The sequence below is a fragment of the Leifsonia naganoensis genome, from assembly GCF_013410615.1.
Lineage (GTDB): Bacteria > Actinomycetota > Actinomycetes > Actinomycetales > Microbacteriaceae > Leifsonia > Leifsonia aquatica.
This window is the reverse complement of the sequence record NZ_JACCHJ010000001.1, coordinates 1,072,374-1,129,748: the sequence shown is the minus strand read 5'-3', so window position 1 is coordinate 1,129,748 and position 57,375 is coordinate 1,072,374. Positions and strand designations below refer to the sequence as shown.

The 57,375-nt window shown below is 70.3% G+C and carries 48 protein-coding genes (2 of these 48 running past the window's edge); 34 read left to right on the top strand and 14 right to left on the bottom strand.

What is annotated here, in order from left to right; translation table 11 throughout:
• Positions 1–638, top strand: partial view of an ABC transporter permease gene (locus HNR14_RS05365; protein ID WP_179700209.1) — the 3' end only. Its footprint begins 1,477 nt before the window's first position; 638 of the gene's 2,115 nt are visible here — the last part of the coding sequence; its start codon lies off the left edge, out of view; its stop codon occupies positions 636–638.
• A gap of 17 nt (positions 639–655) precedes the next feature.
• Here HNR14_RS05365 and HNR14_RS05360 read toward each other — a convergent pair whose 3' ends face one another.
• Positions 656–1,363 (bottom strand): TetR/AcrR family transcriptional regulator, encoded by a 708-nt coding sequence (locus HNR14_RS05360; RefSeq protein WP_179700208.1) that lies wholly within the window; start codon positions 1,361–1,363, stop codon positions 656–658.
• A gap of 113 nt (positions 1,364–1,476) precedes the next feature.
• Between HNR14_RS05360 and HNR14_RS05355 the strand changes: the two genes are divergently transcribed.
• The 9 genes from HNR14_RS05355 to HNR14_RS05315 all read left to right on the top strand — a co-directional run bounded on the left by HNR14_RS05355 (position 1,477) and on the right by HNR14_RS05315 (position 9,981).
• Positions 1,477–2,574, top strand: coding sequence for an oxygenase MpaB family protein (locus tag HNR14_RS05355; protein WP_218874976.1), 1,098 nt, complete (start codon positions 1,477–1,479; stop codon positions 2,572–2,574).
• Between the two features lie 66 nt (positions 2,575–2,640).
• Entirely contained in the window at positions 2,641–2,934 is a 294-nt protein-coding gene (locus tag HNR14_RS05350; protein WP_179700207.1) for a hypothetical protein, read from the top strand.
• A gap of 21 nt (positions 2,935–2,955) precedes the next feature.
• On the top strand, positions 2,956–4,377 hold the full coding sequence (locus tag HNR14_RS05345; RefSeq protein WP_179700206.1) for an aldehyde dehydrogenase family protein: 1,422 nt from the start codon (positions 2,956–2,958) through the stop codon (positions 4,375–4,377).
• Positions 4,268–5,650 carry a cytochrome P450 gene (locus tag HNR14_RS21300; protein WP_218874975.1) on the top strand — a complete coding sequence of 461 codons (1,383 nt, stop codon included), beginning with the start codon at positions 4,268–4,270 and terminating at the stop codon, positions 5,648–5,650. The genes HNR14_RS05345 and HNR14_RS21300 overlap by 110 nt, the downstream gene beginning before the upstream one ends.
• Positions 5,651–5,669: 19 nt before the next feature.
• The gene (locus HNR14_RS05335) at positions 5,670–5,879 is read left to right on the top strand and encodes a ferredoxin (protein ID WP_179700205.1); all 210 of its coding nucleotides are present in this window, start codon (positions 5,670–5,672) and stop codon (positions 5,877–5,879) included.
• A complete protein-coding gene (locus tag HNR14_RS05330) occupies positions 5,876–7,096 on the top strand; it encodes an NAD(P)/FAD-dependent oxidoreductase (protein WP_179700204.1) in 1,221 nt (406 codons plus the stop codon). Before HNR14_RS05335 ends, HNR14_RS05330 begins: the two co-directional genes overlap by 4 nt.
• A 13-nt stretch (positions 7,097–7,109) precedes the next feature.
• Complete coding sequence (locus HNR14_RS05325; RefSeq protein WP_179700203.1) at positions 7,110–8,207, top strand: alcohol dehydrogenase catalytic domain-containing protein; 1,098 nt, start codon at positions 7,110–7,112, stop codon at positions 8,205–8,207.
• 8 nt (positions 8,208–8,215) lie between these two features.
• On the top strand, positions 8,216–8,659 hold the full coding sequence (locus HNR14_RS05320; RefSeq protein WP_179700202.1) for an HtaA domain-containing protein: 444 nt from the start codon (positions 8,216–8,218) through the stop codon (positions 8,657–8,659).
• A 470-nt stretch (positions 8,660–9,129) separates the two neighbouring features.
• Positions 9,130–9,981, top strand: a complete 852-nt coding sequence (locus tag HNR14_RS05315) for a MerR family transcriptional regulator (RefSeq protein ID WP_343064420.1) — start codon at positions 9,130–9,132, stop codon at positions 9,979–9,981.
• 11 nt (positions 9,982–9,992) lie between these two features.
• Here HNR14_RS05315 and HNR14_RS05310 read toward each other — a convergent pair whose 3' ends face one another.
• A complete protein-coding gene (locus tag HNR14_RS05310) occupies positions 9,993–11,927 on the bottom strand; it encodes a DUF6807 family protein (RefSeq protein WP_179700201.1) in 1,935 nt (644 codons plus the stop codon).
• Between the two features lie 37 nt (positions 11,928–11,964).
• Positions 11,965–13,338, bottom strand: coding sequence for an MFS transporter (locus HNR14_RS05305; protein WP_179700200.1), 1,374 nt, complete (start codon positions 13,336–13,338; stop codon positions 11,965–11,967).
• A gap of 189 nt (positions 13,339–13,527) precedes the next feature.
• On the opposite strand from HNR14_RS05305, the gene HNR14_RS05300 reads away from it, so the two are divergent.
• Positions 13,528–14,385, top strand: coding sequence for a patatin-like phospholipase family protein (locus HNR14_RS05300; protein ID WP_218874974.1), 858 nt, complete (start codon positions 13,528–13,530; stop codon positions 14,383–14,385).
• 7 nt (positions 14,386–14,392) lie between these two features.
• On the opposite strand, the gene HNR14_RS05295 is transcribed toward HNR14_RS05300, so the two are convergent.
• Genes HNR14_RS05295 through HNR14_RS05285 form a run of 3 tightly spaced genes read right to left on the bottom strand, consistent with a single transcriptional unit; the run spans position 14,393 to position 16,296 of the window.
• Positions 14,393–14,692 carry a DUF2277 domain-containing protein gene (locus HNR14_RS05295; protein WP_179700199.1) on the bottom strand — a complete coding sequence of 100 codons (300 nt, stop codon included), beginning with the start codon at positions 14,690–14,692 and terminating at the stop codon, positions 14,393–14,395.
• A gap of 44 nt (positions 14,693–14,736) precedes the next feature.
• Positions 14,737–15,462, bottom strand: coding sequence for a FadR/GntR family transcriptional regulator (locus HNR14_RS05290; RefSeq protein WP_179700198.1), 726 nt, complete (start codon positions 15,460–15,462; stop codon positions 14,737–14,739).
• A 39-nt stretch (positions 15,463–15,501) separates the two neighbouring features.
• Entirely contained in the window at positions 15,502–16,296 is a 795-nt protein-coding gene (locus HNR14_RS05285; RefSeq protein WP_179700197.1) for an SDR family NAD(P)-dependent oxidoreductase, read from the bottom strand.
• Between the two features lie 97 nt (positions 16,297–16,393).
• Between HNR14_RS05285 and HNR14_RS05280 the strand changes: the two genes are divergently transcribed.
• From HNR14_RS05280 to HNR14_RS05250, 7 genes are all read left to right on the top strand, one after another.
• Positions 16,394–17,119 (top strand): SDR family oxidoreductase, encoded by a 726-nt coding sequence (locus HNR14_RS05280; protein ID WP_343064419.1) that lies wholly within the window; start codon positions 16,394–16,396, stop codon positions 17,117–17,119.
• Between the two features lie 162 nt (positions 17,120–17,281).
• Positions 17,282–18,622, top strand: coding sequence for an ABC transporter substrate-binding protein (locus HNR14_RS05275; protein ID WP_179700195.1), 1,341 nt, complete (start codon positions 17,282–17,284; stop codon positions 18,620–18,622).
• A 65-nt stretch (positions 18,623–18,687) separates the two neighbouring features.
• Entirely contained in the window at positions 18,688–19,614 is a 927-nt protein-coding gene (locus HNR14_RS05270; RefSeq protein WP_021762122.1) for a carbohydrate ABC transporter permease, read from the top strand.
• Positions 19,611–20,534, top strand: a complete 924-nt coding sequence (locus HNR14_RS05265; protein WP_179700194.1) for a carbohydrate ABC transporter permease — start codon at positions 19,611–19,613, stop codon at positions 20,532–20,534. The genes HNR14_RS05270 and HNR14_RS05265 overlap by 4 nt, the downstream gene beginning before the upstream one ends.
• Positions 20,535–20,602: 68 nt before the next feature.
• The gene (locus tag HNR14_RS05260) at positions 20,603–23,488 is read left to right on the top strand and encodes a glycoside hydrolase family 2 TIM barrel-domain containing protein (protein WP_179700193.1); all 2,886 of its coding nucleotides are present in this window, start codon (positions 20,603–20,605) and stop codon (positions 23,486–23,488) included.
• Positions 23,488–24,018 carry a gluconokinase gene (locus tag HNR14_RS05255; RefSeq protein ID WP_179700192.1) on the top strand — a complete coding sequence of 177 codons (531 nt, stop codon included), beginning with the start codon at positions 23,488–23,490 and terminating at the stop codon, positions 24,016–24,018. Before HNR14_RS05260 ends, HNR14_RS05255 begins: the two co-directional genes overlap by 1 nt.
• Before the next feature lie 66 nt (positions 24,019–24,084).
• Positions 24,085–26,451 (top strand): arylsulfatase, encoded by a 2,367-nt coding sequence (locus HNR14_RS05250; RefSeq protein ID WP_343064418.1) that lies wholly within the window; start codon positions 24,085–24,087, stop codon positions 26,449–26,451.
• Positions 26,452–26,511: 60 nt separating this feature from the next.
• Here HNR14_RS05250 and HNR14_RS20765 read toward each other — a convergent pair whose 3' ends face one another.
• Both HNR14_RS20765 and HNR14_RS05240 read right to left on the bottom strand, forming a co-directional pair.
• On the bottom strand, positions 26,512–28,173 hold the full coding sequence (locus tag HNR14_RS20765) for a sialidase family protein (protein WP_179700191.1): 1,662 nt from the start codon (positions 28,171–28,173) through the stop codon (positions 26,512–26,514).
• Between the two features lie 126 nt (positions 28,174–28,299).
• Positions 28,300–29,316 (bottom strand): LacI family DNA-binding transcriptional regulator, encoded by a 1,017-nt coding sequence (locus tag HNR14_RS05240; RefSeq protein ID WP_179700190.1) that lies wholly within the window; start codon positions 29,314–29,316, stop codon positions 28,300–28,302.
• A gap of 79 nt (positions 29,317–29,395) precedes the next feature.
• Here HNR14_RS05240 and HNR14_RS05235 point away from each other — a divergent pair, with 79 nt between their 5' ends.
• The 5 genes from HNR14_RS05235 to HNR14_RS05215 all read left to right on the top strand — a co-directional run bounded on the left by HNR14_RS05235 (position 29,396) and on the right by HNR14_RS05215 (position 35,179).
• Positions 29,396–30,760 (top strand): ABC transporter substrate-binding protein, encoded by a 1,365-nt coding sequence (locus tag HNR14_RS05235; RefSeq protein ID WP_179700189.1) that lies wholly within the window; start codon positions 29,396–29,398, stop codon positions 30,758–30,760.
• A gap of 13 nt (positions 30,761–30,773) precedes the next feature.
• The gene (locus HNR14_RS05230; protein ID WP_179700188.1) at positions 30,774–31,688 is read left to right on the top strand and encodes a carbohydrate ABC transporter permease; all 915 of its coding nucleotides are present in this window, start codon (positions 30,774–30,776) and stop codon (positions 31,686–31,688) included.
• Between the two features lie 4 nt (positions 31,689–31,692).
• Positions 31,693–32,631 (top strand): carbohydrate ABC transporter permease, encoded by a 939-nt coding sequence (locus HNR14_RS05225; RefSeq protein WP_179700187.1) that lies wholly within the window; start codon positions 31,693–31,695, stop codon positions 32,629–32,631.
• 2 nt (positions 32,632–32,633) lie between these two features.
• Positions 32,634–34,748: a glycoside hydrolase family 2 protein gene (locus HNR14_RS05220; RefSeq protein WP_179700186.1), complete on the top strand. Its 2,115-nt coding sequence runs from the start codon at positions 32,634–32,636 to the stop codon at positions 34,746–34,748.
• An 86-nt stretch (positions 34,749–34,834) separates the two neighbouring features.
• Positions 34,835–35,179 carry a carboxymuconolactone decarboxylase family protein gene (locus HNR14_RS05215; RefSeq protein WP_179700185.1) on the top strand — a complete coding sequence of 115 codons (345 nt, stop codon included), beginning with the start codon at positions 34,835–34,837 and terminating at the stop codon, positions 35,177–35,179.
• Here the strand turns inward: HNR14_RS05215 and HNR14_RS05210 are convergent, their stop codons facing one another.
• The 3 genes from HNR14_RS05210 to HNR14_RS05200 form a co-directional block, all read right to left on the bottom strand.
• Positions 35,180–35,557, bottom strand: a complete 378-nt coding sequence (locus HNR14_RS05210) for a VOC family protein (RefSeq protein ID WP_179700184.1) — start codon at positions 35,555–35,557, stop codon at positions 35,180–35,182. It lies immediately after the preceding gene.
• 91 nt (positions 35,558–35,648) lie between these two features.
• Positions 35,649–36,041 carry an SRPBCC family protein gene (locus HNR14_RS05205; protein ID WP_179700183.1) on the bottom strand — a complete coding sequence of 131 codons (393 nt, stop codon included), beginning with the start codon at positions 36,039–36,041 and terminating at the stop codon, positions 35,649–35,651.
• Positions 36,042–36,170: 129 nt separating this feature from the next.
• Positions 36,171–38,855 (bottom strand): lamin tail domain-containing protein, encoded by a 2,685-nt coding sequence (locus tag HNR14_RS05200; protein ID WP_179700182.1) that lies wholly within the window; start codon positions 38,853–38,855, stop codon positions 36,171–36,173.
• 174 nt (positions 38,856–39,029) lie between these two features.
• Between HNR14_RS05200 and HNR14_RS05195 the strand changes: the two genes are divergently transcribed.
• The 3 genes from HNR14_RS05195 to HNR14_RS05185 all read left to right on the top strand — a co-directional run bounded on the left by HNR14_RS05195 (position 39,030) and on the right by HNR14_RS05185 (position 44,450).
• On the top strand, positions 39,030–41,384 hold the full coding sequence (locus HNR14_RS05195) for an FUSC family protein (RefSeq protein ID WP_343064417.1): 2,355 nt from the start codon (positions 39,030–39,032) through the stop codon (positions 41,382–41,384).
• A 106-nt stretch (positions 41,385–41,490) separates the two neighbouring features.
• Positions 41,491–42,870, top strand: a complete 1,380-nt coding sequence (locus HNR14_RS05190; protein WP_179700181.1) for a flavin monoamine oxidase family protein — start codon at positions 41,491–41,493, stop codon at positions 42,868–42,870.
• 239 nt (positions 42,871–43,109) lie between these two features.
• Positions 43,110–44,450: an alpha/beta hydrolase gene (locus HNR14_RS05185; protein WP_179700180.1), complete on the top strand. Its 1,341-nt coding sequence runs from the start codon at positions 43,110–43,112 to the stop codon at positions 44,448–44,450.
• Between the two features lie 9 nt (positions 44,451–44,459).
• Here HNR14_RS05185 and HNR14_RS05180 read toward each other — a convergent pair whose 3' ends face one another.
• Positions 44,460–45,902 carry an MFS transporter gene (locus HNR14_RS05180; RefSeq protein WP_179700179.1) on the bottom strand — a complete coding sequence of 481 codons (1,443 nt, stop codon included), beginning with the start codon at positions 45,900–45,902 and terminating at the stop codon, positions 44,460–44,462.
• 96 nt (positions 45,903–45,998) lie between these two features.
• Here HNR14_RS05180 and HNR14_RS05175 point away from each other — a divergent pair, with 96 nt between their 5' ends.
• Together HNR14_RS05175 and HNR14_RS05170 are read left to right on the top strand one after the other, a co-directional pair.
• Positions 45,999–46,712, top strand: coding sequence for a TetR/AcrR family transcriptional regulator (locus tag HNR14_RS05175; RefSeq protein WP_179700178.1), 714 nt, complete (start codon positions 45,999–46,001; stop codon positions 46,710–46,712).
• A 112-nt stretch (positions 46,713–46,824) separates the two neighbouring features.
• On the top strand, positions 46,825–47,517 hold the full coding sequence (locus tag HNR14_RS05170; protein WP_179700177.1) for a hypothetical protein: 693 nt from the start codon (positions 46,825–46,827) through the stop codon (positions 47,515–47,517).
• 165 nt (positions 47,518–47,682) lie between these two features.
• Here the strand turns inward: HNR14_RS05170 and HNR14_RS05165 are convergent, their stop codons facing one another.
• Positions 47,683–48,609, bottom strand: coding sequence for an aldose 1-epimerase family protein (locus HNR14_RS05165; RefSeq protein ID WP_179700176.1), 927 nt, complete (start codon positions 48,607–48,609; stop codon positions 47,683–47,685).
• A 129-nt stretch (positions 48,610–48,738) separates the two neighbouring features.
• Between HNR14_RS05165 and HNR14_RS05160 the strand changes: the two genes are divergently transcribed.
• From HNR14_RS05160 to HNR14_RS05150, 3 genes are read left to right on the top strand one after another with little or no spacing between them, the layout of a single operon-like run.
• Positions 48,739–50,418 carry a circularly permuted type 2 ATP-grasp protein gene (locus HNR14_RS05160; RefSeq protein ID WP_179700175.1) on the top strand — a complete coding sequence of 560 codons (1,680 nt, stop codon included), beginning with the start codon at positions 48,739–48,741 and terminating at the stop codon, positions 50,416–50,418.
• Entirely contained in the window at positions 50,412–51,338 is a 927-nt protein-coding gene (locus HNR14_RS05155; RefSeq protein ID WP_021764031.1) for an alpha-E domain-containing protein, read from the top strand. The genes HNR14_RS05160 and HNR14_RS05155 overlap by 7 nt, the downstream gene beginning before the upstream one ends.
• On the top strand, positions 51,335–52,195 hold the full coding sequence (locus HNR14_RS05150) for a transglutaminase family protein (RefSeq protein WP_179700174.1): 861 nt from the start codon (positions 51,335–51,337) through the stop codon (positions 52,193–52,195). Before HNR14_RS05155 ends, HNR14_RS05150 begins: the two co-directional genes overlap by 4 nt.
• A 99-nt stretch (positions 52,196–52,294) precedes the next feature.
• Here HNR14_RS05150 and HNR14_RS05145 read toward each other — a convergent pair whose 3' ends face one another.
• Positions 52,295–53,767, bottom strand: a complete 1,473-nt coding sequence (locus HNR14_RS05145) for a PucR family transcriptional regulator (protein ID WP_179700173.1) — start codon at positions 53,765–53,767, stop codon at positions 52,295–52,297.
• Positions 53,768–53,862: 95 nt separating this feature from the next.
• On the opposite strand from HNR14_RS05145, the gene gabT reads away from it, so the two are divergent.
• The 3 genes in view from gabT to HNR14_RS05130 are tightly spaced (at most 1 nt apart) and all read left to right on the top strand, a layout consistent with a single transcriptional unit that may run on beyond the window.
• Positions 53,863–55,224, top strand: a complete 1,362-nt coding sequence (gene gabT, locus HNR14_RS05140) for a 4-aminobutyrate--2-oxoglutarate transaminase (RefSeq protein ID WP_179700172.1) — start codon at positions 53,863–53,865, stop codon at positions 55,222–55,224.
• Complete coding sequence (locus HNR14_RS05135; RefSeq protein ID WP_179700171.1) at positions 55,221–56,708, top strand: NAD-dependent succinate-semialdehyde dehydrogenase; 1,488 nt, start codon at positions 55,221–55,223, stop codon at positions 56,706–56,708. The genes gabT and HNR14_RS05135 overlap by 4 nt, the downstream gene beginning before the upstream one ends.
• Before the next feature lies 1 nt (position 56,709).
• Positions 56,710–57,375, top strand: the 5' portion of a protein-coding gene (locus HNR14_RS05130; protein ID WP_179700170.1) for a universal stress protein. Its footprint extends 204 nt past the window's final position; the window shows 666 of its 870 coding nt (coding positions 1–666); the start codon lies at positions 56,710–56,712; the stop codon falls past the right edge of the window.

The window sequence follows — 57,375 nt, the reverse complement described above, 5'->3', positions numbered from 1 at the left end:
TGTCGGACGAGGATCCCACGGGAACCGGGTTGTTCTACCTCATCATTGCGAGCACGGTCGGCGGGTATCTGGCGATCAACGCGCTCTTCCAGACGTTCCCTCGAGCTCGCTTGCGTTACCAGCTTGCGATCGTGGGCGTCTCGGCGGTGGTCATTCCTTCCGTCGTCATCGGAGTCCAGAGCCTCTTCGTCGGCGTCTTCGGGGCGAGTGCCGGCCAAGCCTGGGCCATGTGGGGCATCGACGTACTCTACGTGTTCACGGTCGCGATGCTGGCGACGCTGCTGACCCGCGCTCTACGCACGGCCTCCACGTTCGGAGTCACGATCTTCCTGCTCGCGCTCAACTTCCCGAGCGCAGGAGGTGCGGTCAGTGCAGGCCTCCTGCCGAGCTTCTGGCAATTCATCCACAGCTTCTGGTTCGGCGCGGCCGCCTTGGAGGCGATGCGCGGAGTGCTCTACTTCAACGGTGCACAGGTGGGACAGCACCTTCTCGTCCTCGGGATATGGGCTGTGGCGTCGACGGCGGCTGTTCTCCTACTTCGGCTGCTCCAGTTGCGCAAGAAGATTCCCGCCGAACCGACGGGTGACGAAATCGAGCTCGTCCTGCCAGGAACCGAGGCGGCTGCGGCGTCGCTCTAGGGGCAGCCGGATGAAACCTACGGCTCGCCAACGGACTTCTGCGCCTTCAGCAGGTCCTCACATCCGCTGATGAAGACGTCGATGCTCGTCCGGAACTGTCCTGCGCCGGAGGTATCGACGCTCGGATCCCCCATGTGCGTCACATGCGGGAAACTCGCGCCAGCCGAATCCTCCAGGGCGAGTCGAAGCTGAGCGAGCCCGAGGTGCTCTCCGGCTTCACTCGTCAGGGTGGCGGTGCGTGCGAACCCGGTGCAGATGAACGTCAGCAGCATGAGGCACTGGGCCGCAGTCTCATCGTCGAAGCCGGCGTCCAGCAGCGCGGAGAGCAGGACTTCCGTCGGCGCGATGATTCCCACCAGCAACGGGCTTCCTGGCCGGAAGTAGTCCCCGAGTGAGCCGATAGCGATGAGACTTTCGGTGAATGCCGTCGCGTACGCGCGGCACGCCTGCTGCCAACTCTCGCTCTCGGCGAGGTGGGCCGCTGCGAAATGCTCGGCGAAGGCCTCTCTCGCGACCAGATCCAGGAGCGTCTCCCGGTCGCGCACGTAATGGTGGACGGCCTTCCGATCGACACCGAGGGTATCCGCCACGGCCTGCATCGTGAGACTGCGAGGGTCGATGGTTCGCGCTGCGGCGAGGATCTGTTCCAACGTGAGCCCGGCCCGCTTTCCCGGCCCTCGCAACGCGCCGGCGCTCGCTGGTTCGGCCGCAGGTGTGCGGGTCATGAGGACTCCGTTCCGTAGCGAGCTTGACAGGGCGCTGACCCTCAAACAATACTGTGTCAACCACTTAATTCCCGGGCGGGAATTAACGGTCTTGTCGAACGAAGGAGTTTCACATGACAGTGCAGGAGATCGCTCCCGGGCAGCCACGCGTGGTGACCGAAGAGGACATCCGTGGAACCGACCGGCGCTGGCGTCGCGGGATGGTCCCGGTCGCTGCAGGCGATTCCGTCAAGGACGACGGCACCCCGGACTACGGACTCTTCGGTCCGGGGAGCATGGTGTGGGAGGTCCTCCTGCACCCCGCGACGGTCGTCTTCCACCACGTCGGTCAGCAGATCGCCCAGGACACCTACCTGCCGATCGTGGCGGGAATCCGCGATCACGAGCCCATCGTCCGCCAGGCGCGTGAAGGTGTCTTCTCGGGGTTCGATGGCTTCGAGCGCTCCTCACGTGGCGCGGGCATCCACGGGATCATGTGGCTGAGCGACACGAACACCGCAGTGTCGATGGCGAACTTCCTGCACAAGGTGCACCAGAAGGTCGCCGGCGACGTGATCGACGTCGGCAACCCCGAGCTCGGCGGATACGCAGCCGCCGGCCCGCGCGAATCCATGTGGGCGGCCCTGACCGAGATGCACCCGATGTTGCGAATGTACGAGGCTTTCGCATATCGAGACGGCAAAGCTCCCCACCGGCTGTCCGACGAACAGCGCGACCGATTCATCCGGGAGTGTGCACCCTACCTACGCGCACACGGCACCCCCGAAGACAAGATCCCCCAGAACATGGCGGACTTGAAGGCGCTCTACGCCGAGTACGACCAGCTGTTCGGTCCCAGCAGCACCGTCAGGATCTCTCCCGAGTACGGCTACGACTACCTCGAGATCCTGACGGAGTCGGCGACCAAGACCTACCACCCGTCGCAGAACCCGGCGCTCCGGATGCAGACGCTGCTGTACCGGGAGCCTCACAAGGCTGCCGTGGGGGCGCTGCCGCACCGCGCACGGGTCGCGCTGGGGCTGACACCGGAGCAGGAAGAGGAGGCTATCGCCGAGACTGCGCGCTTCCAGGAGCGCGCGTGGGAGATGCAGCAGCCCGAAATGGAGCGCGAAGTCCTTCAGATGCAATGGGGGCCGGACTGCGTGCGGCTGTTCGAGTCCGCACGAGCCCTCCATCGCAAGGCGTTGGAGGAGCAGGGATCCCCGCTCTGAGCCGCGCCCGTCCGACACCAAAACGCACGCTGACCCACCAGCCACCCAATCTCAAAGAGGAGAAGCATGTCCGTCCTTGGAACGTGGAGCATCGCCATGAAGAGTCCGTTCGGCGAGCAGAAGTTCGATCTCACCTTCACCGATGACCCTCCGCGCGCGGTGATGTCCGGCAACGGCGACGACACGACCGAGGTCGACAACGTCGTGTTCGACGGCGACACCGCGACATTCACTCAGGACGTCGCCTCACCGATGAAGCTGCACATCGTCTGGACCGTCGAGGTCGAAGACGACGCCCTGTCCGGCACCGCCAAGGCCGGCATGTTCCCCGCGCAGAAGGTAGCCGGGACCCGCGTGTAGCGGGTCTCCGAAAGGATCCTCATGACCATCGCCCCCGACGCACGCGTCGACTCCGACATCCTCAGCCCGACCCAGCAGGCCGACGTCGCCCGCGCGGGCTTCGCCGCCGGCATCACGAAACCGCTCGCCTGGCGGCAGCAACAGCTCATCGCTCTCGAGCAGCTCCTTCGCGAGAACGGGCCCGCATTCGAAGACGCGCTGTACGCCGATCTCGGGAAGCCCCCGATCGAATCGTTCATGGCGGAGACCGGCTCGGTCCGATCCGAGATCGGACTGGTGCTGCAGAACCTCGAAGCATGGACCAGCCGCCGCGAGGTCGCCGTCCCGGACGGCCTGCAGCCCGCGACCGCTCAGATCGTCCGTGAGCCACTCGGCACGGTCCTCGTCATCTCCCCGTGGAACTACCCCGTGCACCTCCTCTTCATGCCGGTGATCGCCGCCATCGCCGCAGGCAACGCGGTCGTGATCAAGCCCAGCGAGCTGGCGCCGGCGACGTCGGCCGTCGCGGCGGCGCTCGTTCCGAAGTATCTCGACCCGCGCGCGATCCGCATCGTCGAGGGAGGCGTCGAGGAGACGACCGAGCTGCTCTCGTTGCCCTGGGACCACATCTTCTACACCGGCAACGGCGTGGTGGGGCGCGTGGTGATGGAGGCCGCTGCGAAGCACCTCTCACCGGTGACGCTCGAGCTCGGGGGCAAGTCACCCGTGTGGGTCGACGGCTCCGCCGACCTGGCCGCCGCCGCTCATTGGCTGGTCTGGGGCAAGTTCCTCAACGCCGGCCAGACCTGCGTCGCCCCGGACTACATTCTGACCACGAAGGCCGTGCAGCCCAAGCTCGTCGAAGCACTCGCGCGCGAGATCGCGGACATGTACGGGACCGACCCGCACGAGTCCAGGGATTTCGGCCGCATCGTCAACACTCGCCATCACGATCGCCTCGTCGGGCTGCTGCCCGACACGGGCGTCGCCATCGGCGGCGTCGCGGAGCGATCGGAACGCTACCTCGCCCCCACCGTCCTGACCGACGTCACCGTCGATGACCCGGTGATGAAGGAGGAGATCTTCGGACCGATCCTCCCGATCGTCCCGGTCGCCGATTCCGAGGCGGCGATCGGCATCATCAACCGCGGGGACAAGCCATTGGCGCTGTACGTCTTCACCACGGACGACGGCGTCGCAGAGGACTTCCTCACGAGGACTTCCTCCGGATCCGTGGGAATCAATGCGCCCATGCTCCAACTGGGTGTGTCTACGCTGCCGTTCGGGGGAGTGGGCGCCAGCGGGATGGGCTCCTATCACGGCGAGTTCGGAATCCGTACCTTCAGCCACGAACGTGCCGTTCTCACCAAGCGCGGCGAAGGCGCCGCCCGATACGGACAGCCCCCCTTCTCCGCGGAGAAGATTCGAGCGATCCGCGGGCTCCCCGCCGACGGTACCGAGTAGAACCATGCCGGTCCATACCACCACGCACGAACCGACGACCGACCTCGACATCTCCAGCGTCGCGTTCTGGTCGAAAACCTTCGACGAGCGCGATGACACGTTCGCTCGGCTGCGCGCCGACCATCCGGTGAGCTGGCACGCCCCGCTCGAGGATCTGACGGTGACACCGGAACAGCACGGTCAGGCCGGCTTCTGGGCCGTCACCCGCGCGGCGGACATCAGCTATGTGAGCCAGCACAACGAGCTGTTCAGCTCCGAACTGGGTCGCACACCGCTGCACCCTGGCGTGCCGGACCAGGCCGTGGTCGTCCCCATCCTCGACATGGATCCGCCGAGCCACACCGCGTTCCGGAAGATTATGAGCGCGGGGTTCACACCGAAGGCGGTCGCCCGGCTGAGCGACAAGATCCAGGAACGGGCGACTCAGATCATCGACAGGGTCGTCGGCGCAGGCACGATCGACTTCGTCGAGGAGGTGTCCAGCAAGCTCCCGATGATGACCGTCGCCGACCTCGTCGGCATCCCGGAGTCGTTGATGGACAGTTTCGCCAGAGCCGGGAACGATCTGATCCTGATCCAGGATCCTTACGCCGATTTCGGCGACGAGGATCGTGGCGAGATCGCCGGCAAAGCCTTCTTCGTTCTCGCCAGCATCACGAGCGAGCTGTCCGCGGCCCGCCGCGAAGATCCGAAGGACGACATCATGACGGCGATGGTGTCGGCCGAGATCGACGGGCGGCGTCTGGAGGACCAGGAGATCCTGATGCTGATGCTGCTGCTCAGCGTCGCCGGGAACGACACGACGAAGCAGACCACGACCCGCACGGTGATGTCCCTTGCCGAGAACCCGGACCAGCGCGCGTGGCTGATGGAAGACTTCGACGGCCGCATCATGGGCTCGATCGAGGAATTCGTACGGCACGCTTCGCCTGTCATCGACTTCGCTCGCACCGCAACCGTCGATGTCGAGCTCGCCGGACAGCGGATCGAGGCGGGCGACAAAGTCGGACTGTTCTACTGTTCGGGTAACCGCGACGAATCGGTGTTCCCCGACCCGTCGAAGTTCGATCTCTCCCGCGGGCGGACGCCTCACGTCGGCTTCGGCGGCGGAGGCGTGCACTACTGCCTCGGAAACGGCGTGGCGAAGGCGCAGCTCCGCGCGCTGTTCCAGCAGATCCTCACCAAACTGCCCGACATGGAGGTCGGCGAGCCGGAGTACCTGGTGAGCGACTTCATCAACGGCGTCAAGCACCTTCCCGTCACCATTCGGTGACCGAACCAGGAGTGCAAGCATGGAAACTCTTCGTATCGTCGTGGACCGCGGTCGCTGCACCGGAATCGGCATCTGCGAATCGCTCTCGCCCGACCGCTTCGAGGTCGACGACGACGGCACTCTGATCGTGCACGACGATCTCGTGACCGCCGCCGACCGCGACGCGGCAGAAGCTGCCGTGTCCGGCTGCCCCGCGGCGGCGCTGAGCCTCGTGCCGGCCGGATCATGACCGAGCGACTTCTCGTCGTCGGGGCGTCCCTGGCGGGCATACGGTCCGTCGAAGCAGCCCGCCGGCACGGTTTCGAAGGCGACATCACCATGATCGGGGCAGAGGCGCATCTGCCGTACGACCGGCCCCCGCTCTCGAAGCGGTACCTGACCGGGGAATCCGCAGCCGATTACTACCGCACCGAGGACGCCATCCGCGACGAACTGCGGGTCGACTTGCGGCTCGGCACGTGCGCCACCGCGCTTCGCGCCGATGATCACACTGTCGCCACGACCTCCGGCGATGTGGCCTATGACCGCCTGATCATCGCGACAGGAGCGGCACCGCGCACGATCCCGGGAGTGCCCGCGCTCGCCGGAATCGTCACGCTCCGCACCCTCGACGACGCGGATCGGCTGCGCGAGAGTATTCGTCCCGGTGCGCACGTGGTCATCCTCGGGGCCGGCTTCATCGGATCGGAGATCGCGTCTTCGGCGACCCATCTGGGCGCCGAGGTGACCGTGATCGAGGCCGCACCTGTCCCTCTGGTGCGCGCCGTCGGAGACGTCGTCGGCCGCGCGCTGGCCGGCCTCCATCAACGGCATGGCACGCGTCTGCTGATGGACACGCGGATCGTCGAGTATCTCGGATCAGACCGGATCGAAGCGGTTCGGCTGAGCAACGGCGACGTGCTCCGAGCCGACGTCGTCGTCGTCGGGATCGGCGCCGCTCCTGCCACCGAGTGGTTGCGTGACTCCGGGATCGGACTTCATCCGCTCGATGGCGGAATCATCTGCGACGAATATCTGCAGAGCTCGCTGCCCGGGGTGTACGCGGCCGGCGACGTCGCACACTGGCCGAACGGTGCGCTCGACCTCGTCATGCGGTTGGAGAACTGGACGAACGCTGCCGATCAGGCGGCGCAGGCAGGCGCTAACGCGGCCGACCCGTCCCACGCCGAACGCTACGAGACCGTGCCCTACTTCTGGAGCGACTGGTACGGCCAGCGCATCCAGTTCGTCGGAACCGCCACTGCCGAGGCGGTCGAATTCGCGTCAGGAAGCCCGGACGACTCCCGCTTCGTCGCGCTCTACAGAACGGGCGACCGCCTCGTTGGGGCAGCCACACTCGACGAACGCAAGAAGATCATGAAGCTTCGGCGCCACATCGCAGAGCGTGGTCTCTTCTCCGACGCAATCCGAATTCTCGAACCGGCAACGCAGCCGGCCCACACGTAAGGAAGATGACCCCGTGACCACGAACACCCTCGCTGCCGTTCTCCGCGCCCCCGATGCACGGTTCGCGTTCGAACAGGTGACACTGGGCGAACTCGGCCCGCATGATGTCCTCGTCAGAATCGTCGGCGTGGGCTTCTGCCACACCGACGTCATGCCGCGAGGAATGGCCGCGCACGCCCTCCCCGCGATTCTCGGACACGAAGGGTCAGGCGTCGTCACCGAGGTCGGTGACGAGGTTTCCCACGTCCGTCTCGGCGATGCCGTGGTGCTCAGCTTTGCCTCGTGCGGCGAGTGCGGCCAGTGTCTCAAGGGCACGCCAGCCTATTGCGTCAACTTCCTCGCCCTGAACATGAGTGGCCGCGACATGTTCGGTGGCACCAGCGCAACGGACGGTGCCGGAACACCACTGCAGAACCGGTGGTTCGGACAGTCATCATTCGCTGAATACTGCATCGTCAACGAGCGAAGTGCTGTCGTAGTCGACCCCGATCTCCCGATCGAACTCATGGGCCCCCTGGGATGCGGCATTCAAACCGGCGCAGGGGCAGTGCTGAATGAGATGGATCTTCAGCCCGGTCAGTCGATCGCCGTATTCGGCGCCGGCGCTGTGGGTCTGTCGGCGGTGATGGCCGCCAAGGTCGCCGGCGCCGCAGACATCGTCGCGATCGATCTGCATCAGAGCAGGTTGGACCTTGCACTCGAGTTGGGGGCCACCCGCGTCGTTCTCGCCAGCGAGAAGCGGCTCGTGGATCGCATCCTCGGAGATTCCGACGGTCTCGATTTCGCCCTCGACACGACTGGAGTCAGTGCCGTGATGGAGAGCGCGATCGAGGTCGTCGGGGCGGGCGGCGAGATCGTCCTCCTCGGTGCCAGCGTCGACGGTCTGGCGTTGCACCCGACGACTCTCACCGGCAAACGCGTGACCTACGTCCTGGAGGGCGGGGCCGATCCGCAGCGGTTCATCCCCCTGCTCATCGAGCATTGGCAGGCCGGACGATTCCCCTTCGATCGGTTGGTCGCCACCTACCGGTTCGAGGACATCGATGTCGCCGAGGCGGAGGCGCGCACGGGTGAGGCGATCAAGCCCGTCCTCCTCGTCGGCTCGCGATGAAGACAAGCATGTACGACAGTGACCTCGTGTGGGGCATCCGCGCATCGTTTCTCGCCTACGTCGAGGTCGTCGGGGCGATCGAAGTGATCTTGCCTGCTTCGCGCGCAGCTGCCGGAGCGCTGCGATTCCCGCTCGCGGAAGTTGCTGACAACGAGTTCCGATATTCCGGCAAAGTCGCGTTCCGTGCCCACCACGGTGCACTGTCGCTCACCATAGGGGACCCGTGGATCCGCGTCCGAGGCAATCATGACGCAACCATGAGCCTCCTCCATCTGACGGCGTCGCACCCAGACGGCAAGCGTGTCGTTGTCGCGAAGGTCGCCCCAGACGGTGCGACGGAATTGGTCGAGGCGGGTGCCGCGCTGTTCGACTATCAGTACCCGGTCGGCGCTGAACTCGACCCGGTCCGCTTCGCGAGCCGTCGCTTGAGCACAAGCCACGGAATCGGGTGATGGAGGCAGCATCCACGACGCCCCCTTCGTCGTCGCACTCAATCGCCCGGTCCGGTAGCTCGTCGCGGGTCCCGGATCGCTTGCGCGCGCCTCGGCACCCCGGACGACATCGCGCGCGTGGTGCTGTTTGTGGCAAGTGACCTGCCCATCGAGACGTCGCGGGCGCAGGCCAGCTCTTGCCATCGCTCTGGAAGCGGACACAATTTGGACACAATCCTCTTCTGTCGTACGCGTCCGTACTCAGTGTCCCACCTCGAAATGGTGCGGAATTACGCGGTTTTCCTGGTGGTGACGCTGGCTGGTGAAGGCCCAATACGAGCACACGGCTCATAATCGTGGTGTCGCGGGTTCGAGTCCCGCCCTCGCTACAGAATTTGAAAACACCGGAAACGGCGGCTGATCATCAGCCGCCGTTTCTCGTTGTCGGACCGCTTCGACGTCGAACGCTCACGGGGCTTGACCCTCACACCGTGTCAGGCTGGAGTGTGGCCTCCATCATGTACACCATCGGGGAATTCGCGGCGATCGGGAGAATCAGCGTGCGGATGCTGCGGCACTACGACGCGATCGGCCTGCTGCCGCCGGCGCACGTCGACGAGCACAACGGGTACCGCTTCTATTCGGACGTGCAGCTTGCGAGCCTGCTCCTGATCGTCGAGCTGCGACAGCTCGGGATCGGCCTGGACGCCATCGCCGCCGTGCTCGCCTCCACGGACCCGCGGCCCGCCCTGACGGCGACGCTGCGGCAACAGCGGGCCGAGCTGGTGGCGGGAATCGCCCAGGATCGCGACCGGCTCGATCGGCTCGAGCGGCGCCTCAACATCCTGGAAGGAACGGAAACCATGTCCACACTCGTCGAGTACCGCCCCCTCGAGGCGTTCACCGTCTACGCCGTCAGCGGCACCGCGCCCGGGATGGGGCCCGAACTGGTGGGGCCGATCGTCGGGCCGCTCATCGGCTCACTGGACCGGGCTCTGGAGGCTGCGGGGCGTCCGATCCTCGCGCCTTCCACGTTCTGGTACGAATCCCGGGACGATGAACGGCTCGAGGTGAACATCTCTTATCCAGCGGAGACACCTCCCCAGCCAGGCGAGGGCTACGACGTCGTCGAGCTGCCTGCCGTGCCCCTGGCCGCGACACTGATGCACCACGGCGATATGTCCGGCATCGGCGACTCCTGGATGGCGCTCATCGAGAGCCTCGTCACCGACGGCTACCGCGTCGTCGGCCCCACCCGCGAGGTCTACGTGCGCGCCACCGGCCACATCCCGGGCCCCGAATGGCTGACCGAACTCCAGGCGCCCGTCGAGCGGGCGTCCTGATCGAGGACGCCTCAGTCGCCCACGACCATCGAGATCGTCCGCGTGACCGGCCCCTCATCCAAACGCAGGGGCCGGTCCCACGCCAGGGCCGAGCCCACACCCGGGTAGTCCGCGACGCGGACGAACCACGGGTCGTCGGACTCGGGAGGGGCCGAGAAGCGCACGCTCGCCGGACCGTCGGCGAACTCCGCGGTCCAGTTCAGCCAGGGCGCAAGGGAGCCGTTCACGGCCTCCTCCCCGGTCGCGTCGGCCGCGCGGACCTCCACGTTGCGGCAACGGGCGAACCGCCAGAAGAAGCCTCCGTAGCCCGCGCCGGCACGGCCGTGCGAGCCGGGGCTGCCCAGCTCGACGGGACCGTCGGCCGCCGTGAGCGTGAAGCGGAGTTCGAGTAGCCACGACACCGAGTCGATCGCTGCGAAGGTCCATTCGCGGGTCTCGTCGACGAGCGCGGCGCCGTCCCGATCGCACCACGTCAGCCGTTGCTGGAGGGTGCCCGACCCGACGACGTCCTCCGCGGCTCGGCGGATGGTCCCGTGGGTGCGGTGCCAGCGGTATCCCTCGCCGTCGGAACGGTAGTCGGGACCGCCCCAGAGGTTGGTGCCGCCGACGTCCGGCATGGCCACGCCGACGCCGAGATGCCAGGTGTGGTCGATCGGGAAGTGGTGGGTGAGCGCCACACCGGCGAGCGTGCGGACGGGGTGCAGGTACGGTCGGGGAGACAGGGAGGCCGCGACGGCGCCCCCCGAGCGGAGCTCGGCGACGGGTCGGCCATCGATGCGGAGCGCATCGTCCGCAGCCGCAGCCGCAGCCTGCGCCGCCCACGGCAGCCCGAGCTCGGTGAAGGTGGCCTCGGCCGCGCACGCGCGGAGCACCGCCTGCTCGACGCCGCGGATGACGATGTGCTCGTCGTCGCCGGAACCGACCCGCTCGACGAAGCGGTCCGGGATCGGGTGGGGCTCCGGGCTTGTGCGCACGGCCTCCAACACACTCATGTAGGCCTCGGTCCCGTCGAGCGGGCTGAGCAGCTCGCCCCGGCCCGCGCGGGCGTCGAGGAGGTTCTCGAGCAGATCGGTGCGATCGAAGCGCTTGGTCCGCACTGCGCCGCCGGCGTCGACGCGCACCTCGTCGGCCACATAGAAGAAGGTGGCGGTGGCGGTCGAGCCGTGCACGGTGACGTACGGCTCGGCCTCCTCCGGCCCGCACAGGGTGAGCGCGCAGGTGACGTCCGGCTCGGGCGCGGGTCGCCGCACCCGGACCACGGTGGTGTCGTCGCTCTCGGTGGGGTTGGCGCGGTGGAGGTCGACCTCCACGCGTTCGAGGTCGCTCGCGCGGCGTGCACCGGCGACGGTCAGGGCGGTGATGACCGCGTGCGAGAGGGCGTTGGTGGCGACGCCGTCGACGACATCCACCCCGTCGAGCGTGCGCCGGCCGGCCCAGGGGGAGCGGGAGAAGTACGCGCGGCTCCTGGTCCACAGCCCGGTGGCGGTGATGGCGCGCACGTCGCCGAACTCGCCGGCCTCGATCGCGGCGCGCAGCCACGGGATGGCGTGCGAGCCGAGGCTCTGGAAGCCGACCTGCACGCGCCGACCGCCGTCGGCCGCGAGCGCGCGCAAGCGGTCGAACTGCTCGAGGGAGGTCACCGGCGGCTTCTCGAGGTAGAGGTCGGCGCCTGAGGCCAGGACGGCCTCGGCCAGGCCGAAGTGGGTGTGCAGAGGAGTGGAGACGATGACGACATCCAGGTCGCTCTCGGCGGCGAGCAGCGCGGCCGCGTCGGAGTATGTCCGGACGCTGTCCGGCAGCTCGCCGGGCTGCAGCGGCGAGGGCTCGGCCACGGCGACGAGCGTCGCGCGGCCGAGCTCCTGCAGACGGGCGAGGTTGCGGCGGTGGACGAGTCCGAAACCGTGGGCGCCGATCAGGGCCACCCGCGCCCCGCCTGTGCTCACCATCCCGATCTCCGTCTCGTCGCTTCCGCGGCCCGTCGGCTCATGCCTGCCGGGTACGGGCCTCGCCCCGCGGCGCGCGTACCTGCTTGATGGGCGCCGTCTCGAGCTCCTCGAGATCCAGTTTGGCGGTCTCGCGCGAGCGCCAGGCGGCGAACGCGGAGATCAGCGAGAAGAGCAGGGTGAAGGCACCGATGACCAGCGGAACGCTCGCGCTCCCGGGAGGGGCGATCGCGGCGAAGACCGCCGGAAGGAAGCCGGTGATGAACAGCGCGAGGTTCTGCGAGACGGCGAAGCCGGTGACGCGGGTGCGGGTCGGGAACAGCTCCTGGAAGTAGCTCGCGAAGGTCGCGTTCCACATCTGGTAGAGGATGCCGAAGATCAGGATGGCGAGCACGACGGTCAGCGGCACGTTGTTCGCCTGCACCACGAACAGGTACGCGAACGACAGCACGCCGGCGCTCAACGGACCCCAGATCATCAGCGGTCGGCGGCCGATGCGGTCGGAGAGCCTCCCGAAGAACGGGATGAGGATGATCGCGACGATGTTGGCCACGACCGGGATCCACAGGTACACGGAGGGCGACATCCCGACGCCGTACGCGGGCTGAGTGGCGTACGCGGTGCCGAACACGACGACGGTCACCCCGATCACGTTCGCGAGGCCCATGCACACCGCACGGAAGACCGTGCCGCCGTTCTCGCGGAACAGCTGGGCGACCGGGACGCGCGGCACGCGCTGCTCCTGCTGCTCGCGCTGGAACGACGGGGTCTCCTCGACCCGCGCGCGGATGATGAGGCCGGCGACGATGACCACGACGCTCAGCAGGAACGGCACGCGCCAGCCCCACGCCACGAACTGGTCATGGGAGAGGAAGGTCGAGAGCGGGATGAAGCTCGCCGAGGCCAGGATGCTGCCCGCCTGTGTGCCCTGGAGGCTGAAGCTGGTGAGGAAGCCGCGCTTGCCCTCAGGTGCGTGCTCGACGATCATCGCGCTCGCACCGCCGAGCTCGCCGGCGACGGCGAACCCCTGGATCAGGCGCAGCACCACCAGCAGGATCGGCGCGAGCACGCCGACCTGCGCGTAGGTGGGCAGCAGGCCGACGAGCAGGGTGCAGATGCCCATCACCATCATCGCGAAGACGAGGATGCGCTTGCGGCCGTACTTGTCGCCGAAGTTGCCGAGGACGAACGCGCCGATCGGGCGGGCGACGTAGCCGACACCGTAGGTGGCGAGGGAGGCGATCAGTGCGACCGCGGGACTCTCGCTCGGGAAGAAGATCTGCGGGAACACCAGGGCGGCGGCTGCGGCGTAGATCGAGAAGTCGTAGTACTCGAGAGCGCTCCCGACCCAGCCGCTCATGGCCGCGCGGCGCGGCATGCGCCGGGCCTCGAGCGAGGTGACGTCTTCGGACATCCTTGTCTCCTGTCAACGTTGACGATGATGGTAGGCGCGGTAAGCGCTTTCCGGCTGCTTGCAGGTCGATGCTAGACGTGAATCGATTCAGGGTCAAGCGCTCCGCGAGACGTGAGTCGTTGCGGGTGTGGGAGCCTCCACACCCGCACCTACTCACGTCTCGGGAGTAGCGTCCGGCAGAATGGCGCCATGACGATGACGAGCGGTGCATTGGTCCTGGCCGGCGGCGGCGTGGCGGGAATCGCATGGGAGACCGGCGTGCTGCTGGGGCTCCAGGATGCGGAGCCGATGCTCGTCGACAGCATCCTCTCCGCGGAGACGACGTTCATCGGGACGTCGGCGGGATCGACGGTCGCCGCACAGCTGGCGGGCGGCACGCCGCTCGGCGAGCTCTTCGAGCGGCAGATCTCGGAGGAGACCGCGGAGCTGAATCCGGAGGTCGACATCCAGGACCTCCTGGCGAGCTTCGCCGGCGCGATGACGGACGTCGCCTCTGCCGAGGAGGCGCGGCGTCGTGTCGGCGCGATCGCGCTCGGCGCCCGGACGGTGGCACCGGAGGCTCGTCTCGCGGCGATCGAGGCGCGGCTCTCCGTCAAGACGTGGGGTGAACATCCGCTCTTGATCCCCGCTGTCGACACGGCGACGGGCGACCTCCGGGTCTTCGACCGCGACTCCGGCGTCAGCCTCGTGGATGCGGTCGCCGCGAGCTGTGCCGTGCCGGGAGTGTGGCCGCCGGTCGCCATCGACGGGACGCTCTACATGGACGGCGGGACGCGCACCTCGGCGAACGCCGATCTGGCCGCCGGGGCCGACCGCATCCTGATCCTCGTGCCGGGTCCGGAGGAGTCCCCGATGGGTGCAGCCCTTCCCGCGGTGGAATTGGCCGCGCTCGAGCCGGCGCGCGTTCACGCGATCTTCGCCGACGACGCGTCGCTGGCGGCGATCGGGGTCAACCCGCTCGACCCGTCCACGCGGCCGGCGTCGGCCCGGGCCGGGCGCGAGCTCGGCCGGCGCGTGGCGTCGCAGGTCGCCGCCTTCTGGAACTGAGCGCCGACTAGCTGACGGGAGCCGTCCGGATCCTGACCTCGCGCTCCATGCGCTTCTCGTGCCGCTGCCGGCCCTTCACCGCCTCCGCCTCGCGACTTTTCGGCGGGGCGCTGGTGACGAGCTGGTCGAGCATCCGGCGGGTGGCGTGGGCGATCTCGTCGATCGCCTGGTCGAAGGCAGGAGCGTTCGCGCGGGAGGGATGGGTGGAGCCGCTGACCTTGCGGACGAACTGGAGGGCGGCCTCACGCACCTCGTCGTCCGTCGTCGGCGGTTCGAAATTGTGGAGGCAGCGGATGTTGCGGCACATGCGGCGACGATAGTCCCGATCGCGAGCCGGCGCATCCCGCCGTCTCAGCCGTCGGATGACTCCAGCGCGCTGCGCACCAGCAGATCGCGCATGACCGTGAACGCCTCGTCGGCGTTGCGGGTCTGGATGGCGGTCGCGACAGCGCCGTGCAGCGAGAGTGCCGTGGGGTGGGGATGCTGCGGGCCGAGCCCGTGCGCCAGCCAGCCGTGGAGGATCTCGCTCACGAGGGACTCGAGCTGGCGGAACATCGGGTTGCCCGAGCAGGCCAGCACGAGCGAGTGGAACTGCACGTCGAGCTCGAGGAACGCCTCGCGGTCGCCCTCCTCGCTCGCGGCCCACATGCGTCCGGCGATGCCGACGAGTTCCGCGGCCTCCTGAGCGGTCGCGCGGGTGGCGGCGAGACGCGCGGCCTCCGGCTCGATCGCGATGCGGAGCTCGGTGAGCGCGTCGATCTGCTCGGCGCGGTCGGGGGACTCCATGCGCCAGCGGATGACGCGCGGGTCGAGCAGGTTCCACTCCTCGGAGCCGAGCACGACGACACCGACGCGGCGCCGGGAGATGACGAGGCGCATGGCCTCCAGCACCCGGATGGTCTCACGGCCGACCGAGCGGGAGACCTCGTACTTGCGCTCGATCTCCTCCAGCGTTATGACCGTGCCCGCGGGCATGCGGCCCGAGCAGATGTCGGCTCCCAGCTGATCGAGCACCTGACCGTGCAGCCCCGGGAGGGACTGCTGGTAGTGCGCTGTGCGCGGCGTGGGAGACGGCATGTCGGGAACCTATCACGTGGGGGATGGGCGGGCGCCTGCTCAGAGCAGGCCGGCCCGTTCGTACGCCTTGGCGGGGATCTGGGTGGCGAATTTGCCGCCGCTGACGTCGATCAGAGTGCCCGTGATGTAACGGGCAGCGTCGCTGGCGAGGAAGAGTGCGAGGTCGGCGACCTCGGCCGCATCGCCCCAGCGGCGCAGGGTCAGCGTGTCGAGCAGGCGCGACTGCGCGTCGGCGGGAAGCTCGGCGAAGCCGTTCATCCCGGTGGGGATCATGCCGGGGGCGTAGGCGTTGACCGTGACGTCCCACGGGCCGAGCTCGCCGGCGAGGACGCGGGTGAACTGCACGACCGCCGCCTTCGACGCCGCGTAGGCGGCGCTGCCGACGCTCGGGACGATCGCGGCGAACGACGCCGCGTTGATGACCCGGCCGTGGGCGCTCTCCTTGAGGTAGGGGATGGCGGCCTGGCAGACGCGGAAGACGCCGGTGACGTTGACGTCGAGGCAGCGCGAGAACGCGGTGTCGCTCAGCTCTTCGACGGTGCCGTCGACGTTGATGCCGGCGTTGTTGACCACGACGTCGATACCGCCGAACTCATCGGCGACCTCCCGCAGCGCGCGCTCGACGGAGGCGGAGTCGGTCACGTCGCAGGCGAACGCACCGGCGCGCCCTCCGGCGGACTCGACACCATCGACGAACTCCCGCGCCCCGTCGAGCACGACGTCGAGTGCGGCGACGGTCGCGCCGGCGTCGCTGAAGCTCTGCGCGATCGTGCGGCCGATGCCGCGCCCGGCGCCCGTGACGACGACCACGCGGCCGTTCAGTCCCCAGTCCATAGCTGTTCCTCCCGAAAGTCTTTTACGCATACTATTACAGCGCGAAGCACCTATTAAGATGCTTTTTACATCGTGCGTGGACAAGGGAGGTTCACTGGTGAGCGATTCGCCGGTCATCTGGATCACGGGCGGCGGCAGCGGCATGGGCCGCGCCTCCGCCATCGCAGCGGCAGCGGCGGGTTGGCGGGTGGCCGTCAGCGGGCGCCGGCCCGACGCGGTGGAGGCGACCGTCGCGGCCGTCCGCGACGCAGGGGGAGAGGCGCTCGCCGTCCCGGTCGACGTCACCGACCCGGCCGCGCTCCGCGCCGCGCACGCGGCCATCGAGCAGACCTGGGGCCCGGTCACCGGGCTGGTGCTCGCGGCCGGGCTCAATGCGCCGCACCGCGCGTGGGCTGACCAGTCGGCCGACGAGTTCGCGGCGATCGTGGACACCAACCTCGTCAGCGTCGCCCGCATCGTCGACCTCGTCCTGCCCGGGATGCGCGCGGCCGCGTCCGGGAACATCGTCGTGGTCTCCTCGCGCTCGGCCTGGCGCTTCTCGCCCGGCGCCGGAGTCGCCTACATGTCCAGCAAGGCGGCCCTCGCGACCCTCGTCGCCTCCCTCAACGACCAGGAGAACGGCAACGGCATCAAGGCCTGCCACCTGTGCCCGGGCGACGTGGACACGGACTTCCTCGCCCTGCGCCCGACGGTTCCGGATGCGGACCAGCGGTCCTCGATGCTGAGCCCCGACGACATCGCCCGCGCGGTCCGGTTCGTGCTCGACAGCCCGCACCACGTGCGCATCGACGAACTCGTGATCACTCCGATCGGTCAGAACTGACCGTTTCGATAAAGCATACGTATTAACCGTTTGCTGTGTTATCGTATCCCCACGCCCGGTCAGTGACGACGCGACCGAAGCGTCCGCGACCAGGCGAAAGGACTCCCGGCGCGGTTCCTCGCGACGACTCGTAGACGAGCCGTCCACAGCGGAAGGAAACCCATGTCTCTCAAACGCCGCTCCGCCGCGCTCGCCGCGGCCGCAGCGCTCGCGCTCATCCTCGCCGGCTGCGCCGGCGGTGGCACCGGGGGAGCGAAGTCCTCCTCCGGCCCGAGCGCGGACGAGATCGAAAAAGCGCTCTCCACCCCGACGACCATCGACTTCTGGTCCTGGGTGCCCGACATCCAGAACGAGATCGACGCGTTCCAGAAGGAGCACCCGGCGATCACGGTCAAGCTGCAGAACCAGGGCGGCGCCACCGCGCAGTACCAGAAGCTGCGCGCGGCCATCAAGTCGGGCGACGTGCCGGACGTGGCGCAGATCGAGTACTCGTTCCTGCCGTCGTTCACGATCACCAAGAGCATCCTCGACCTCGGCGCCTACGGCTACGGCGACTACAAGAAGGACTACTCGCCGAGCGCCTGGGCGCAGGTCTCGAGCGGCGACTCCGTCTGGGGTCTGCCGCAGGACCTCGGACCGACCGGCCTGCTCTACCGCACCGACCTGCTCGAGAAGGCGGGCGTGCAGCCGCCCACGACCTGGGAGGAGTTCGCCGCAGCGGCCAAGACGGTCAAGGAGAAGACCGGGTCGTACATCACCGACCTGCCCGGCAACAGCTTCTCGCCCCTCCTGGCCCTCCTCTGGCAGGCCGGCGCAAAGCCCTTCGGCTACGACGGGGACAAGACGGTCACCATCGACTTCGACAGCGCCGAGGTGAAGAAGGTCGTCGGTTACTGGAACGACTTGATCAAGCAGGACCTGATCGCCACCGAGCCGCAGCTCGACGACAACTGGTACCAGCGGATGTCGCGCGGCGACTACGCGACCTGGCTGGCCGCCGCGTGGGGCCCGGTGTTCCTGCAGGGGACCGCCGCCAACACGAGCGGTCTCTGGCGCGCCGCCCCGCTGCCGCAGTGGGATGCCGCATCCCCCGCCTCCGGCAACCAGGGGGGATCGGCGGATGTGGTGCTCGCGGACAGCAAGCACCCGATCGTCGCGGCCGAGTTCGTGAAGTTCCTCAACCACGACGAGGCGTCCACCACGAAGCTCGCGACCGAGCAGTTCCTCTTCCCGTCGCTCGTCGCGACGCAGAAGGAGTCGGCGTTCCGCGACCAGAAGTCCGACTTCTACGGCGGCCAGGCGGTCAACGACGTGTTCGTCGACATCGCCGGCACCGTGCCGTCGGACTGGCAGTGGCTGCCGTTCAACGACTACGCCAGCTCGAGCTTCAAGGAGACGCTGGGCGCCGCGATCACCGAGCGCAGCGACCTGTTCACCGCCCTGGACGAGTGGAAGAGCCAGCTCGTCGACTACGCGAAGCAGCAGGGCTTCACCGTCAAGTAGCACCCCGGGTGCGGGGCGGCGACCTCCCGCCCGTCCCGCACTCCCGGCCCCGGAATGGACCCCCGATGACAACGCTCTCCGCCCCGCGCCGGCGCCGCCGCTCGGCCGACACCCGCCGCAAGCACATCGCGGCCTACACGCTCCTGCTGCCCTTCCTCGTCGTGTTCGTCACGATGCTGGTCGTGCCGCTCTTCTACGCCGGCTACCTCAGCCTGTTCCGGGTGCAGCTCGTCGGCGGCGACGCCTTCGTCGGCCTCGACAACTACCTGCGGGCGCTCGGCGACAGCCGGTTCCTGGAGGGCGTGGGGAGGATGTCGCTCTTCCTCGTCATCCAGGTGCCGATCATGCTCGGCCTCGCGCTGATCTTCGCGCTCGCCCTCGACAGCGGTCGGGTGCGCGGCGGCAAGTTCGCCCGCCTCGCGATCTTCGTGCCCTACGCGGTGCCCGGCGTCGTGACGACGCTCATGTGGGGCTACCTGTACGGCCGCAACTTCGGCCCGATCGCGCAGTTCTTCGAGGCGATCGGACTCGGCGCCCCCGACCTCCTCTCGTCCGGCACCATCCTCGGCTCGATCATGAACATCGTCACGTGGCAGTACATCGGCTACAACATGGTGATCATGTACTCGGCGCTGCGCGCCATCCCGCAGGAGCTGTACGAGGCCGCGCGCATCGACGGCGCCGGGCAGTTCCGCATCGCGTGGAGCATCAAGATCCCGGCGATCCGCTCGGCGATCATGCTGACCGTCATCTTCTCGATCATCGGCAGCTTCCAGCTGTTCAGCGAGCCGAAGCTGCTCTTCGAGATCGCCCCGAACGCCATCGGCACCTCGTTCTCGCCGAACCTCTACGCGTACAACCTCGCGTTCACCAACCAGGACATGAACTACGCGGCGGCCATCGCCTTCCTGCTCGGCTTCGTGATCATGATCGTCTCGTACGTGGTCCAGCTCAGCACCGCGCGCCGCGAGAAGAAGGGAGCGCGGCGATGACCGCGACGATGACCCGCCCCCGCGCGGCAGAGCGCGCGGCCGCCCCGCGCCGCCGTGCCCGCAACCTGCCGCCCGGCGAGCGCCGCAGCTCGGTGCTCACCGTGCTCATCTGGCTCTGCGCGGCGTACTTCGTGCTGCCGCTGATCTGGCTGCTGATCGCGTCGACGAAGGACAACACGGGGCTCTTCACCACCTTCGGGTTCGGCTTCGCCGGGGAGTTCCACCTCTGGGACAACCTCACCACGCTGTTCACGCAGCGGGACGGGGTGTTCGCGCTCTGGGGCTGGAACACCATCCTCTACTCCGTGGTGAGCGGGGTCGGAGCGGCCGCGCTCTCCACCGCGGCGGGCTACGCGTTCGCCAAGTACGAGTTCCCGGGCAAGAAGCTCTGGTTCGCCGTGGTGCTCGGCGCGATCATGGTGCCGACCACGGCCCTCGCCATCCCGACCTACCTCCTCTTCTCGGGGGCGGGGCTGACCAACACGATCTGGGCGATCATCCTGCCGTCGCTGGTGAGCCCGTTCGGCGTCTTCCTGATGCGCGTCTTCGCCGAGGAGGCCATCCCGGACAGCCTGCTGGAGGCCGCGCGCATCGACGGCGCGGGGGAGTTCCGCATCTTCGCGCAGATCGGCGTGCGGCTGCTCGGCCCCGGCATCGTGACGGTGCTGCTGTTCGCGCTCGTCGCGACCTGGAACAACTACTTCCTGCCGCTGATCATGCTGACCGACCCGTCGCTCTTCCCGCTGACGGTCGGGCTCGCGCAGCTCCAGGCCGCGAGCGAGGCGGGTGGAGGCGCGAGCGCCCAGTTCTCCACGGTCATCACGGGGTCCCTGGTCTCGATCGTCCCGCTCGTCGTCGCCTTCCTCTACCTGCAGCGCTACTGGCAGTCGGGTCTCTCCACCGGGAGCGTCAAAGAGTAGACCGCCTCCGACACCCGCAGACCGCACATCACGCACGCCCGCACGACACCGCCGAGGACGACGAAGCCATGACCTCCCCTGCCTATCTGACCGACTTCCTGCCCCGCCGCGGCACCCTGCCCGCCCGATCGTGGGCCCGCTCCGACGCCCCCGAGCTGAGCCTCAACGGGGAGTGGGCGTTCCGCTACGCCGAGCGCGCCGACCTGCCCGACGACTTCGCGTCGGCGGACTTCGACGCGGCCGGCTGGGGGACCATCCCGGTCCCGGCGCACTGGCAGCTCAACGGCCACGGGGCGCCGGCGTACACGAACCGGCGCTACCCGTTCCCCGTGGACCCGCCGCATATCCCGGACGAGAACCCGACGGGCGACTACCGGCGCACCTTCGCCGTGCCGGCCGACTGGGCGGTCGAGCGGATGCTGCTGCGCTTCGACGGCATCGACTCGGTCGGGCGCGTGTGGTTGAACGGCGTGGAGCTCGGCGTCACCAGCGGCAGCCGGCTCGCCAGCGAGTTCGACATCACCGACGTGGTCCGCCGCGGCGAGGAGAACGTGCTCGCCGTGCGGGTGCACCAATGGTCCTCCGCGACGTACCTGGAGGACCAGGACATGTGGTGGCTGTCGGGCATCTTCCGCGACGTCACCCTGCTCGGCCGCCCGGCCGGGGCGATCGGCGACCACTGGGTGCACGCCGACTACGACCACCGCTCCGGCGACGGCATCCTGCGGGTGGAGGCGGATGTGCCGGCACGCGTCACCCTCCCGGACCTCGGCGTCGACATCGCCGCGGGCGAGGAGTTGCGCATCCCGGGCGTGCGGCCGTGGTCCGCCGAGGATCCGTGGCTGTACGACGGCGAGCTCGCGAGCGACGGGGAGCGCATCCGGCTGCGCGTCGGCTTCCGCACCGTCAGCATCGCCGAGAGCGAGTTCCGGGTGAACGGCGTGCGCACCCTGATGCGCGGCGTGAACCGCCACGACATCGACACCGACACCGGACGCGTCGTGAGCGAGGAGCGGATGCGCCACGACATCCAGCTAATGAAGCAGCACAACATCAACGCCGTGCGCACCAGCCACTACCCGCCGCAGGCGCGCTTCCTGGAGCTGTGCGACGAGCTCGGCCTCTGGGTGATCGACGAGTGCGACCTCGAGACGCACGGCTTCTATCCCATCGACTGGTTCCATGAGCTGGCCGGCAACCCGGCCAAGGACCCGCGCTGGCGGGAGGCCCTCGTCGACCGGATGCAGCGGCTCGTCGAGCGCGACAAGAACAGCCCGAGCGTGGTCATGTGGTCGCTCGGCAACGAGTGCGGCGCCGGCGAGAACCTCGGGGCGATGGCGCAGTGGGCGCGCGACCGCGACCCCTCGCGACCCCTGCACTACGAGCGCGACTGGTCGACCGAGTACGTCGACGTCTACAGCCGCATGTACACGACGCAGGCGGAGCTGGAGGTCATCGGCCGCGGCGAGGAGGAGCCCTGGCCCGACGCCGACCTCGACCGCGAGCGCCGTGCGAAGCCGTTCGTGCTCTGCGAGTATGCGCACTCGATGGGCAACGGCCCGGGCGGCCTCGCCGAGTACCAGGAGGTCTTCGAGAAGCATCCGCGCCTGGCGGGCGGCTTCGTCTGGGAGCTGTACGACCACGGCCTGCGCACGCAGACCGAGGACGGCCGGGAGTTCTTCGGCTACGGCGGCGACTTCGGCGAGGATCTGCACGACGCGAACTTCGTCGCCGACGGCCTCGCGTTCTCCGACGGCACGCCCGCACCCGGCCTGCTGGAACTGAAGGCGGTGTACGCGCCGGTCGTTCTCGATGTCTCGGCCGACAGCGTCACCGTGACCAACCGCTACGACCACGGCGACACCGCGCACCTCGCGTTCACCGCCCGCGTCGAGCTCGACGGGGTCGAGCTCTCGAGCGAGCGCATCCAGGTCGCCCCCGTCGGCCCGCGCCGCAGTGTCTCCGTGCCGCTCGCCGCGGCCGATCTGCCGGAGGGCGCCGTCATCACGGTCTCCGCGGCGCTCGCGGCGGACGCCGCCTGGGCACCCGCCGGACACGAGCTGGCGTGGGGGCAGTTCGAGCAGCCGCGAGCGTCGGCTCCGTACGCGCAGGGCGCACCGGTCGCCCGCACCGACGGAGAGCTCGTGGTCGGTCCGGCGCGGCTGGATGCGCGCAGCGGACGTCTCGTCGCTCTCGGCGACCTCCCCGTCTCCGGGTTCGGCCCGGACGTCTGGCGCGCGGTGATCGACAACGACCGGCCGTTCTCGTGGGCGCCCAAGGAGCAGCGCTGGCGGCAGATCGGCCTCGACCACGCGCACGTCCGGACGGACGGCGTCGCGGTGTCCGAGGAGGACGGCGAGGTCGTGGTCACCAGTCATCTCGGCTTCCCCGGCAGCGACCTGGCCTACCGGGTGGAGCAGCGCTGGACGGCGAGCCCGGACGCCGCGACCCTGCGGGTCGTCGCCGAGCCCATCGGCGCGTGGGACATCGAGCTCCCGCGCTTCGGTCTCCGGCTGGCGCTCCCCGGCGAGCTCGACCAGGTGGAGTGGGACGGCTACGGTCCCGGCGAGGCCTACTCCGACTCCCGCAGCGCGGTGCGGCTCGGGCGTTGGTCGGCGAGCGTCGACGAGCTGCAGACCCCGTATGCCTTCCCACAGGAGAACGGCAACCGCGCCGGCGTGAGGCGGCTGCTGCTCGCCGGGGACGACGCGGCGCTGGAGGTCACCGGCCATCCCGCCGTCGACGCGACCGTGCGCCCGTGGACGAGCGAGGCCCTCGATGCCGCCGCCCACCCCACCGATCTGGCGCGGGACGGGCTCACCTGGCTGAACCTCGACGCCGGTCAGAACGGCCTCGGCTCGGCCTCGTGCGGCCCCGCGGCCCTGCCGTCGGCGCGACTGCTGCCGGGGCGCTTCGACTACGCCGTGACGTTCCGCCTCCCGGAGCGGGACTGATGGGCGCGCCCGGGCCGGGGGAGGCATCCGTCGTCGTGATGGGCGTCTCCGGCTCGGGCAAGTCCGTGGTCGGCGCGCGGCTGGCGGCGGCGACCGGACGTGTCTTCGTGGACGCCGACGACCTCCACCCGCCGGCCAACATCGACAAGATGATGCGGGGCGAGCCGCTCGACGACGCCGACCGCGCACCCTGGCTGGATGCCGTCGGCGACGTGCTCGCGGCCGGAGGCGTCGTGGTGGCGTGCTCCGCCCTGCGACGCGCCTACCGGGACCGGCTGCTCTCCCGTGCCCCGCACGCGGTCTTCCTCGAGCTGGCTGCCGACCCGGCCGTCATCCGGGCGCGGATGGGCGCCCGCCGCGACCACTTCATGCCGGTCGCCCTGCTCGACTCCCAGCTCGCCGCCCTCGAACCGCTCGGCGCGGACGAGCCCGGGGTGCGGCTGGATGCCGCCGGCGACGTGGAGCAGATCGTCGCGACGGCGGTGGCCGCGACGGGCACGCTGAGCGGCAGAAGGGCCTATACCCGCTAGCCGTGCCCGGCTTAGAGTGGCGCCGAGATCGACCGCCCGCTCAAAGAGAGAGTCGAGGACGACACCGTGACCACCGGCGACGACGTGCAGCGCAGCTCCCTTCCGATCCCCGACCTGGCCTACACCGGCACGGTCACCTACGACGCGACGGATCCGGATACGCACTATCCGCCGATCACGCCGATCCGGCCTCCCGCGGGCGCGCCGAACGTCTTGGTCGTGCTGATCGACGACACCGGGTTCGGGGCGTCGAGCGCGTTCGGCGGCCCGGTGCAGACGCCGAACTTCGAGCGCGTCGCCGCCGCCGGGCTGAAGTACACGCGCTTCCACACGACGGCGTTGTGCTCGCCGACGCGCGCCGCCCTGCTGAGCGGGCGCAACCACCACTCGGTCGGGATGGGCGGGATCACCGAGATCGCGACCTCGGCCCCCGGGTACAGCTCCCTGCGTCCGAACGACTGCGCGCCGCTCGCCGAGACCCTCAAGCTGAACGGCTACAACACGGCCCAGTTCGGCAAGTGCCACGAGGTGCCGGTGTGGCAGGCGAGCGCGGTCGGGCCGTTCGACCACTGGCCGCATCCCGGAGGCGGGTTCGAGTATTTCTACGGCTTCATCGGCGGCGAGACCAACCAGTGGTACCCCGCGATCTACGAGAACACCTCGCCTGTCGAGCCGTGGGGGACGCCCGAGGAGGGCTACCACTTCATGGGCGACATGACCGACAAGGCCATCGCCTGGACCCAGCAGCAGAAGTCCCTCGCGCCGGACGTGCCCTTCTTCACCTACTTCGCTCCGGGGGCGACGCACGCGCCGCACCACGTCCCGGCCGAATGGGCCGACGCGTACAAAGGAAAGTTCGATCAGGGCTGGGACGCCGTGCGCGAGGAGACGTTCGCCCGGCAGCTCGAGCTCGGCGTCATCCCGAAGGACGCGGTGCTCACCGAGCGCAGCAAGGGCATCCCCGCCTGGGACGAGATGAGCGACCTCATCAAGCCCGCCCTGGCGCGGCAGATGGAGGTGTACGCCGGGTTCCTCGCGTACGCCGACCACCACGTCGGCCGGCTGCTCGACGCGTACGAGGAGCTCGGCATCCTGGACGACACCCTCGTCTACGTCATCATCGGCGACAACGGCGCCTCGGCCGAGGGCTCGATGCACGGGACGACCAACGAGGGCTTCACGATCAACCACATGAACGACATCGAGACGGAGCAGTACGTCGCCGACCACATCGACGACATCGGCACCCCGAGCTCGTACAACCACTACGCCGTGGGCTGGGCGCACGCGATGGACACGCCCTACCAGTGGACGAAGCAGGTGGCGAGCCACTGGGGCGGCACCCGCAACGGCACGATCGTGAGCTGGCCGAACGGCGGGGTCGAGAAGGGTGGTATCCGTCACCAGTTCTCGCACGTCATCGACGTGGCGCCGACGGTGCTGGAGGCCGCGGGCATCCCGGAGCCGTCGACCGTCAACGGGGTGACGCAGCGACCCTACGAGGGCACGCCGATGAACTACACGTTCGACGGCGAGGGAGCCGAGGCGGACGAGCAGCACGAGACCCAGTACTTCGAGATGGTCGGCAACCGCGCGATCTACCACAAGGGCTGGACAGCGGTCGCGAAGCACAAGGACCCCTGGCTCGGCTCCGACCACGGTCTGGACGACGACGTCTGGGAGCTCTACAACGTCGAGGAGGACTGGACGCAGTCGCACGATCTCGCCGCCGAGGAGCCGGAACGGCTGGCGCACCTGCAACGACTGTTCCTGATCCAGGCCGCCCGCTTCAACGTGCTGCCGCTCGACATCCGCACCGCCGAGCGGTTCAACCCCGACCTCGCCGGCCGGCCGACGCTGCAGGTGGGCACCTCGCAGAAGTTCTACCCCGGGATGCGCCGCCTCAGCGAGAACACGACGATCAACATCAAGAACAAGTCGTGGACGGTCACGACGCAGGCCACCGTGCCCGACGCCGGAGCGGAGGGGGTGATCATCGCCCAGGGCGGCGCCTACGGCGGCTGGTCGTTCTACACGACCGGCGGAAAGCTGGCCTTCGCGTACAACCTCCTCGGCATCGCCGTCGACATCGTGCGGTCGGACTCGGCGGTGCCCACCGGCCCGCAGGAGCTGCGCGCCCACTTCGCGTACGACGGCGGCGGCATCGGCAAGGGCGGGACCGTCACCCTGTTCGCCGGCGATCAGCAGATCGGGGAGGGGCGCGTCGAGCGCACCATCCCGTTCCAGTTCACCTTCGACGAGACCGTGGACGTGGGATGCGACCTCGCCTCCCCGGTCTCGACCGACTACGCCGCGACCGGAAACGCGTTCACCGGGACGATCGACTGGGTCCGCATCGACCTCGGCGGCGACGACCACTCCCACCTCATCGACGACCAGCACAAGATGGATGTGGCGATGCTCAAGCAGTGACGCTCGGCTCGTGCACTGGCGGCCGCCCCGGAATCCGGAGCGGCCGCCTCCACGATCAGGTCAGGCCGGGAGGGACCACTGCTGGGTCCACAGGCCGTTGCAGTCGTAGATCTGCAGCTTCGTGCCGTCGGTGGTGACACCCTGCGGGTCGTCGAGGCAGCGGCCCGACTGCGGGTTCAGCAGGGAGCCGTTGGACTGGTGCACCCACTTCTGGGCGCCCGAGCCGTTGCACTCCCAGAGCTGCACCTTGGTGAAGTTCGCGGTGCCCTGCGCGTCGACGTCGAGGCACTTGCCGAACGCGCGCAGCGTGCCGTCGGGCGACACCGACCAGTCCTGCCCTGTGGCGACGCCGCAGGTCCAGAGCTGGGCGCGCTTGCCGTTGGCGGCGGTGTTCGTGTCGACGTCGAGGCACTTCCCGCCGGGTCCCGTGATCGCCCCGGTCGGCCCGGGGAGGGTGCCGACGCCGAAGCGCAGTTCGCACTGGTTGCCCTGCCCGAGCCAGGTGGCGGCGAAGTACAGGTACGACGTGCCGTTGCTCAGCGGGATGGCGGGGGTGGAGTAGCCGGGGCACGACGGGACGCCGGAGGCGTAGCCGCCGGTCGGGGAGACCGTCACCGGGGTGGCCGCCTCGGTCCAGTCGCCGGCGCCGAGCTGCGTGTTCGCGAACAGGACGGTGCCCGACTCGGCGAGCACGGTCTTGTTGCCGGTCGGACCCGCGACGACCCGCTGGCCCGAGAGCAGCAGGGTGCCGTTCGGTCCGCCTCCCGCCGCCCAGGAGATGTACGGGGTGTGGAGCAGCTGGCGGTCGTCCGACGTGTGGACCAGCGTGCCCTTGTCGCCGGCGGCGCCCCAGGCGAGTCCGTCCGCGCTGAACTTGATGTAGACCTCGCAGGCGTGGTCGGCGTTCGTCGCGTCGCGGCACAGCTCGTAGCTCATGACGAACCGGCCGTCGGGGAGCTTCGCGAAGGTCTGCATGCCCGGTCGCGCCAGGTTGTCGGCCGGGAAGACGACGTCGTCGGTCATCGCCGAGCTCCAGCTCGCCCCGCCATTGGTCGACGTGTAGTGGCCGATCTTTTGGTTGTTCGTGGCGCTGTTCGCCGGGCGTTCGTCCGAGATGAAGCACGCCAGCGTGTTGTTGTTCGACACCACGAACGACGGCTCCCAGATGCCGTGGCCCCAGGAGTTCGGCAGCCCGGAGGTCTGGGTGCAGTTCGACAGGAACTGCCAGCTCGCGCCGCCGTTCGTGCTCTTGAACACCTCCACCTTCTGGGCCGTGTAGTCACCGACGTGCCAGGCGGTGCCCGCGGCGAGGATGTCGCCCGCGTTCAGTCCGGAGATGTTCCGGGGCACTTCGAAGAGCGTGGGAGCCTCGATGTCCCAGCCCGGAGTGTTGGAGCTGATCGTCGAGATCTGCGACCAGCTGCCGCCACCGTTCGTGCTGCGGTAGATCGGCAGGGTACCGGGGGCGTTGTGGCCGCCCTTGGCGAACGTGGCGAGCACCGTGTCGGCCGGGGTGCCGTCGTGCTCGAGTGCGATGGCGCGGGGATAGCCGGCCGTCCCGTTCGGGAACGTGGCGAGGTTAGGCGAATAGAGCACGGATCCCGGTTGCGCCGCTTCGGCCGACGGCGACGCCGTCGGGGTCAACGTGAGTACCGTCGCGGCTGCGAGAGCCGCGACGGCGAGCAGCGACAGCCGTCGCCCTCGACGCGTGATGCGTTCCATGAAGAGTCCTCTCTGGTGAGGCGCCCGCCGCTTTGCGGACGTTGCAAATGACCCTGGCAGGCATTTGCCATCGTTGCAAGAGGCGAAATGGGGGATTGCGGCGTGCTTGAGAGTCGCTGGCTGGCCTCAGCCGGCGGTCGCGGTGCTCTCGCGCGCGACCAGGCGGTGCGGGGCGACGACCTCTTCCGCGGGGAGGTCCGGGTCGTCGATCCGAGCGACGATCCGGCGCACGGCCTCGCGGGCGATGAACGGGGTGTCGAGAGAGACGGTGCTCAGCGACGGACGGGCGAACCGTCCCTCCTCGACGTCGTCGATGCCGATGACGGCGACGTCCTCCGGCACGCGGAGGCCGGCGTCGAACACCGCGCGCATCGCGCCGATCGCGAGCAGATCGGAGAAGCAGAAGATCGCGTCGGGCCGCTCGTCGAGCTCGAGGAGCGCCTGCGCCGCCGCATAGCCGTCGGGGCGGCTGTAGTGCGCTGCGGTGCGCACGAGCTCCGGCTCGTACGGGAGGCCCGCATCGGCCAGAGCCTCCGCGTAGCCGGACGCGCGTTGCAGGGGAGTGGCGTACTCCTCGGCGGGCTGCGAGCCGATGGCGGCGATACGGCCGCGGCCCGTCGCGACCAGGTGCGCGACCGCATCCTTCGCCGCCTGCACGTTGTCGATCGCGACGTGGTCGTAGCGGCCGTCGAAGTCGTGCTCGCCGAGCAGCACCAGCGGCATGCGGGTGGCGCCGTGCATGTCGAGCAGCTCCGCCTGGGTGACGAGAGGGCTGAAGAGCAGTCCATCGAACAGCATCGTGCGGTCGTCGCCGAGCAGCAGCTGCCGCTCGCGCTCGTGGTCGTGGCCGGTCTGGTCGATCATGACGCGGTAGCCGACTTCCGCGGCGGCGTCGATGATGTCCCTGGCCAGCTCGCTGAAGTAGGGCACGTCGATCTCGGGCACGACGAGCGCGAGCATCCCGGTGCGGCCGGTGCGGAGCGTGCGCGCCACGGGGTTGGGGCGGTAGTCGAGCTCCTCGATCGCCGCCAGGACGCGCGCCCGCATCTGCTCGCTGACGTGCTCGTAGTCGCTCACCACGTTGGAGACGGTCCTCACGGAGACCTGGGCGAGCTGGGCGACGTCGCGGAGCGTTGCTGGCATGAATTCATCGTAGCGTTTGCAACGTACGCAAACGAGCGTTACAGTTTGCATACGTTGGCAAAACACGAGGGAGTGTCCCATGAACCACCACCCGAAACGGCGAGCGCGCGGCCTGGCAGTCGCCGGCGCACTCGTCGCGACCGCCTTGACCCTGACCGCTTGCGGCCCGGACATCGGCAGCGGCGGCGCCGCCACCACGTCCGACCGGCTGCAGGCGCCGACCAGCGATCAGCCCGCGGGCGAGATCACGATCTGGGACCGGTCCGGCGACCTGTACAAGGTCTTCGACGGCGTCATCGCGGACTTCAACAAGAAGTACCCGAAGATCACGGTCCACCACGAGGCCGTCGACATCAACGCCAAGCTCCAGAACACGCTGATCACCGGGACCGACGTGCCCGACGGCGTGTTCCTCGACGACGCGATGGTCAGCGGCTACGCCGATCACCTCTGGGACCTCAGCGACGTGCTGAAGCCCTACCTGAAGGACATCGCACCGCAGAAGGTCGACGCGAACACGGTCGACGGCGGGATCTACGGGGTGCCGTACGACCTCAACCCGGGCCTCCTCTATTACAACGCGAAGGCCCTGGAATCGGTCGGCATCGACGCGTCGAGCATCAAGACCTACGACGACCTGCTCGCCGCCGCCCGCGCCTACCAGAAGGCCAAGCCGGGCTCGCACCCCATCCACATCGAGCAGGGCGGGTTCCTCGGGCAGCTGCAGCTGGAGATGTTCGCCAGCCAGCTCGGCACGTCCCTCGCCGACGCGAAGGGCAAGCTGCGGCTTGACAGCCCGGAGTACAAGCAGATCCTCACCTACCTCGACACCGTGCAGAAGGAGGGGCTCGGCACCCGCGCCGAGTACCTCGGCCAGAGCGACATCGCCGAGATGGAGGCCGGCAACGAGGTCTTCTACCCGTGGGCCATCTGGTTCAGCTTCGCGCCGCAGCAGCTGCTCAAGGACACCAGCGGCGACTGGCGCGCGATGGAGCTGCCCGCCTGGAAGGACGGCGGCGCACGCAGCGGCGCGATGGGCGGATCGTCGTTCGTGCTGCCCAAGGACGGCAAGAACTCCCAGCTGGCCTGGCTGTTCTACAAGTTCCTGATGTACGACGAGGCCGGCTACTCGGCCGTGTGGGGCCCGAGCAGCACCTACCCGGAAGGGCTGAACACGTCCATCCCGGCCTACCTGCCCGCGGCCGATCCGTCGAAGCCGCTGTTCAAGCCGGTGCCCGCGCTCGGCGACCAGGACCTCTGGAAGGTCGCCACCGAGGCGGGCAAGCAGATCCCCTCCGGAACGGCCATCCCGTCCTGGTGGAACGCGTCGACCGACTACCTCGGCACCGACCTGCAGAAGATGTACGACGGCGACCTCACCCCCGACCAGGTGATCACGGATGCCGGGTCGTCCATCCAGACCAACCTCATCGACCGGCAGTGAGCACCACGACACCATGACGACGACAGCCCTCCCCTCCGCGGCCCGGCCGCGCGACCGCCGCGGCGGCACCCGGATGCGACGGCGCATAGCGCCCTACCTCTTCGTGCTCCCGTTCGTGGCGATCTTCCTCGCCTTCAGCGTCTATCCGCTGATCTTCACGGCGCGACTGAGCTTCACGAACTGGCACGGGGCCGGCGCCGCGGAGTGGGTGGGCTGGGACAACTACACGTATCTGCTCGGGAGTCCCGCCTTCTGGAGCTCGCTCGGCAACTCGGCGGTGCTCTGGCTGCTGATCGTGCCGATCCAGATCGTGCTCGCGGTGATCGTCGCCGTGCTGCTCGACTCGGCGAAGCTGCGGCTGCGCGGGATGTACCGGGTCGCGTTCATCGTCCCCTTCGTCACCCCGCTCGTAGCGGTGGCGCAGATCTGGGTCGTGCTGTTCGACCAGGACCACGGAGCGGTGAACGCGCTCCTCGGCCTGGTCGGCATCCCGGACGTCGGCTGGCTCACGACCAGCGCGTGGGCCAAGCCGACGCTCGCCCTGCTGTTCCTCTGGAAGACCACCGGGTTCATCGTGATCATCCTCCTGTCGGGGCTGCAGTCGATCGACCGCTCGATGTACGAGGCGGCGGATCTGGACGGCGCCTCGCCGATCCGGCAGCTGTGGAGCATCACCGTGCCGCTGCTGCGCCGCACGATCATGTTCGCGGTCGTGCTGCAGACCCTGGCGGTGTTCCAGATGTTCGCGGAACCGTTCGTCGTGACGCAGGGCGGCCCGTACAACTCGACCACCACGGCCGGGTACTACCTCTACAACCACATCACCCGGGCGGACCTCGGCACGGGAGCGGCGAACTCGTTCCTGCTCGTCATCCTCGTGATGGTCCTGTCGCTGTTCTTCGTCCGCATGCTCCGAGCGAAGGACTGACGCCATGACGACGACCCCCACCGTCCTCGACGGTCCGTCGGGCGCTGCTCCCGCCGCACCGTCACCCGCCGACCGGACCCCGTCGGCACCGCGGAAGCGGCGCGCCCGCCCCCGGATCGGCACGCAGGCCTTCCTGCTCGTCCTGATGGTCGCCTTCCTCGCGCCGGTCGTCTGGGCGATCGTCTCGGCCTTCAAACCGGCCAACGACATCATCCGCGACCCGCTCGGATTCGACCCGGGCTCGTTCACCCTGGACAACTTCACGGCGATGTTCCACGACGTGCCGATCGCGCACGGGTTCCTCAACACGGCGATCGTGCTGGTGGTCAAGGGCGCGATCACGCTCTTCTTCGCCCCGCTCGCCGCCTACGCGTTCGCGAAGTACGACTTCATCGGCAAGAACGTCATCTTCGGCGCGGTGCTCATCACCCTCATGCTCCCGACGATCGTGCTGATCATCCCGCTGCTGCTGGAGATGAAGACCTTCGGCTGGGTGAACACATACCAGGCGCTCATCCTGCCGGGCTCGGTCGACGCCTTCGCGATCTTCTGGATGCGGCAGGTCATCAGCGCCGTGCCCGACGAGCTGCTCGACGCGGCCCGCGTGGACGGCTGCGGCGAGTTCGGGATCTTCTGGCGCGTGGTGGTCCCGGTCATCCGCCCGGGACTGGCCGGGCTCGCCGTGCTGACCATCATGAACATCTACAACGACTTCGTCTGGCCGGTGGTCGCGGCGAGCTCCGACCGCATGGCCACCCTGCAGGTCGTGCTCTCCACGCTCGCGCAGAACATCACCGGCAACCGGATCGGCGCCGACTACGCCACGGTCACCGGCGAACTGCTCGCCGCGAGCTCCCTCGCCCTGATCCCTCTGCTGGTGCTCTTCATCGTGCTCCAGCGTCACTTCATCAACGGCATCCTCGCCGGCAGCGTGAAAGGCTGAACATGACACTCTCCCCGACCGATTCCCTCGTCACCGCTCCGCCGGCGACGACGGACCAGCCCCGCCCCGAGTACCCGAGGCCCGACCTCGACCGCTCGCAGCGCTGGCTGAACCTCAACGGCCGCTGGGACTTCGACGGCGCCGACGCCCCCGGCAGCATCGTCGTGCCGTTCGCGTGGGAGACCGCCGCGTCGGGCGTGCAGCGCACGTGGCTCGAGCGCGCCGTCTACCGTCGCAGCGTCACCGTGCCCGAGGACTGGACCGGCTCGCGCGTCGTGCTGAGTTTCGGCGCCGTGCACCACCACGCTGTCGTCCGCATCGACGGCAGCCTCGTCGGCGAGCACACCGGCGGCTACGAGTCGTTCGAGTTCGACGTCACCGCGTTCCTGGTGCCGGGCATCCCGTCGGAGCTCTCCGTGGAGGTCGACGCCCCCGCCGACAAGCGCGCCATCGCGCACGGCAAGCAGCGCTCCCTCCCGCGCGACGACTACGACGGCGTCTCGTTCACGCCGACCTCGGGCATCTGGCAGACGGTCTGGCTGGAGGCGCGCGGGCGCACCTACGCCCGTGCCGTCACCCTGCGGGGAGACAGCCTGACCGGCATCGACCTCGTCGTCGAGACCGCGGGCGACTCCGCGGCCGGCGCCGTCGTGCACGCCCGGGTGCTCGAGACGGGGGAGGCCGTCGAGCTGCACGCGGACGCCTCCGGCCACGCCGCCGGGCGGATCGTCCTGGCCGAGCCGCGGCTGTGGTCGCCCGCGCACCCCGAGCTGTACCGCGTCGAGGTGCGCGTCGGCGACGAGGGCCACGATGACGGCATCGACACCGTCGTCGCGACGACCGGCCTCCGCCGTATCGAGACGCGCGGCGAGCAGCTCTTCCTCAACGGGGAGCGCTTCTACATGCGCGGCGTGCTCGACCAGGGCTACTGGCCCGAGACGGGTCTGACCGCACCGGATGCCGCCGCCCTGATGCAGGACGTCGCGCTCGCCCGCGAGCTCGGCTACACCCTGGTGCGCAAGCACCTGAAGTTCGAGGAGCCGCTCTGGCTGCACGAGGCCGACCGCACCGGGATGCTCGTCTGGGCCGAGCCCGCGTGCCCCAGCCGGTTCTCCGAGGAGGCCGCTGCCGCGTTCGAGGCGCAGCTGCCCGCGATGGTCGAGCGCGACGGCAACCACCCGTCGATCGTGATCTGGGGGCTCTACAACGAGGAGTGGGGCCTGGACTGGGACATCCCGGGCAGCGCCTCCCGTGCCGCGGCCGCCGAGCGTGCCTACGACCTGCTGCGGGCGCTCGACGACACGCGCCCGATCGTTGAGAACTCGGGCTGGTCGCACGTGCGCTCCGACCTGGTCGACTGGCACTACTACGAGCCGGACATCGCCCGGTGGCGGGATGCCGTGGCCGCGATGGCCGACGGCTCGCAGGAGGCGTTCCCGGTGCGGCTCGGACCCGACTTCGTCGTCGACAAGTCCTTCTACGCGTCGGCGGACTTCCCGCGCACCGGGGTCCCCATCGTCAACAGCGAGTACGGCGAGGGCTTCACCAGCCTGGAGCGCGCCTGGCACCTCCGCTGGGAGACACAGGAGCTGCGCCGTCACGACCGCTTCGCCGGCTACGTGTACACCGAGTTCGCCGACGTCGAGCACGAGGCCGCGGGGCTCCTCACCACCGATCGTCGCGCGAAGGACTGGGGCGGCTGCATCCCGGCCGACGTCAACGCCGACACGGTGATCGTGCTCGACCTCGTCCCGCTCCGCGCCGGTGCGGACATCGAGCCGTCGGCCTCGCCGCTGGACCTCGTCGCGCACGTGTCGCACCACGGCGCCGACGCGCTGCGCACACAGCTGCACGCCGCCTGGCTGTCCGCCGGAGCGCCGGTGGACGGACCCTCGGCATCGTCCGCGCAGCTGCGGCCCGACGCGTCGAGCGCCGAGGTGGAGGTCGTCCCGTTCGAGCTCTCGGGGGAGCTGCGGCTCACCGTCCCGGCGCACCAGGGCACGGGCCGCCTCCTGCTCTGGCTGACCGATGCCGGGGGAGCGACGGTGGCCCGCGCGTTCCTCGACGCGGCGCCGGTCGAGGAGCCGAACCGGCGGGGAGCGCGCACCGCGGGGTGAGCAGATGGGGTGAGGCGGTGGGCCGTGCCGTCATGAACCGCAATCCCAGCGGGATCGGCGGCCCGGCCTCCGCTAGCGTCCGAAGCATGAGCGACTATTTCGACCGCGAAGCCGACAAGACGTACACCCGGGTCTACAAGAAGGAGACGCCGGACATCCTGAAGGCGTTCGTCGACTTCGACGAGGCCGTCTTCGCGTCCGAGGGCCGCGCCATCCCGCTGAAGTTCCGCGAGCTCATCGCGGTCGCGGTCGGGATCACGACGCAGTGCGTCTACTGCATCGACGCGCACTCGAAGCGCGCCGTCGCCGCGGGCGCGACCGAGCAGGATCTGGCGGAGGCTGCGTGGGTCGCGACCGCCATCCGCGCGGGTGGCGGCTTCGCCCACGGCCGCCTCGCCTTCAAGTTCGGCGAGGCGGAGCACTCGCACTGATCAGCGCGCGCCGAGCGGTGCGAAGAAGTTGACGAGGTTGCCGTCCGGGTCGGCGACCAGGAGCGAACGGTTGCCCCACGGCATGTCCGCGGGCGCCTCGACGACGCGCACGTCTCCGCGCTGGAGTGCGTCGAACGTCGCATCCACGTCGTCGACGCGGAAGTCGAGGCACACGGAGTGGTTCGCGCCGGCGCGCATCCCGCTGTCGCCCATCGCGGCTGTGGTCTGCGTGCTCGCGATGGCCAGCTTGCCGGACGGGGTGTCGAGCTCCGCGAAGAGCGGGTGGATGCGGTTCGCGGCCAGGCCGGTGACGCGCTCGTAGAACGCGACGAGGCCGTCGATGTCGTCGGTGAAGATGCGGGTGGCGGCGAGGTCCATAGGGTCGGAGTCCTTCTCATCGAGGGCCCCCGAGTCGGGACCCGCTCTCGACGCTAGGTGTGATTCCGGTCGGGAACCGTCCGCAATCCGGTCACGCCTTCTTCTGCAGGTTCTCCGCGATCGCCGCGAGCGAGCCGTCGAGCGCCTCCTGCATCCCCGGGAACTCCGAGGTGGTGTGGATGGTGAGCTCGACGCCGTCGTCGGTCAGCTTGAGCGACCCGTGGTAGTCGTGCGGGCCGGGAGCCGACCAGGTCACCTCGCGCGCGGCGCGGTCCACGTCGAACTCGGCCTCGGAGGTGACGGTCTCGTCGGTGCCGTCTTGGTCGGCGTCGACGTGGGCGGTGGTCTCCACCTTGCCGTCGGGAAGCTCGTGGGCCTCCGTCATGCGCGGGAAGTAGGCGGGCAGGTTCTCCGGGTCGGCGATGTAGTCGAAGTACTCGTCGGCGTCTCCGTCGAGCGAACGAATGGCGGTGTATGTGGGCATGCCGCGACGGTACGACCGGAACTCGCGTACCGGGAGGCGTTGACGTGGGGCGCTCGGGGGTGTCGCGGTGCGCGGAACGGCCCCCGCTCCAGAGAGCAGGGGCCGTTCCGGGAAGCGCCGGCGATCAGGTCAGTCGCGGACAGCCTGTGCGCGCGTGCGGCGGCGGATCAGCATCCCGGCCCCCGCGAGGAGCAGGGCCAGCGCTGCGATGATCGCCGACCCGCTCAGGTCGGACCCGGTGGAGGCGAGCGCGGAGGTGCCCGTGCCCCCGGCCGCCGCCACAGCGGTCACGTCGGTCGCGGCCGCGACGATCGTGAAGGGGGCCGAGGCGACCACGGTCCCGCCGATCGACGCCGTGATGGTGTGAGCGCCGGCGGCCACGTTCGGAACGGCGAACGTGAAGCTCAGCGTCCCGTCCGGCCCGGCCGTCGCAGTGCCGAGGAGGACCGGCGTCGAGTTGAACACGAAGCTGACCGCGGTGCCGGGCGCGAGGTGCGCAGCCGCGACGGTGATCCGGTCGCCGACCGTCCCGGAGCCGACGGAGAGCGTCAGCGCGGGGGCCGGGGTGTTCACCGGCGGCACACCCTGCTCGCCGAGCTTCAGGTCGCAGGAGATGCGGCCGCTGTAGAGCGCGTGCCCTTCGCCCGCCGAGCCGGTGCCGGTGCCGTAGACACCGTCGTCCGACCACACGACCTCCTTGGTGCCGTCGACGCAGGTCGAGCTCGGCGCCAGGGCGAAGCCCTCCAGGTTGTCGACGGGCAGACCGGCCGGCTTGCTGTAGGCGACCTCGGGGACGATGGCGCCGGTGGAGCTCACCTTGAGCACCGTCGAGACGACGCCGCAGGTGTTGTCGCACAGCGCCCAGATGCGCTGCGTGTCGGCGTCGAAGGCCACATCCATGACGTGTCCCATGCCGGTGTCGACGACGGACACGCGGTGGAAGGAACCGTCGGAGTTCAGCGCGTAGGCGTACAGCTTGCCGTCGTTCTCGAGCGCCGCGAAGTAGAGGCCGGTGCCGTGGGTCGGGTAGTCGGCCGGGCGGTAGGTCTTCCCGGTCGACTGGTCGACGAAACCGTTGGCCGTCAGGTAGCTGTCCGGCACGAAGGTGACGCCCTCGAACCCGAGGTTCGCCTCGGTCTTGTTGCCCGCGTGCAGCTCCGGGAACTCGGCCGTCAGGTTCCACTGCTGCGTCGCGACGAGCTGCGTGCCCGGCTGGGTCGGGTCGATGCGCAGGATGGAGTTGAGCGGGATGGTGTTGGCCGCGTTGTTGCGCTCGGTGGTGACGTAGAGCGCGCCGTCCGGGCCGACCGTCAGGCCCTCAGAGTCGGGCTGGTTGGTCGCGGTGTCGGTGCTGCCCGGGAAGAAGATCTGCTTGCCAGCGCCCCAGCCATTCGTGGTGTCGGCGACCCAGAGGCCGTCCTGCTTCACCATCCGGAAGACCCAGCTCTTGTTCTTGACGCTGTAGAGCACGTTCGCGTTCGTCGGGTCGAAGACGAGCCCGCTGACGTCGCGGCCCTCGGGGCCGGTCGTGGTCGTCCACGCGCACTGCTTGTCCGAGACGGTGACGTCGGCGCTGCCCGGCCACGCGGCCGGGGTGAGGGCGGTACCGGGGAGGGTTCCGGTGCCGGACGGAGCCTCCGGCTCGCAGTTCAGGGTCGGGGTGCCGCCGGTGCCGCCGTCGGCGGGGTTCGTCAGCGGGGTGGCGCACGCGCCGGCGTTGGAGACGCCGAAGCTCTTGTCCTTCACCGAGACGAACGCGCCGGTGCCGTCGGGGCAGCGCGCGAAGGCGCCTGCGCCGAAGTTGTTGCCCTCGTCCGTGCCGGCCTCGCCCGCGGTGTAGTCGACCGAGTCGACGAGCGTGCCCGCGGTGCCGTTCGCGCCGTCCGGGAGGTAGAGCTTGACGCTGTCGCCGCCGCTGCCGAGGCCCTTGGTGGAGGAGAAGTAGACGTGGCCGTGGGCCGGGACGACCGTCGTCGCGGTGCCGTCCGCCAGTTTGGCCGAGAACGTCGTCGCCGCGGTCGCTGCGCCGCTGTCGATCTGCAGCCAGCCCGCGATGCTCACGTCGGCGGAGCCGGTGTTCGCGAGCTCGATCGCGTCGCCGACCGGGGTGGCGCCGTTGTCGGACGACACCTCGTTGATGTGGATGTCCGCCCAGGCGGGAGTCGTGCCTCCGTCGGCCGGGGCGAACCGGCTCGTGCCCGGGGAGCCGATGTTGCCGGCCGTGGAGGTCCAGGAGCCTTCCGCGTCCCCGACCGTGGCGAGCTGCCACTGCGACGCGTCGTTCGCGCCCAGCGCCGCGTCGGTCTTCGGGATGCCGGCGACGCCCTGGGTGCGGGGGCCCTTCACGGTGCCGGTGCCCTGGTCGTTGTAGGTGAGGCGATCAACGAGGTTCGCGACCGGGTCGGACCCGTCGAAGACGTTGATCTCGTCGGCGCGACCGAGTCCGGTGGTGTTGTCCGCGAGGACCTTCACGTCGGCCCCGAGGCCCCACTCGCTGCGGAAGGCCGCATCCGACAGCTCGGTGACGACGGCGGACTGGCCTACCGCCAGTGTGCCGAGGCTGTCGAGCGGGACGGTGCCGGGCGTGCGGCTGTCGTCGTCGAACGACCAGCCGGCGAGGCTGACGGGGGCGGACCCGAGGTTGGTGATCTCGAAGAACTCGCCCGCACCGGTCAGCGGGTTGTACATCCACTCGGTGATGCGGACGGACGGGGTGTCGGCGGCGCTCGCCGCGGCGGGGATCGCGATGGCGAGGGCGCCGGCGACGGCGGTCGCGGCGAGGGCCGCGACGGCGCGGGAGAGGTGAGGTCTCATGAGACCGGACGCTATCGACGCGCGCGGTACGAAAGGCAAAGCACCGGTGAACGGAGAGAGAACGCCGTGATTCGCGAGACGTGACTTGTTGCGGGTGACGCGGAGGCTGCACCCGCAACAAGTCACGTCTCGCGGGAGGTTCTCCCCACGCCCGCAGGGCGATACCCTTCCGACGTGGCAGAGGGCGAGGCGGTTCGGCGCGAGCGCGGCGCGAGTGCGCGCCTCGCGGGCTGGCTGCGCCGCCACGACCCGGGCTTCAACGCCCTACGCCGAGCGGGGCGGGCGGCGATCGTGATGCCGCTGCTGTTCCTCCTGGGCGGGCAGGTGCTCGGGAGCCCGGACGTCGCGCTGTTCGGGGCGTTCGGCACGTTCGCGATGTTACTGTTCGTCGACTTCGGCGGTCCGCTGCGTGAGCGGGTGCAGGCGCAGGTGGCGCTCGCGGTGGTGGGCGCGGTGCTCGTGTGCCTCGGCACGCTCGCGTCGGACCCGGCCTGGTTGTCCGCCGTCGCGATGGCGGTCGTCGCGCTCGTCGTGCTGTTCGCCGGATCGGTGAGCTCGGTGACGGCGTCGGCCGGCACCTCCCTGCTGCTGGCGTTCATCCTCCCGGTCATGGTTCCCGGCACGATCGCGACCCTGGGCCCCCGGCTGCTCGGCTGGGGGATCGCCGCGGTCGTCAGCATCGTGGCGATCACGGTGCTCTGGCCCGCGCCGACGAGGGAGCCGTTGCGCGGCCCTGCCGCCGACGCCTGCCGCGCGCTCGCCGCCCGTCTGCGGGCCGAGACCGCCTACCTGCTCAGCGGCGCCGACCCGGACCTGCTGGCCGAGCGCGACCGCACGCGGGCGGTCGGCGACGACGCGGTCGCCTCGCTGCACGCGACGTTCCTGGCGACGCCGTACCGTCCGACCGGGCTCAGCACTCCGGCTCGGACCATCGTCCGGCTGGTGGACGAGCTCACCTGGCTGAACGCCGTCATCGCCCAGTTCGACCGGCTCGGCCGGCCTCCGTCGGGCGTGCCCGAGCCCATCCACGAGGCGGCCTGGACGGTGAAGAACGCCGCGGCCGACGTGCTCGACGAGAGCGCGATCGTGCTGGCGGAGCACGCGGGCGACCCGACCGCCCTGGAGGATGCGCTCGGGCGTCTCGCCCGCGCACGGGCACAGGTGGAGGCGGCGATGCTGACCCATCCGCCGGCGCGGCGCGACGCGGCCGCCTCGGAGGGAGCGGGCGGCGGAGCCGATGCCGGCGGCTGGATGATCACCGCCCTCGATCCCGGATTCCGGGCCCAGGAGCTGGCCTACGCGGTCGCCACCGTGGCGGGCAACATCTCCCTCACCGCCCGCGCGGAACGGCGGACCTGGTGGCAGCGGATGCTCGGCCGTCAGCCGGGCGACCTGCGCGGGCCGGTCGTCGCCGCGGCCGAGCGAGCCAGCGGGTTCTTCGGGTGGAACTCGGTCTGGCTGCGCAACAGCATCCGCGGCGCGATCGGACTCGGCCTCGCGGTGCTGCTGGCCAAGCTCACCGGCGTGGAGCACGCGTTCTGGGTGGTGCTCGGCACCCTCTCGGTGCTCCGCTCGAACGCGCTGAGCACCGGCCAGACCGCGCTGCGGGGCGTACTCGGGACGGTCGTCGGGGTCATCGTCGGGGCCGCCGCCCTGTTCGTGATCGGCGGCAACCCGATCGTGCTCTGGATCGTGCTGCCGGTCGCCATCCTGATCGCCGGGGTCGCTCCGGCGGCGATCTCGTTCGCGGCCGGTCAGGCGGCCTTCACGATCGTGATCGTGCTCCTCTTCAACATCATCGCGCCGACGGGGTGGACCGTCGGCCTCAGCCGCATCGAGGACGTCGCCCTCGGCTGCGCCGTGAGTCTGGTCGTCGGCGTGCTGTTCTGGCCGCGCGGCGCCTCCGCGTCCCTCCGTAGCGCCCTCGCCGACGCCTACCGCGAGGGGATGCGGTACCTGCGCGCGGTGGTCGACGCGGGAGTCGGGGAGGGGGCGCGTCGCGACGAGCGCGAGACGACCCGGACGCAGTCGCTGCGCGCGGCGGCGGCCTCCCGACGCCTCGACGACGCGTTCCGCACCTACCTCGCCGAGCGCGGCACCAAGCGCCGACCGCTCGCCGAGGTGTCGGCGTCCGTCACGGGGGTCGCCGGCGTGCGGCTCGCGGGCGACGCCATCCTGGAGCTCTGGGACGGGCAGGAGGTCGCCGGCGGCGGCACGGCGGAGGCGGGCCGGGTGCTCGACGCGTCGGTTGCGCGCCTCGAGCGCTGGTACGGCGAGCTCGCGACGCAGCTGGCCGCGCGGGAGCCCCTCCCGCAGCCGGCGCCGAAGGACCCGTCCGCGCCGGCGCGGCTCGCGGACGCCGTGGCCGACGACCTCGAGTCGGGTTCCGCCGACGCGATGGGCACCGCGGTGCGCGTCATCTGGACCGCGGACTACCTGGAGGTCGTCCGCCGCCTCCAGAGCGCGATCGTCCCTCCGGCGCGCGTGCTGCGCGACGACACTCCGCGCCGGGCGTCCGAACGGGCCTGACAGTGCCAGACTGTCGATGCACCCTCCCGCGTTTCGACAGCCCGTACAGTCGCCGGGCTCGTCGCCCCGCCTAGCATCGCCGTGACCTGATCGAGGAGTGATAGCCATGAGCAGCATCGAACGTGACGTCGTCATCATCGGCGCTGGTGCGTCCGGCCTGACGGCCGCGACCGACCTGAAGAAGGCGGGCCTGACCGTCGCCGTGCTGGAGGCGCGCGACCGCGTCGGCGGCCGGCTGTGGACGGACGACATCGACGGGGCGACCCTCGAGATCGGCGGGCAGTGGGTCTCGCCGGACCAGGACGCCCTCATCGACACGCTGGCCGAACTGGGGCTCGAGACCTACTCCCGCTACCGCGAGGGCATCAACGTCTACCTCGGCGAGGGGGGCGAGCGCCGCACCTTCGAGGGCGAGATCTTCCCGGTCGCGCCGACCACCGAGCGCGAGATCGTGAGCCTCATCGACCGGCTCGACGCGCTCGTCGCCGAGATCGACCCGGACCGGCCGTGGGACCACCCGCAGGCCAAGGAGCTCGACGAGATCTCGTTCCGCCGCTGGCTGGAGACGCAGACCGAGGACGAGGAGGCGCGGCGCAACATCGGCATGTTCATCGCCGGCGCCATGCTCACCAAGCCCGCCCACGCGTTCTCCGCGCTGCAGGCGCTGCTGATGGCCGCGAGCGCGGGCAGCTTCTCGCACCTCGTCGACGCCGACTTCATTCTGGACAAGCGCGTCAAGGGCGGCCTGCAGCAGGTGCCGCTGCTGCTCGCCGAGCGCCTCGGCGACGACGTCTTCCTGAACGCTCCCGTGCGCACGCTGCGCTGGAGCGACGAGGGCGTCACCGCGATCGCCGACGGAGTGGAGGTGCGCGCCCGTCGCGTCATCCTGGCCGTCCCGCCCGTGCTGATCAGCCGCATCTCCTACGAGCCGCCGCTCCCGCGCCGCCAGCAGCAGATGCACCAGCACCTGTCGATGGGCTTCGTCATCAAGGTGCACGCCGTCTACGAGACCCCGTTCTGGCGCGAGGACGGCCTCTCCGGCACCGCCTTCAGCCCGTACGAGCTCGTGCACGAGGCGTACGACAACAGCTACCACGGCGACCCGCGCGGCACGCTCGTCGGCTTCGTCTCGGACGAGGCCGCGGACGACGTGTTCCGCCAGCCGCCCGAGGAGCGCAAGGCGCGCATCCTCGAGTCCCTGTCGCACTACTACGGCGAGAAGGCCCTGAGCCCGGTCGTCTACTACGAGAGCGACTGGGGCAGCGAGGAGTGGACGCGCGGCGCCTACGCCGCCAGCTTCGACATGGGCGGCCTGGCCCGCTACGGCTCCGACCTGCGTGCGCCCGTCGGCCCGGTGCACTTCTCGTGCAGCGACATGGCCGGTCGCGGCTACCAGCACGTGGACGGTGCGATCCGCGTCGGGCACGAGACGGCGGACGCGATCATCGCGTCGCTCGCCCCTGCAGGAACCGCTTCGGCCTCCTGATCCCAGACGGCGTGCGGCCAGTCGTGGATGGCCGCACGCACCTTCTCCGTGCGGAGAGACGAACGGGCCGGCTCGGTGAGCCGGCCCGTTCCGTCGTCCCGGGAGGTGGCGGTCGGGGCCCGCGGTCACGGCGCGCGGATCATCCGGTGGGATGACCCCCTCGCGTCTCCCGGCCGACGTGCGCGCCTCCTCCCGGAACCTACGGTGGGCCCATCACCCCGTACTGGAGGAGCCCACCCGTGCCCTGGATCGACATCTCCGTCTCCGCCCTGCTGCTCGCCGCCCTGGTCGTGGGCGTCGCCACCCGCCGGCGCCGCGCCGTCGCTGTCATCGTCGTCGGATCGGCGACCGTACTGCTGCTCATGATCGCGGTCGTGCTGGAGGGTGCGCGGCCGCAGCTGATCGCCGAAGCCGTGGCGGCCGTCGTTGTGGCGGTCGTCGTGCTGTGGGCGCGCTCCGGGAGGGCGCCCCGGCTCGCCGTCGCGGGCGCGACTCTCGGAGCGCTCGGCGTGGTCGGGATCGCCGGCGCCGCGTGGGCGCTCCCGCCGATGTCGGTGCCGACGCCGAGCGGACCGCACGCCGTGGGCGTCGCCACCCACGTGTGGACGGATCCCACCCGGGATGCGCACGGCGGGAGCACCCCCGGGCAGGTGCGCTCCCTCCCAGTCACTGTCTGGTACCCGGCCGCACGGCCAGGCCCGGGCTCGGCGTACCTCCCGAACGCTGCGTCCGCGGCCGCGCTCACCGGCTCGTTGGCGCAGCAGTACGGGATGCCGCCACTCCTCTTCGACAGCCTGACCCGCGCGCGGAGCGCGGCGACGGAGGAGGCGTCGCCCGCGGGCGGCTCCTTCCCCGTCGTCATCGCCTCGCCGGGCCTCAACAGCACCCGCTGGTTCTTCACCTCCTGGGCGGAGGAGCTCGCGAGCAACGGCATCGTCGTGATCGCGCTCGACCATCCGTACGACGCCGCGGCGACCGAGCTCGCCGACGGTTCCATCGCCCACGACGACCTGCGGACCACGGGGGACGACGCGGCCGACCAGGCTCTCGCCGATCAGTGGGCGGGAATCCGGGCTGCCGACATCCGTGCCGTGATCGACACGCTGGAAGGGCCGGCCTCCGATGCCCCCGAGCTTGCGGCTGCCGACCGGACGAGGATCATCGCCGCCGGGCACTCCGCGGGCGGCGCGGCGGCGATCGAAGCCGCCCGGCTGGACCGTCGCATCACGGGCGTCGTCGACATCGACGGGATGCCGCGCTCGCCCGCGGACACCCGGCTCGCCCAGCCGCTGCTCGCCGTCGTGGCGGGGGACATGCCAGCGAACCCGGATTACGACCAGGCCCTGAGCAGCCTCCTCGCGGACCGCAACGGCGCCCGGGTCACGCTCGACGGAGTCGCCCACCTCGGCATGATCGACGCCGGACGGCTGATCGGGCCGGTGCCGGGGCTCACCGGTGCGAACGGTCCACAGGGCGCGCGCCTCGCGGCGGAGGCGACGCTCCTGCTCGTGAGGGCTGTCGACACCGGCACACCGATCGACACCCGGGCTCTCGGTGAGCTGGGTGCCGTCGGTGAGTAGCGGCGCGGGCTACGCCGCGGGGTCCACGGCCGCTTCGTCCGTGGCCGCGGCGCGCTCCGTGGAGTCGTCCTCGGCATCGCCCGCACGACGCGAGCGGATGATCCCGAACACGACGAACGCGGCGGCGACCGCGGTCAGGACCAGCCCGCCGAGGGTGGCGGCTCCCTGGAACTCCGCAGCCTGCTGGGCGGTCCAGCCGGAGGCGGCGATGCTCCCGGTGAACACGGCCGCCAGGATCGTGCCGGCGACCGCGATGCCGACGCCGTTCGCGACCTCGGTCGTGGTGTCGGCGAGTGCCGCGCCGATCGTGGTGCGGTTCTTCGGCAGGCCGCTCAGGACGGTGACCGCTGCGACGACGCCGACCACGCGGAGCCCCGCGGCGACGAGCGCGAGGGCGATCGCGACGAAGACGTAGCCGAGGCTGTTGAAGACCGCGTAGACGGCGAGGCCGGCGACGACGGCTGCGGCGCTCAGCCACGCCGCGCGCCGGATGCCGACGCGCTGCACGAACGGGTTCACGAACGGGCCGAGCGCCAGGAGCACGACGACCTGCGGCAGCATCCCGAGCGCGGCCAGCGCCGGAGGCCATCCCCACGCGAGCTGGAGCTGGAGGGTCACCAGGTAGCTCAGGCCCGCCGTGGCGAGACCGGCGCCCGCCTTGAACGCGAGACCGCTGGAGACGAGCGGGCGAGCGAGGAGGCCGAGATCGAGGAGGGGATGCCGCGCCGAGCGCTCCCGGAGGACGAATCCGACGGCCGCGAGGATCGCCGCCGCCGTCATGGCCCACGGCATCCACGATCCCGCGCCGTCGTCGACGAACATCGTCGGCGCGACCAGGGCGAAGACGATGGTCGCGGTGGCCAGCAGTGCGCCGGGGATATCGAGCGGATCGCGGTGCAGTTCGGTCGGGTCGTCCGCGGCGATGCCGGCCCGGATGCCGACGAGCGCGAGCAGGGCGATCGGCACGTTGACCAGCAGCAGCACCTGCCAGGGCGCGACGGCCAGCACGAGACCTCCGACCGTCGGCCCGATGGCGAGCCCGACCAGCCCGACCGTCGAGATGAGGGTGATCGCGCGGACGCGCAGGCTCTCCTCGTCGAACAGCCGGAAGGCGAGTGCCATCGATCCGGGCGTGGTCATCGCGGCGGCGATGCCCATCACGGCGCGGACGGCGATCAGCTGCTCGGCCGTCGTGACGAAGGCGGTCGCCAGGCTCGCGAGGGCGAGCAGCACCAGGCCGATGAGCATCACCCGGCGGCGGCCGAACCGGTCCGCGATCGCGCCGAACAGGAGCATCAGACCGCCGAAGACCACGGAGTAGGCGCCGGTCACCCACTGGAGGGCGGTCGTCGAGGAGTGCAGCTCGCGGCCGATGGTGGGGAGCGCGACGTTCAGGATGGAGTTGTCGAGCATCTCGAAGAGGAAGACGGCGGAGAGCCCGGCGAGGGCCATCCAGGAGCCGCGAAGAGTACGAGGCGAACGCTGTTCGTTAATCACAAACACTGTTCTACTCTCCGAACACCGTTCGAGTCAAGCTAGGATGGAGGAATGGCCTCCCCTCAGCAGCGTCGTGCGGCCCGGCACGCGACCAGCGACACCCCCAACGCCGCCCGCAAGGCGCCGATCACGGTGGAGCGGATCACCGATGCCGCGCTCGAGATCGTCGCGGCGCAGGGCTACGAGGCGCTGACCATGCGCAGTGTCGCCTCGCGTCTCGAGACCGGCCCGGCCTCGCTGTACGCGCACGTCGTCAACAAGGCCGATCTCGACGAGCTCGTCATCGGGCGCCTCTGCAGCCGGATCGATCTCCCGGAGCCCGAGCCGTCGGCCTGGCGCGAGCAGATCGCCGACGTCTGCGCGCAGCTCCGCGACCAGTACCTCGCCTACCCCGGCATCTCCCGCGCAGCCCTGGCGATGGATGTCACCGACCTCGACGTGCTGCGCGTCAACGAGGGGATGCTCGCCATCCTGGTCGCGGGCGGCATCGCCCCGCAGACGGCGACGTGGACCATCGACGCCCTGTTCCTCTACGTCGGCGCCTACGCCATGGACCTCGCGGTCGCCGGTACAGGATCCGGCACCGTGGACCGCCGCCTCGACGCCGACGACCGCAGCGATCTGATCGCCCGCTTCACGGCGCTCCCCGAGGACCGCTTCCCGAACATCCGCCGCTACGCGACCGAGCTCACCGCGGGCACCGAGCACGAGCGCTTCGACTTCACCCTCGGCCTCATCCTGGGCAACCTCGGCGGGGCTGCCTGACTTCATGAAATCGCATTTATAGGGTGCGAGCACTGCGGTAAACAATCGCATGATATGAGACTCTGAATTTCACACATCGACAATGTTGTCGCTGTGTGAAAGGAATGAAGCAATGAAAACGTCCCTCACGCGGGCGGGCTCGCCGCTCGCTACCCTCTTTGCTGCTGCTGTCCTCGTGGTCTCGTCGGCGGTCCCTGCCCAGGCAAGCGGAGGACCCGATCTCGACGGCATCCGGGCCCGTTTGGCCGACGCTGGGGTTGACACGCAAACGCAGGACCGCTTGATGGCCAAGCTTCTAGCAGGCGAGGACTGGGACTCGGTCACGGGTGCGGAACCAGTCTCTGAAAGGACCGAGATCGTTGGCGACCAGGAGGTCACCACCAGAATCTACGCCGACGGATCCCCCGCGATCTCGTCGATCGAGGTGCCGCAGGTCATCGGCTCCTCGGGGGCACCTCGATCGGTCTCCGGGTGTCGAGAGGGCGCCGGGGCTGGCAACTTCCCCTTCTACGACTGTCGGGTCCAGACGAACACGGCGCTGTACTCGATCACGTTTCTCTCCGATGGTCGCAGGAGTTCGATCGGACAAGCGCAGGTGACCAACTACCGTCAGATCGGCTATTGGACCGGGGCGGCAACCGTGAATTCAACGAGATTCAATCTGGTCCGACGAGATCAGAGTGGCACCTCGCCCGCCCACGTGCAGGGAAGTCTTTACGTGACCTTCCTGTTGGGCAGTGGTTCCGGCGTTTACAGCCTCTCGTTCTACGTTCGTGACACCTCGCGCTGGGACTCGACTCCGTGATGGACGTCGTTCACGCCGCCATTATCGTGGGGATCGTCGGCGCCATCGCCGCGGTCGTCGCAGCGATCGTCGTCGGTCTCGTACTTCTCGCTCGCCGAGGTGTACCGGCAGCGACGCGCTCGCCGCGTCCGCCGCGGGACGAGACCCCGCGGCCCTGAACTCCGCCTAGCCCAGCGCCCGGATCGTCCACGACGCGCTCGACGACTCGCCGGGCTGCAGCACGATGAGGTCGGTGCGCGAGTTGAACGCGTCGGGCGGGCAGGTCATCGGCTCGACGGCGAGGCCCAGGCGGTTCAGGGCGGGGTCGGGCTGGTCGGCGGTGTGGATCTGGACCCACGGGCACGCGTCGTCCCAGACCATCTCGACCCCGGAGCCGTCGGCGGTGCGGAGGGCGACCGTCGCGATGCCGTCCGCATCCCGGGTCAGGCCGGTGAAGGCGTGGTCGATGAAGGTGTCGCCGATGGTGCGCGGGGTGCGGAAGTCGAAGACGCCGTCGCCCTCGGTCTCGACGCTCGTCAGGTCGAAGGGGATGAGGCGCTCCTCGTCGACCGGCAGCACCGCGGCGGCGGGGAGGGAGAGCGTCCAGTCGTCCACGCGGCCCTCACCGGCGACGAGGTACGGGTGCGGGCCGGTGCCCCACGGCGCCGCCGTCGGACCGGTGTTAGTGGCGGTGACGACGGTCCGGAGACCGCCCTCGCCGAGGCTGAAGGTGACCGAGACCTCCACGCGGTGCGGGTAGCCGGCCTGCGCCTCGATGGTGGCGGCGAAGGTCACGCTGTCGCTGGAGCGGTCCACGGGGGCGAAGTCGAGCCACGCGGCGAGGCCGTGCAAGGCGTGGCCGCGGTCCGGCTCGGTGAGGGGGAGCTGCTGCTCGACGCCCTCGAAGGTGTACCGGCCGTCGACCACCCGGTTCGGCCACGGGGCGAGCGTGGCGCCGCGGAACGCCGGGCGCACCTCGTCCGCCTCGAACGGCACGACGAGCGCGCGCCCCTTGTGCTCGAGGGTGCGCAGCGAAGCGCCGACGGAGGCGATGGTGGCGTGGTAATCGCCGGCGCTCAGGCCGAAGTGGGTGCCGGAGATCGGAGTGGTCATCCGCCCATTGTGGCGTTCGCACCCGATCGGGCACAAAACCGATGGCCTCCCACGCCCCGCCTCCCGCAGCGCAACGTGCCCGAAACGTGCGGAAACGTGGGGGTAACGACGCGGCGCTAGCGTCAGCCCATGGGAGATCTGTTCGGCGGGTACGGGGCGCAGACGGCGCGGCGCCGGCGCGGCCGGGCGGCACCGTTCGACGAGATGTTCGGGGATGCGCGTCGCGCCCACACCTCCGAGACGCGTCCCGCCTACCGGGAGCTGTTCGCCGCGCTCGCGGCGTTGACCCAGGACGAGTTGCGCGGCCGCACCGACGCCCTGGCCAGCTCGTACCTGGCGCAAGGGGTGACGTTCGACTTCGCGGGGGAGGAGCGCCCCTTCCCGCTCGACGCCGTGCCGCGCGTGATCGAGCAGCCCGAGTGGGCGCACATCGAGGCGGGCGTCGGCCAGCGGGTGCGCGCGCTGGAGGCGTTCCTGAGCGACGTCTACGGCGCCCAGAACGCGGTGCGCGACGGTGTCATCCCGGCCGGGCTGATCACGTCCTCGGCGCATTTCCACCGCGCGGCCGCGGGCGTCGAGAGCGCGAACGGGGTGCGCATCCAGGTCTCCGGCATCGACCTCATCCGCGACGAGCTCGGCGACTGGCGGGTGCTCGAGGACAACGTGCGCGTGCCGAGCGGGGTCAGTTACGTCATCTCCAACCGCCGCGTCATGGCGCAGACCCTGCCGGAGCTGTTCACCTCGATGCGGGTGCGGCCGGTCGGCGACTACCCGTACCGGCTGCTGCAGGCGCTCAAGGCGAGCGCGCCGGGCGGGATGGAGAACCCGAACGTCGTCGTGCTGACCCCCGGCGTCTACAACTCGGCCTACTTCGAGCACACCCTCCTGGCCCGCCTGATGGGCGTCGAGCTGGTGGAGGGGCGCGACCTGTTCTGCTCCGCGGGCAAGGTGTGGATGCGGACGACCAGCGGACCCCAACGCGTCGACGTGATCTACCGGCGCATCGACGACGACTTCATCGACCCGCTGCAGTTCCGCGTGGACTCGGTGCTCGGCACTCCCGGCCTCATGCTCGCCGCCCGGCTCGGCAACGTGACCATCGCGAACGCGGTCGGCAACGGCGTCGCCGACGACAAGCTGGTCTACACGTACGTGCCCGAGCTGATCCGCTACTACCTGGCCGAGGAGCCGATCCTCCCGAACGTCGACACCTGGCGTCTGGAGGAGCCGGATGCGCTCGCCGAGGTGCTCGAGCGGCTGGACGAGCTGGTGATCAAGCCCGTCGACGGCTCCGGCGGCAAGGGACTTGTGATCGGGCCGGACGCCTCCCGCCGCGAGCTCGCCGACCTGCGCGCCCGGCTGATCGCCGACCCGCGCGGCTGGATCGCGCAGCCCGTGGTGCAGCTGTCGACCATCCCGACGCTGGTGGAGGACGGGATGCGGCCCCGCCACGTCGACCTGCGGCCGTTCGCGGTCAACGACGGGCGCGACGTCTGGGTGCTCCCCGGCGGCCTCACCCGAGTGGCGCTCGCCGAAGGGCAGCTCGTCGTCAACAGCAGTCAGGGCGGCGGTTCGAAGGACACCTGGGTGGTCGGCACGGCGGGCAGCGCCGTCGAGACGGAGGGCGGTCGCGAGCTCCGGGCGGTCGCCGGCCTCGTCGAGGACCAGGCGGCGGCCCTCCCGCTGCTGCCTGCACCGCACGCGCCCGACCACTCGGAGGAGGACGCGCCCCGCGCCGACCAGCAGCAACAGCAGCAACAACAACAACAGCAGGCACGCGCCGACCGGGAGGAGGGGACCGCATGCTGAGCCGCATCGCCTCCTCGCTCTTCTGGATCGGCCGCTACATCGAGCGCAGCGACGGCACGGCGCGCATCCTGGACGTGCACCTCCAGCTGCTCCTCGAGGATCCGTGGATCGACGAGGACACCGCCTGCCGGTCCCTGCTCGGCGTGATGGGGAGCGACGCGCCCGACGGGGCCCTCGTCCGGGAGGACGTGCTGCGCATCCTCGCCGTCGACCGCGGCGCTCCCGCCTCCATCGTCTACTCGCTCGGCGCCGCCCGGGAGAACGCCCGCCGTGCCCGCGAGATCGTCTCGACCGAGCTCTGGGAGTGCCTCAACACGACCGCCGCGCGGATGCCGCGCCGGGTCACGAGCGACAAGGTGCACGAGTTCTTCACGTGGGTCCGCGACCGCACGGCGCTCGCCGTGGGGATCATGGAGTCCGGGGCCAGCCGGGACGAGGCGTGGCACTTCTTCACGCTGGGCCGCAGCCTCGAGCGGGCCGACATGACCGCGCGGCTGCTCGCGACCCGCTCGCTCACCGAGGCCAGCGGGCCGAGCTGGACCACCATCCTGCGCTCGTGCGGCGCCTACGAGGCCTACTTGCGGACCTACCGCGGTGTGCCCTCCGCCCGCAACGCCGCCGAGTTCCTCCTGCACGACCGGTTGTTCCCGCGGTCGATCCTCTACTCGATCGCCGGCGCGGTCGACAGCCTGCGCGACATCGAGCCGCGCACGGAGCGCGCCGGGGTGTCCGACCGGGCGGTGCGGCTGCTCGGGCAGGTGCAGAGCGAACTGGAGTTCCGGCCGGTCGCCGACGTGATCGACGACCTCCCCGCGTACATGTCCGCGATCCAGGATGCGACGAGCGCGGCCACCGCGGCCGTCACGCAGCGCTACTTCCCGGAGCATGCGGCGCCGAGCTGGATCGGGGAGAGGGTATGAAGCGGCTGCGGGTCACGCACTCCACGGGCTACCGCTACGACGGCGAGGTCACCGCGTCGTACAACGAGGCGCGCATGCTGCCGCTCTCGGGGGAGCGCCAGCTGGTGCTGCACGCCTCCCTCGACGTGCAGCCGGTCTCGTCGCACCACCAGTACACGGACTATTGGGGCACGCGCGTGCTCGCCTTCGATGTGCTCGACCCGCACCGCGAGCTGACCATCACGGCGAGCAGCCTGGTGGAGGTGCTGGAGGCTCCCCATCCCCTCGCCGGCCTCGGCTGGGACGAGTTGCAGGAGGCTGTCCAGCGCTCGGGAGAGTGCGTGCAGCAGCTGCGGCAGACGGAGCTGACGGCGCCGCCCGCGTCGCTCGCCGAGCTGGCGGCCGAGGCGGCGGCGACGGCAGCGTCCGACGGCGCCGACGACCCCTGCTCCACCGCGCGCGCGATCGTCGCGGCGGTCGGCGACGGGATGGAGTACGTCAGCGGCGTCACCGGCGTGCGCACCACGGCCGCGGAGGCGTGGGAGTCGCGCAGCGGGGTGTGCCAGGACATCGCCCACGTCGCCATCGGGGCGCTGCGCTCGGCGGGCATCCCGGCCCGCTACGTCTCTGGCTACCTGCACCCGAAGGCGGACGCCGCGATCGGCGAGACCGTGACCGGGGAGTCGCACGCGTGGGTCGAGTGGTTCTGCGGCTTCTGGCACGGCTACGACCCCACGAACGGCATCGACATCGGCGACCGCCACGTGCGCGTCGGCCACGGCCGCGACTACACGGACGTCACCCCCCTGCGCGGCGTCTTCGCGGGCGGCGGCGGCTCCGAACTGTTCGTCTCGGTCTCGATCACGCGCGAGGCCTGACCCCGACCCCGAAGTTCACGAAGTGGCGCCTATTTCGGGTGGAATGAGCGCCACATCGTGAACTTCGACGGCGCGGGATGGGCGGCGCGGGAGGCGCGCTCAGGCGGTCGCGCGGAGCGCGGCATAGAGGTCGGCGCGGGCCGCGAAGCCGCTGAGGTCGCGGCCGAGCAGACGCTCCGCCTCGGCGACGCGGGCCCGCAGGGTGTGGCGGTGGATGCCGAGACGGCGGGCGGCGATGTCGTAGACCCCGTCGCTGTCGAGCCAGGTGCGCAGCAGGTCGGTCAGGGCGGGGTCGGCCGCGGTCAGCGGCGCGAGTGCGGTCTGCGCGACGGCGCGCGCGTCTGGCGTCTGCAGCAGGGCGAGCATCCCGGCCGCGGCGACGTCGTCGAACGACGGGACCGGAGCCTTCGGGGTCGCCCGCTGCCGCGCCACCTCGGCCTGGGCCAGGGCGGTCGGGAGGTCGGCGAGAGCGCTCGGTGCCGAGGTGCCGCCGCGGAGGTCGAACCGGGAGGCGGCCGCAAGCCCGGTCGCGGTCGCGGAGGGATCCCCCGCGTCCGACTCCACCAGCACCAGCTCCTGCCCGTCGCGGGCGAAGAACCCGTCGGAGTGCGACTCCAGCCAGTCCGCGGCCGCCGTCAGGGCGGTCCCGGCCAGCACGGTCACGCGCACCGGCGCCTCCGGCAGCGGGCCCAGCACCGGCTCCGCGACCGACTCCGCCAGCGCTCGTTCGCCCGCGATCAGCGCCCGCCAGACGGAGGTGCGGAGGCGCGCGCGGGCGGCGTCGGTGGCCCGGCTCTGCTCGAGCGCGAGGCCGGCCAGCGCCACGACCCCGGTGACCACCTGCTGGGCGGCCGGGTCGAGCCCCTCGGAGCCGATCGCGAGCACGCCGCGCAGGCGTCCGGCGGCCCCGAGCGTCTGCAGCGCGAATGCGCCGGCCTCGGTGACGACCGAGCCGGCCGCGCGACGTCGACTGCGCAGCAACGGGTCCGCCGCCGCGACCAGCGCCTCCCGCGACGCCGCGGAGACCGCACCGGAGGGGGAGACGCGGTCGAGCGCGCCGTCCGCCCCGATCAGCGCGACGGGGCGCTCGATCTGCCGGGCGAGCTCGGTGAGCACCGCGGCGAGCGGGTCGGGCCGCAGCGCTGCGAGCGAGATGGCGCGGGAGGCGCGGAGCGCCCAGGTGCTGCGGGCGTACGCGTCGGCGGCGACGCGGTCGGCGATGAACCGCGCGATCGCGATGAACGGTGTGCGGTACGGCACCTCGAACAGCGGGAGGCCGTGCCGCGTGCACGCCTCGAGCAGGGCATCCGGCGTCCCGGCTCGTACGACCTCCGTGCCGAAGCCGAGGGCCGCCACCCCGTGCTCGGCCAGCCGGGCGACGTAGTCGTCGATCTCGTCGGGCGCCTTCGTGATGAGGAGGACCTGCCCCGGGGAGAGGAAGGGCGTCGGGTCGGGCAGCTCGGAGCTGTGCGCCCACGGCACGAGGGTCTCGGGATCGCCGACGCCGGGCGCGGTGAGCAGCGTGAGGTCCAGCTCGGGGCGGGCGAGGAGCTGAGCGAGGGTGGCGGGCATCGGTGCCTTCCGATCTGACAGGGTGTCGAATCCGACTCAACGAATTGTACGGGGTGTCCAGGACAGCGGCGCGCCAGGCTCCTTACGATGCCGCCATGACCATCACCGACCCCGCCATCAGCACACCCGTCGGCGGACCTACGCTCCCGCAGGAGCGCCGGCTCGTCACCCCGATCCCCGGCCCCGAGTCGCGCAAGCGCTCCGAGCGCAAGTCGCGCGCCGTCGCCGCCGGTGTCGGTGCCACCATCCCCGTCTACACCGTCGCCGCGGGCGGAGGGGTCATCGTCGACGTCGACGGCAACTCCCTCATCGACCTCGGCTCCGGCATCGCCGTGACCGGCGTCGGCAACTCGGCCCCGCGCGTGGTCGAGGCCGTCACCGCGCAGGTCGCCGCGTTCACGCACACCTGCTTCACGGTCGCCCCGTACGACTCCTACGTCGACGTCGCCGAGGCGCTCAACCGCCTCACCCCCGGCGACCACGAGAAGCGCAGCGCCCTCTTCAACTCCGGCGCGGAGGCGGTGGAGAACGCGGTCAAGATCGCGCGCCACTACACCGGCAAGCAGGCCGTCGTCGCGTTCGACCACGCCTACCACGGCCGTACCAACCTCACGATGGGCCTGACGGCGAAGAACCAGCCCTACAAGAACGGCTTCGGCCCGTTCGCCCCCGAGATCTACCGGGCGCCGCTCAGCTACCCCCTGCGCGACGGCGGCCTCTCCGGCGCCGAGGCCGCGAAGCGCGCCATCACGATGATCGAGAAGCAGATCGGCGCGAGCAACCTCGCCGCGATCATCATCGAGCCGATCCAGGGCGAGGGCGGCTTCATCGTCCCGGCCGACGGCTTCCTCCCGGCCCTGCAGGCGTGGGCGAGCGCCAACGGCGTCGTCTTCATCGCGGACGAGGTGCAGACCGGCTTCGCCCGCACCGGCACCATGTTCGCCTCCGAGCAGTTCGGCCTCGTGCCCGACCTCATCGTCACCGCCAAGGGCATCGCCGGCGGCCTGCCCCTCTCGGCCGTCACCGGTCGCGCCGAGATCATGGACGCGCCGCACGTCGGCGGCCTCGGCGGCACCTACGGCGGCAACCCGCTCGCCTGTGTCGCCGCCCTCGCCGCGATCGAGACCTACGAGCAGGACGGCCTGGTCGAGCGCGCGCGCCAGATCGGCGACATCCTCTTCGAGAAGCTCGGCGCCCTCCGCGACGCCGACCCGCGTGTCGCCGAGGTGCGCGGCCGCGGTGCGATGGTCGCCATCGAGCTCGTCGACCCCGAGACCGGGGAGCCGGACGCCGCGCTGACCTCGAAGGTCGCCGCCGCCGCCCACGCGGCCGGCGTCGTGCTGCTCACCTGCGGCACCTACGGCAACGTGATCCGCTTCCTGCCGCCGCTCAGCATCCCGGACCACCTCCTCATCGAGGGACTGGACGTCGTCGCGGAGGCGGTGGCCAACGCATGAGCGCCGTCGACACCGCCACCGACCTGACCGCGACCGAGAGCGAGCTGCTCGCCCGCGTTCCCGACGGCCTGTTCATCGCGGGCCGCTGGGAGGCCGGAGCCCAGGACCCGATTCAGGTCCAGGACCCGGCCACCGGCCGCGTGATCAAGCGCATCGCCAACGCGCGCCCGGAGGACGGCATCCGTGCTCTGGACGCGGCCGCCGAGGCGGCGGAGGCGTGGGCGGCGACCCCGCCCCGCACCCGCGCCGAGATCCTCCGCCGTGCGTTCGACCTGCTGCAGGAGCGCCGCGACGACTTCGCGCTGCTGATGACCCTCGAGATGGGCAAGCCGCTCGCCGAGGCCAACGGCGAGGTCACCTACGGCGGCGAGTTCCTCCGCTGGTTCTCCGAGGAGGCCGTGCGCATCGCCGGCCGCTACGGCTCGAACCCCGAGGGCACCGGCACCATGGTCGTGTCCCAGCGCCCCGTCGGCCCGTGCTTCTTCATCACGCCGTGGAACTTCCCGCTCGCGATGGCGACCCGCAAGATCGCGCCCGCCCTGGCCGCCGGCTGCACGGTCGTCATCAAGCCGGCCGAGCTGACCCCGCTCACCACGCTGTTCTTCGCCCAGCTGCTCGCCGACGCGGGCGTGCCCGCCGGTGTCGTCAACGTCATCCCGACGTCGACCTCCGGTGCCGTCTCGGCCCCGATCATCGCCGACCCGCGTCTGCGCAAGCTCTCGTTCACCGGCTCCACGCCGGTCGGCCGCGCGCTGCTCGCGCAGGCGGGCCAGAACGTGCTCCGCACCTCGATGGAGCTCGGCGGCAACGCCCCGTTCGTCGTCTTCGAGGACGCCGACCTCGGCAAGGCGGTCGAGGGCGCGATGCTCGCGAAGTTCCGCAACATGGGACAGGCCTGCACCGCGGCCAACCGGTTCATCGTGCACGAGTCGATCGCGGAGGAGTTCGCGGCCCGCGTCACCGAGCGCGTGAACGCGCTGCGCGTCGGCCGCGGCACCGACGAGGGCGTCACCCTCGGTCCGCTGATCGACGACCGCGCGGTCGCCTCGATGGCGGCCCTGGTCGACGACGCCGTCTCGCGCGGCGCCCGCGTGCTCACCGGCGGCGCGGCCCCCGAGAGCGACGGCTTCTTCTTCGAGCCGACCGTCATCACCGACATCCAGCCCGGCAGCGAGATCCTCCGCGAGGAGATCTTCGGGCCGATCCTGGCGATCTCGACCTTCTCCACCGAGGAGGAGGCCGTGGCTCGCGCCAACGAGACCGAGTACGGACTCGTCGGCTACGTCTTCACGCAGGACCTCGCCCGCGGCCAGCGCCTGATCGACAGCGTCGACACCGGCATGATGGGGCTCAACACCGGCCTCGTCTCCAACGCCGCCGCGCCGTTCGGTGGCGTGAAGCAGTCGGGTCTCGGCCGCGAGGGCGGGCTCGAGGGCATCCACGAGTACCTGAGCACGAAGTACACGCTCATCCCGGCGAGCTGACATGACCACCACGACTCCACCGCGCATCCTCGTCGGCTACACGGCGACGCCGTCCGGCGAGGACGCCCTCGCCGCCGCGGCGGCGTTCGCCGGCTCGATCGGTGCGCGGCTGGATGTCGTGGTGGTGCTCCCGATGAACTCGCGGCCGTCGATCGTCCCGAACGATCCCGGCTACGACGCGCTCCTGCGCGAAACCGCGGAGGGCTGGCTCGCCGACGCCCGCTCCCGCATCCCGGACCAGGTGCCGTCGCGCGAGAGGGTCGTCTACGGCGACTCCCTCGCCGGCGGGCTCCTCACAGCCGCCGAGGCAGGCCGTGCCGCGCTCATCGTCGTGGGTGCAGCGCGGGACGGCCTGCTCGGTCGATTCACGGTCGGCTCGGTGGCGGGCTCCCTGCTGCACGCGTCGCCCATCCCCGTGATGCTGGCGCCGCAGGGCTCGCGCGAGACCGCCGCCCCGCTCGGCCGCGTGACCGGCATGGTCGGCACGCGCGAGGGCGCGGACGCCGTGCTCGCCACGAGTGCCCGGCTCTCCGCCGGCGGCACCGTGCCGCTCCGCCTCGTCTCGCTGCTCGCCCTCGACCTCCCCGGGGTGGATGCGGCCAAGGCACGCGTGAGCGAGCACCACGCCGCCGCCGTGCTCCAGGAGGCGCGCGCGGCGCTCCCCGAC

Bases quoted from the DNA above. Each gene is read 5' to 3' on its own strand.
- HNR14_RS05360 (WP_179700208.1), bottom strand. From the start codon at position 1,363: ATGACCCGCACACCTGCGGCCGAACCAGCGAGCGCCGGCGCGTTGCGA.
- HNR14_RS05355 (WP_218874976.1), top strand. From the start codon at position 1,477: ATGACAGTGCAGGAGATCGCTCCCGGGCAGCCACGCGTGGTGACCGAA.
- HNR14_RS05350 (WP_179700207.1), top strand. From the start codon at position 2,641: ATGTCCGTCCTTGGAACGTGGAGCATCGCCATGAAGAGTCCGTTCGGC.
- HNR14_RS05345 (WP_179700206.1), top strand. From the start codon at position 2,956: ATGACCATCGCCCCCGACGCACGCGTCGACTCCGACATCCTCAGCCCG.
- HNR14_RS05335 (WP_179700205.1), top strand. From the start codon at position 5,670: ATGGAAACTCTTCGTATCGTCGTGGACCGCGGTCGCTGCACCGGAATC.
- HNR14_RS05330 (WP_179700204.1), top strand. From the start codon at position 5,876: ATGACCGAGCGACTTCTCGTCGTCGGGGCGTCCCTGGCGGGCATACGG.
- HNR14_RS05320 (WP_179700202.1), top strand. From the start codon at position 8,216: ATGTACGACAGTGACCTCGTGTGGGGCATCCGCGCATCGTTTCTCGCC.
- HNR14_RS05310 (WP_179700201.1), bottom strand. From the start codon at position 11,927: ATGGTGAGCACAGGCGGGGCGCGGGTGGCCCTGATCGGCGCCCACGGT.
- HNR14_RS05305 (WP_179700200.1), bottom strand. From the start codon at position 13,338: ATGTCCGAAGACGTCACCTCGCTCGAGGCCCGGCGCATGCCGCGCCGC.
- HNR14_RS05300 (WP_218874974.1), top strand. From the start codon at position 13,528: ATGACGATGACGAGCGGTGCATTGGTCCTGGCCGGCGGCGGCGTGGCG.
- HNR14_RS05295 (WP_179700199.1), bottom strand. From the start codon at position 14,692: ATGTGCCGCAACATCCGCTGCCTCCACAATTTCGAACCGCCGACGACG.
- HNR14_RS05290 (WP_179700198.1), bottom strand. From the start codon at position 15,462: ATGCCGTCTCCCACGCCGCGCACAGCGCACTACCAGCAGTCCCTCCCG.
- HNR14_RS05285 (WP_179700197.1), bottom strand. From the start codon at position 16,296: ATGGACTGGGGACTGAACGGCCGCGTGGTCGTCGTCACGGGCGCCGGG.
- HNR14_RS05275 (WP_179700195.1), top strand. From the start codon at position 17,282: ATGTCTCTCAAACGCCGCTCCGCCGCGCTCGCCGCGGCCGCAGCGCTC.
- HNR14_RS05270 (WP_021762122.1), top strand. From the start codon at position 18,688: ATGACAACGCTCTCCGCCCCGCGCCGGCGCCGCCGCTCGGCCGACACC.
- HNR14_RS05265 (WP_179700194.1), top strand. From the start codon at position 19,611: ATGACCGCGACGATGACCCGCCCCCGCGCGGCAGAGCGCGCGGCCGCC.
- HNR14_RS05260 (WP_179700193.1), top strand. From the start codon at position 20,603: ATGACCTCCCCTGCCTATCTGACCGACTTCCTGCCCCGCCGCGGCACC.
- HNR14_RS05255 (WP_179700192.1), top strand. From the start codon at position 23,488: ATGGGCGCGCCCGGGCCGGGGGAGGCATCCGTCGTCGTGATGGGCGTC.
- HNR14_RS20765 (WP_179700191.1), bottom strand. From the start codon at position 28,173: ATGGAACGCATCACGCGTCGAGGGCGACGGCTGTCGCTGCTCGCCGTC.
- HNR14_RS05240 (WP_179700190.1), bottom strand. From the start codon at position 29,316: ATGCCAGCAACGCTCCGCGACGTCGCCCAGCTCGCCCAGGTCTCCGTG.
- HNR14_RS05235 (WP_179700189.1), top strand. From the start codon at position 29,396: ATGAACCACCACCCGAAACGGCGAGCGCGCGGCCTGGCAGTCGCCGGC.
- HNR14_RS05230 (WP_179700188.1), top strand. From the start codon at position 30,774: ATGACGACGACAGCCCTCCCCTCCGCGGCCCGGCCGCGCGACCGCCGC.
- HNR14_RS05225 (WP_179700187.1), top strand. From the start codon at position 31,693: ATGACGACGACCCCCACCGTCCTCGACGGTCCGTCGGGCGCTGCTCCC.
- HNR14_RS05220 (WP_179700186.1), top strand. From the start codon at position 32,634: ATGACACTCTCCCCGACCGATTCCCTCGTCACCGCTCCGCCGGCGACG.
- HNR14_RS05215 (WP_179700185.1), top strand. From the start codon at position 34,835: ATGAGCGACTATTTCGACCGCGAAGCCGACAAGACGTACACCCGGGTC.
- HNR14_RS05210 (WP_179700184.1), bottom strand. From the start codon at position 35,557: ATGGACCTCGCCGCCACCCGCATCTTCACCGACGACATCGACGGCCTC.
- HNR14_RS05205 (WP_179700183.1), bottom strand. From the start codon at position 36,041: ATGCCCACATACACCGCCATTCGTTCGCTCGACGGAGACGCCGACGAG.
- HNR14_RS05200 (WP_179700182.1), bottom strand. From the start codon at position 38,855: ATGAGACCTCACCTCTCCCGCGCCGTCGCGGCCCTCGCCGCGACCGCC.
- HNR14_RS05190 (WP_179700181.1), top strand. From the start codon at position 41,491: ATGAGCAGCATCGAACGTGACGTCGTCATCATCGGCGCTGGTGCGTCC.
- HNR14_RS05180 (WP_179700179.1), bottom strand. From the start codon at position 45,902: ATGGCCCTCGCCGGGCTCTCCGCCGTCTTCCTCTTCGAGATGCTCGAC.
- HNR14_RS05175 (WP_179700178.1), top strand. From the start codon at position 45,999: ATGGCCTCCCCTCAGCAGCGTCGTGCGGCCCGGCACGCGACCAGCGAC.
- HNR14_RS05170 (WP_179700177.1), top strand. From the start codon at position 46,825: ATGAAAACGTCCCTCACGCGGGCGGGCTCGCCGCTCGCTACCCTCTTT.
- HNR14_RS05165 (WP_179700176.1), bottom strand. From the start codon at position 48,609: ATGACCACTCCGATCTCCGGCACCCACTTCGGCCTGAGCGCCGGCGAT.
- HNR14_RS05160 (WP_179700175.1), top strand. From the start codon at position 48,739: ATGGGAGATCTGTTCGGCGGGTACGGGGCGCAGACGGCGCGGCGCCGG.
- HNR14_RS05155 (WP_021764031.1), top strand. From the start codon at position 50,412: ATGCTGAGCCGCATCGCCTCCTCGCTCTTCTGGATCGGCCGCTACATC.
- HNR14_RS05150 (WP_179700174.1), top strand. From the start codon at position 51,335: ATGAAGCGGCTGCGGGTCACGCACTCCACGGGCTACCGCTACGACGGC.
- HNR14_RS05145 (WP_179700173.1), bottom strand. From the start codon at position 53,767: ATGCCCGCCACCCTCGCTCAGCTCCTCGCCCGCCCCGAGCTGGACCTC.
- gabT (WP_179700172.1), top strand. From the start codon at position 53,863: ATGACCATCACCGACCCCGCCATCAGCACACCCGTCGGCGGACCTACG.
- HNR14_RS05135 (WP_179700171.1), top strand. From the start codon at position 55,221: ATGAGCGCCGTCGACACCGCCACCGACCTGACCGCGACCGAGAGCGAG.